This window comes from Bacillus sp. cl96, assembly GCF_900100505.1.
GTDB lineage: Bacteria > Bacillota > Bacilli > Bacillales > Bacillaceae_G > Bacillus_A > Bacillus_A cereus.
This window is the reverse complement of the sequence record NZ_FNDM01000005.1, coordinates 114,724-172,394: the sequence shown is the minus strand read 5'-3', so window position 1 is coordinate 172,394 and position 57,671 is coordinate 114,724. Positions and strand designations below refer to the sequence as shown.

The following is a 57,671-nucleotide window of genomic DNA, read 5'->3' as shown; positions in this document are numbered from 1 at the left end:
ATGTATTTCTAAAATATTCGCCTCTTGTAATGTCTCCGCTTTTAGTAATCTTCCAATTAGCTTACGTAAGATCTAATTACATCTCCTTATTTTCTTGAAAATCAACCTCTATAATGATTTTGAAAAAGAAAAAGGGGGGATTTTCCATGAAGCGATTTGTATTAGCAGTCATTACAGTCTCTGCAATATTTTTAATTGCTGCCTGTTCTGTGACGACAAATACAACAAATGATCATAAAAATATGAATGATAAAAAAACACTACAGACTGAAACAGCTACAACACCATTGAAAGTTGAAAAAGGACCAGAAGTTACTTTAATAGCGAAAGAAGAAAAGCAAAAATTAAGTAACGGTGTTATTGTTCCAGTCTGGACATTTAATGGCTCATCTCCTGGTTCAGAAATTCGGGTGAAAAAAGGTGAAAAGGTGAAAGTGACATTAAAAAATGAATTATCTGCACCAGTATCTATTCATTGGCATGGATATCCTGTCCCAAATAACATGGATGGAATTCCAGGCGTGACACAAGATGCAGTTGAACCAGGAAAAAGTTTCACTTACGAATTTGAAGCGAACGTACCAGGAACGTACTGGTATCACTCGCATCAAGATTCTGTAAATCAATTAGATAGAGGTTTGTATGGAGCGCTCATTGTAGAAGATACAAAGGAAAAATATGATAAAGATTACACATTAATGTTGGATGAATGGGTTACAGATAAAGAAGAAATGAATAAGCAGTTAAAAGAAATGACAAAAGGGCAAATAGGTAATAAATCTAAAGGTAATGAAAATGGGGAAAAGAATGATGATAAGAACGGCATGGCTCATTCTGATATGAACATGGGCAGTGATAAAAAAGACTCTAGTAATATGGAAGGAATGGACCATGGAAATATGAAGATGGAAGGTCATGATATGAGTATGTACGATTTATTCACAATCAATGGAAAAAGCGGTGATTTAGTAGCGCCATTAAAAGTGAATAAGGGAGATAACGTTCGTCTTAGACTCGTCAATGCTGGTTATCTATCACATGATATACATGTTCATGGCCATGATATAAAAGTAATTGCGACAGATGGTCAACCAATAAACGATCCAAAAGTTATAAAGGATAAAGTAATTTCAATCGCACCGGGTGAACGTTATGATATTGAATTTACTGCTAATAATCCTGGGAAATGGTATGTTGAAGACCATTCGAAAAATAAAGGTGCAAAAGGAATGAAAGCTGTTATTGAATATGATGGCAGCAAAGAGATGAAAGATAAAGCAGATGAAAAAGAAAAATTACCGAAAGTAGATATGACGAAATATGGTGCTAAAAAATTAGGTAGTTTCACATTAAATCAAGAGTATACTGCCACATATAATATGGACTTAAATACGCAAATGAATGGAAATGAAATGGTATATACAATTAACGGAAAGGTATTTCCAGATATTGACCCAATTCAAGTAAAAAAGGGTGATTTAGTAAAAGTAAAATTAGTAAATGGTTCTAAAATGGACGATCATCCAATGCATTTACATGGTCACTTCTTCCAGTTATTGAGTAAAGATGGAAAACCGATAGAAGGTTCTCCAATTGTGAAAGATACATTGAACTTAAAACCGGGAGAAGAATATGAAGTAGCCTTTGTAGCAGATAATCCAGGCGATTGGATGTTCCACTGTCATGATTTACACCATGCTTCAGCTGGGATGGTAACAGAAGTAAAATATACAGATTACAAATCGGATTATGTTCCAAACCGAAACATTCCTAATAAGCCAGAGTAATATTAAGCAGTTATCCTATGGATAGCTGCTTATTCATTTTTGTTGCAAGTACTAATGTATGTGTTGATCATGCCCGGATGTAGGTGAGGGAGTATGATCTGGGAATGTCGCGAATACGGCAACGATAATTACTACACTAATTGAAAGTAATGACAAAAAACGCTGTTGGATAAAAGTAGAAAAGTTCTCCGATAATAATTGAATCACACAGGACATAGTAATCGTTATAGTAAGTAAAAGGCTAATGAACAATATACTATGAGCTTGTTGAGCGTTTAACATTTCTGTAATCATTGCTCCCATCATACTTGCCATTAATCCAGAGAACATTCCTTCTAAAGCGGTATATAGGTGAAAACGTAGACCGATTAAAAAGCCGATAAAACCACTAATTGAAATAGCAAGCAAAGTAGAATATAGTAATTCCTCCTTAAAGAGAATACCTAAGTAAAAACCAATACTTAAACCGATACTCATACTAAAAGACATAATAAATACCATATACTCCATTAGGGTACCCTTACGTTTAGAAATATTGGATGTAATAAGAATTGAGGTACAGCAAAGTGTTAAGGTAGTTAACGTATAAGCAAACATTATGATACCTCCTTGTCCTATCGTTCATTTCATCATATGTTTATATGGAGGGTACTTATGCTTATTAATATCTGCATATTATCTGCACAATTTCATAGATGTAAGCAAAGGAACGCTTGATTTTTTAGGGCGTCTTTTTTAATTATAAGCATGTGAAAGAAATTGTTATATTATGAGTTTCTATTGTGAAGCCATAAAGAATAAGCGTATAATATTATAGGTCTCCCATTTGCGAGACAAACCGCGAATGATAAATAAGATTGTTGTTTTATCATCGCTTCTAAACATATAGACAATGAAAGTAACACTGGAATACAGATAGGGAGTTATAAAATGAAATTAATTATTGCCGAGAAACCAGATCAAGGGTTGGCTCTTGTTTCACAGTTTAAATATCGCCGGAAAGATGGATATTTAGAGGTAGAAGCGAATGAGTTATTTCCAAATGGAGCGTACTGTACATGGGCAATTGGTCATTTGACGCAGTTATGTAATCCAGAGCATTATCACGCAGAGTGGAAAAAATGGTCACTTAATACATTACCGATGATTCCAGAACGTTTTCAATTTGAAGTAACAAAGTCAAAGTATAAGCAATTTAACGTTGTGAAACAGCTGTTACATAATCCACAGGTAACAGAAATCATTCACGCAGGAGATGCTGGGCGTGAAGGGGAACTGATCGTACGAAATATTATTAATCTTTGTAACGTGCAAAAGCCGATGAAACGTCTATGGATTTCATCTTTAACGAAGCAAGCTATTTACCAAGGATTTAAAAATCTACTTGATGAATCAGATACAATTAATACGTATTACGAAGCATACACAAGATCTTGCGCTGACTGGGTTGTTGGTATGAATGCATCACGTGTCTTTAGTATTTTGTTAAAGAAAAAAGGAATGAATGATGTATTTTCTGCTGGTCGTGTCCAAACACCAACGTTAGCATTGATTGTAAAGCGAGAGAAAGAAATTGAAAACTTTAAGTCAGAGCCTTTCTGGGAAGTGTTTGCAACCTTTAATATAGAAGGAAAGAAATATGACGGAAAATGGGAAAAGGATAATGAATCCCGCTTAAAAGATCCTGATATGGCGAATAAAATTGCGGCATTTTGCCAAGGGAAACCGGCTGTTGTGAAGGAAATGAAAACGGAGCGTAAAGAGTTTCAGCCGCCGCTTTTATTTAACTTATCATCACTGCAAGCAACGGCAAATAAAGCCTTTAAGTTTTCACCGAAAAAGACGCTTGATATAACGCAAGCACTATATCAAAAAGGGATTGTTTCTTATCCACGTTCAGATTCTAACTATGTTACACAAGGAGAAGCAGCGACGTTCCCTGATATTTTACAGAAGTTGAGTCAGTTTGATGAATATAAAGGCTTATTACCGGCTCCGGTTGAATCCATTATGAATAACAAGCGTTATGTAAATGAAAAGAAAGTAACAGATCACTACGCAATTATTCCGACAGAGCAAGTTACAAACCCAAGCAGACTATCAGGTGATGAAAAGAAAATATACGATATGATCGTAAGAAGGCTTATTGCAGCTCATTATGAAGTTGCAATCTTTGACTATACAACGATTGTAACGCTTGTAGATGAACGTGCTGAATTCATTTCAAAAGGAAAACAGCAAATTCAAGAAGGTTGGCGTAAAGTTATTTTCCAAGACGATAAAGATGACGAAACCATTCTTCCAATTGTAGCTGAAGGCGAAGAAGGAAAAGTTGTAAAGGTGAAAGTGAAAGAAGGAAAAACACAGCCACCGAAGCGCTATACAGAAGGACAACTTATTACGTTAATGAAAACAGCTGGTAAGTATTTAGAGAATGAAGAGCTGGAGAAAGTATTAAAGAAAACAGAAGGTTTAGGTACGGAAGCGACTCGCGCAGGTATTATTACGATGCTGAAAGACCGTAAGTATATAGATGTAAAGAAAAACCAAGTGTATGCGACTGATAAAGGAAAAGTATTAATTACCGCAATTGGTGATAAAATACTAGCTTCACCAGAAATGACTGCGAAATGGGAACAACGTCTTGCGGAAATTGGTGAAGGTACAGCTTCACCAGCTACATTTATGGAACAGACGAAAAAGCTATCAGCTAAAATTATTGAAGATGCAGTGGAAATGTCTGAGAAGTGGGATTTCACTGGACTACATGTTGAATCGATTGAACGAAAAGGATCGAAATTTACAACGGGTAAAAAGGTTGGTAGCTGTAAAAAATGTGATGGCGATGTAATTGATAAGTCAACGTTTTACGGTTGTTCTAACTATAATACAACGCAATGTGATTTCACCATTTCAAAGAAGATATTAAGTAAAACAATTTCGCAAAAGAATATGACAAAGCTCTTAAAAGGGGAAAAGACGGATTTAATTAAAGGCTTTAAAAAGGGCGAGAAAACGTTTGATGCGAAATTAGAGTGGAAAGATAATAAGATTAACTTTGTATTTGAGAATTAATTTGTTAAAAGAGCATGACATAAAATTGTCATGCTCTTTTGTTTTTCTTTAATATAAAATTTAACGATAAAAAAAAGTCTCTAAATGATATTTTTTTATTGTAAAACGATAAAACTTGTATTAAAATCAAAATCATAATAAATGAGTGAGGTGCTTTTGTTAAAAGGTAACAACCTTATTTTTAAAATTAGAGGAGGTATAACTATGAACATTAACAATTTGATTGTTAAAAATATGGATAACCCCCATGAGTTGGAGAAGATGTATAGAAAAGATCCGAAAGCTTTTAAAAAAGCATTCTCACAAGCATGGGACCAAAACCCTGATTCTCAAGTTCTAGGTGCTTGGTATGAAAGGTTGCATTTCAAGGAGAAAGTAAATAAAGAAAAAACATCTTTGTTTCAAAAAGGTTTCTTATTCATGGGCCTTTTAGCTATTCTGGCCGGCATAAGCACCAGGATCATTTTCCACTTTGTTGAGCAGGAAGCAATTGCTCCAATTAACTTGGCTTTTGGTGTAATTCCCTTTATTGCTGCTTATTTTGTTTACAATAATACTCCGAAAAAAAGTATTATTTATTCCCTTGCAGCGTTGTTCCTAATTTCCGGGTATTATCTTAATACGCTGCCAGTAAATTATAAAGACAGTACCATACTTGCGTATTTACATCTTCCTATATTTTTATGGGTCTTAGTAGGGCTTGCATTTACAGGAAATGAATATTCAAAAGGCAGTACAAGATTAGCCTATATTAAATTTAATTTAGAATATTGTCTTCTCTACGGGAGCATGGCAGTGAGCGGAATGATACTTGCGGTATTCACCATGCGTTTATTTAGCTTTGTTGACTTAGATATAGGAGAATTCTATTTTAGTAATGTTGTTTTATTTGGAGCAGCGGCTCTCGCTATTGTGACTGCATACTTAGTATCAATGAATCTTAAGCTTGCTAAAAATATTACACCATACATATCTAAAATTTTTAGTCCTCTCGTCCTGATTACCTTGCTTATCTATCTTATAACGGTAATTTGGATCGGGAAAAATCCATTCTTGGATCGCAATTTCCTAATGGCCTTCAACGGAATACTGCTTGGCGTATTGGCTGTTACTATATTTTCTATCGTTGAGAGTGACTCGGACGAGAAAAAGAACATTTCAGATTATATAAATTTTTCCTTAATTGTTCTGGCGCTTATTATTGACACTGTCGCATTGTCAGCCATAGTATTCAGACTTTCTTCTTACGGGATTACACCTAATAGACTTGCTGTTTTAGGAGTAAACATACTGATTTGGGCAAATCTCATTTGGATTATGTTTGCCTATATGCGTTTCTTGCAAAATAAATCAGGACTAAAAGCTATCCAAGATGCCGTTACGAAGTATTTGCCAATATATGGACTTTGGGCAGCTTTCGTTATATTTACGTTTCCTATCATTTTTAATTAGAAAGGATTTGTTAATGCGGGAGTGGTGAGGGCTAATAATCATTGGGGGATGAACAAAACCCCCAATGATTAAAGTTTCACTTTATTACAATTGGTATTATTACGTTTGTAGTTTCGGTAATTTCATTTGTATTGATAAATAAGAAGCAAGTGTTGTATGTAATCTTTCCATAATAAAAACCGTCCCAAAATGGGACGGTTTTTATTATGCGTATTGCCGTTTTTTCTTAATAAGCAACAAAACTTGTGAAACAAAAGCTAGTACCGGTAACTCAATCAACGGTCCAATAACGAGTGCAAGTGCGATAAGAGGCTCGTCTGGAAAAGCTGTTACAGCGATAGCGAGTGCAACAGGTGAGTTTCTTGCTAACGTTGTTAAGCTTAGACTTACTGTATCTTTGTAAGATAAATGCATGATGCGCCCGATAAATTGTCCTAGTAAGAAATTAATGATGAAGAACAATAGAACAGGAACGAGTAATAATAAAACGACATTCATATTTTGCAGTAAATATTTACCTTGTGATGCAAACATCGCTACTATTGCTAAACTTAAAAATACAATTTGAGCAGAGCTGAAAAACGGAATGAGTTTATTCTCGAGAGTTTCAGCTTTTTTCATTTTATTCATAATGAACTTTGTAGCGTGTGCAAGTATAAATGGTAAGACGATTACGATAACAATACTTTCTACTAAAACAGAAATCGCTACAGTTTTCATGACACCAGCAAATAAAAATAAATAAATGGGAAGGAGCAGTACTTGCAAAATTAAATTTACAGGTAAAATTGCAGTAGAAAGTGCTACATTACCTTTCGCTATTTCAGTAAAGATTAAGTACCAATCTGTACATGGAGTAACCATTAACATTATAAATCCAACCCAAAGTGCTGGATGATCGGAAAGAAATAGTGCTCCTAACCCCCAAGCGAGTAAAGGTGTCCATAAGAAGTTAATAGTAAGACTTGTTCCAGCAAATTTTAAATTGCGAAATCCGTTTTTTATTTCTTTTAATGGAATGCTGAGGAATAATCCATATAGCATGAAAAATAAGAAGGGGACAATAAATTTGTCTGAATACGTATGTATCATATTAAATTGTCCGAGTACGATGCCGCATGTAACAGCAAAAAGAATAATAAAAGTTTGAATCTTTTCTATAGTGCTCATGAATAAATCCTTTCTATATATGAATTTTCCTCTCAAAGTTTATTATACAAGTAATAAAGATGTATTTGGTGTTCAATTGTATTTTAGTTAATATTTTTAATTTGTGATTTTATTTTTTATTAAAAGTTACTTGACTAAAGTAAGTGACTATATTACAATCACTTACATAAGGTAATTAAATAACAAAAAGTTGTGATAGCGTAACTTAAGGTATCTATTGGAACTTTTTCTTAGAATAAGAATTTTTATGATGATGAATAATGAATATGAAAAGAAAGATTAGGTGAAGAAAATGGGACTATTTAGCTCATTATTTGGTAAAAAAGAAGAAAATACGAATGTAGAGGGGAATAAAAAAATGTCAAAAGTATTATTTGTAAAAGCAAACGATCGTCCAGCGGAGCAAGCAGTTAGTTCAAAAATGTATGAAACATTTGTAAGTACTTATAAAGAAGCAAATCCAAATACAGAAATTACGGAATTAGATTTATTTGCATTAGATCTTCCTTATTACGGAAATATCGCGATTTCAGGTGGATATAAACGTAGCCAAGGCATGGAGTTAACTGCTGAAGAAGAGAAGGCAGTTGCTACAGTAGATCAATATTTAAATCAGTTTTTAGAAGCTGATAAGGTTGTATTTGCATTCCCATTATGGAACTTTACAGTACCAGCGCCATTAATCACATATATTTCATACTTATCTCAAGCTGGAAAAACGTTTAAATATACAGCAAATGGCCCAGAAGGTTTAGTTGGTGGTAAAAAAGTAGTTGTGTTAGGTGCTCGTGGTTCAGATTACTCTTCAGAGCAAATGGCTCCTATGGAAATGGCAGTTAATTACGTAACAACGGTACTTGGATTCTGGGGAATTACAAATCCAGAGACAGTTGTAATTGAAGGACACAATCAATATCCAGATCGTTCACAACAAATTGTTGAAGAAGGTCTAGAAAACGTTAAAAAAGTAGCAGCAAAATTTTAATTCATGATAGTAAATGGAAAAACCAACATGGATGACCATGTTGGTTTTTTAGTCTATTTTTCATGTTAAAAAATGTATATTTATAAAATAAAAGAAAAGTTCGAAAATAGTATTGCAAAATATTATATAGCAAATTATAATGAGTTCAAGAATAGTTGATACTTAAATTAAATATTCAGAAAATTCAATTAGTTAAAATTGGAAAATGAGATAAGGAAACTTGAATGGGGGTTATATTATGGCGAATAAAGTACCGTTTTCGTTCATAGTAGTTATTGGATTAATGTTATTTGCACTATTTTTTGGAGCGGGAAATTTAATTTTCCCAGCGATGCTTGGTCAATCAGCAGGAGAGAATGTATGGATTGCTAACGCTGGATTTTTAGTAACTGGTGTTGGATTACCATTACTAGGTGTGCTAGCATTTGGTTTTTCAGGTAAAGATGATTTGCAGTCGTTAGCTAGTCGTGCTCACCCAGTGTTTGGGATTGTGTTTACAACAGTTTTATACTTAGCGATTGGTCCGTTATTTGCAATACCGAGAACAGGAAATGTTTCTTATGAAATTGGTCTTAAACCGTTTATGCCAGAAGGAGTAGGTTCTACACCTTTAATTCTTTTCACAATTATATTCTTTAGTATCACTTGTTTTTTTTCGCTAAATCCCGCGAAAATTGTCGATATTGTTGGAAAAATCTTAACACCAATTAAGTTGACTTTCATCGGTATTTTAGTAATCGTTGCTTTTATACATCCGATTGGAGATATGCAAGCACCAGTGGAAGCTTATACATCACATGCATTCTTTAAAGGATTCCAAGAAGGATATTTAACGATGGATACGCTTGCATCATTCGTATTCGGGATTATCATTATCAATGCTATTAAAGAAAAAGGTGCGAAAACGAAAACACAAATTATGGTCGTTTGTGCAAAAGCGACAATTATTGCAGCATCTATTTTAGCAATTATCTATACAGCACTTTCTTATATGGGTGCTTCAAGTGTTGCAAAGCTTGGACATTTAGAGAACGGCGGAGAAGTATTAGCGAAAGTTTCTAACTACTATTTCGGATCATATGGCGGAGTATTATTAGGATTAATGATTACAGTAGCTTGTTTAACAACTAGTGTGGGACTTGTATCAGCATGTTCTTCATTCTTCCATAAGTTATTCCCAAATGTTCCTTACAAAGCAATTGCAATCACGCTATGTGTATTTAGTGCAATTGTTGCAAATGTAGGATTAACACAGTTAATCGCAGTTTCTGTTCCAGTATTAACAGCAATTTATCCACTAGCAATCGTATTGATTTTCTTAACATTCTTCCATTCATTATTCAAAGGAAGAGCTGAAGTTTATCAAGTGAGCTTAATCGTAACATTTATCATCAGCTTATTCGATGGATTAAGTGCAGCTGGAGTTAACATTGAAGTAGTAAGCCAAGTGTTCACTAAATTCCTTCCGATGCAGGAAGTAGGATTAGGCTGGATCTTCCCAGCGATTATCGGTGGATTTATCGGATATGGACTTAGCATTTTAAAAGTGAAAAACCAAGTTCAACCAGCAACTAGAGCGGATAAGAAAATAGGTTAAATAAAAAAAGTTATAGAACTTGTTTCTATAGCTTTTTTTGTTACTATTAATAATGAGAAAAAATAAAGTGGTAGGGGAAATAAAATGAAAAAAACAATTGATCATATCGGAATCGCAGTTCGTGATATAGATAGTACGATACGTTTTTATGAAAATGTGTTACTAGGAACTTTAATAGATCGTTACGTAAGTGAAGCTCCTGGTGTGGAAAGCGAAGTAGCCATTCTTGAAGTGGATGGAGATAGAATTGAATTACTTGCACCGACGAATAATACGACATCTCCAATTGCCCGTTTTATTAAACAAAAAGGTAAAGGTGTTCATCACGTTGCGTATCGTGTCGATGATTTAGATGTGGCTCTAGAAGAGTTAAAAGAACAAGGTATTCGGACATTAGAGCATACACTACGCATTAATAAGCACGGTAGAAGGTTAATTTATCTTAACCCAGCGGATACTGAAGGAACGATTATCGAGTATTGTGATTATCCGGAAGAGAAATAGAAGAGGGATATTTTTTTAAAGGTGTTACGTAATAACGTAATACCTTTTTATTTATGTATTTCACATTTTCTTCACAAATGATTCACGATAACTTTTCTTCTTTGATAACTTACATAAATATATTTTATGATATAATAACAATCGACTTTAAAAATGTAAGTTGTATCTATCATGATAGTTACTATTATATTGGAAGTTTAGAGATGGAAGAGAAATAAAGAGTTATACTTTCTAGAAGTTTATATTTAATCAGGTTAATATTTTGCCCAGAATCAAACTTTGGAAGTTAAAGTAATGAAAATAGAGCAATGAGGAAGAAAGAAGTGAAATGAGTGTGAAAGTAATGAAAAGGTTAGGGACATTGTTATTACTTGTGTGTGTGCTTATCATATTGATCCCGCAAAGTGCATCTGCTCATGCGTACGTTGTGAAATCAAACCCTACTGAAAATGAAACATTGAAGAAAGCACCATCTGTTGTAAAAATCGAATTCGATGAGGACATACAAGTTTCACGTTTTAATACATTGTACGTGAGAGATACATCAGGTAAAAGGGTCGATTTAAAAGATGCTCATATTGATAAAAAAAATAAAAAACTATTAGAAGCCGGATTAAAAGAAAACCTCAAAAATGGTCTCTACTCTATTCAGTGGAAAGCTATTTCAGCTGATGGACATCCAATTCAAGGGGTTATTCCATTCCGTATTGGATTAGCGGAAGCGGAAACAGACGATGTACAAGTGGAAGAGATGGGGTATGTTCCGCAAATTGATATGATCATGGAACGTGGAATTTTATATACAAGTTTCTCACTATTTATAGGAGTGCTATTCTTTAATCTTATTATGTATAAAGGGAATGCAACCTCGGTTCGATCAAGGAGTAAGAACATAATATGGATTTCCTTATTAGGGATATTTACTAGCTTGTTATTCAATCTACCACTGCAAGCGAAAATAAATGCTGATGTTTCATGGCTAGAAGCATTCAATCCTTTACTATTAAAAGAAACGTTACAGCTTTCTGTTTTTAGTTATGTTTGGATTACTCAAATGGTTCTCATTAGTTCGCTTATAATCGTTACGTATTTTGCGATGAGGCGTGAGAAGCTATCGTCTTTTAAAGTATGGAGTATTCCAATAGTGCTGTTTATTGGAATACTTGTTATGAAAGCATTTAATAGTCACGCATATGGTTTAAAGTTTAAAGATATTGCTGTTGTTATGGATTTTTTACATTTATTCGCAGCTTCATTATGGATTGGTGGTTTATCGTCTATTATTCTTCTGTTACGTAAAGAGGATAACAAATGGAATATGTATTGGGATATGATTAAGCGTTTTTCACCGTGGGCAACATGCGCTGTCATTGTGATTTTAATAACAGGTCTTTTTAACAGTACATTTTTTATTCCAACAATCCACTCGTTATTTGATACGAAGTATGGATTAGCTTTACTAGCAAAGATACTTTTATTCGTTTTCATGGGGATATTGGGAATTATTCATTATGTGAAAGGGAAAATGAGAGCGGAGCAAGGATTAGGTGCTACGGTGAAAGTAGAGTTTATCATTGGAATTATCATTTTCGTCATCGTAGCTTTTATGACAAACGTACAAACACCACCGATGCCTCCTACTGGACCTTTTACAGAGAGTAAACAATTAGATAATGGATATGAAATGACGCTAAATGTAAGTCCTAATAGAGTAGGACAAAATATATTCCATATTACTTTAAAGGATGAGAACGGACAACCCGTTACTGATATGGAACAAATTATATTAACGACTCAATCGTTAGATATGAATATGGGAAAAGGATCATTTAAAGTTTCGGCAGTTTCACCGGGAGAATATGAAGCAGAAGGTATGTATATTAACATGACAGGAAACTGGAATATACAAGTACATGGATTAACGAAATCGCTTGATAGCTTCGATACGGATTATAAATTTATTGTAGGTGGCAGATAAAGTGAAACTTTAAGCAGCCCTCATCAATTGGGCTACCCGGCGAATAGCGGGATAAAGAGTAGGTATAGATAAAAAGGAGCTAATTGAAAATGGAACGTATAAAAAAATTAGGAACAACAATGATCGCAACAGCAATTACAATGGGAATGTTTTCGTTACCTGTTAGTGCGCACGTTACTGTGAAGCCAGCAACTTCTGACATCGGTTCTTGGGAGACTTACACGATAAAAGTACCAGTTGAAAAGAATATAGCAACAACAAAAGTTACACTGAAAATACCGTCTGGTGTGGAATTCCAACAGTATGAACCAGTGCCAGGGTGGAAAATGGAAGAGCAGAAAGATAATGCCGGAAAAGTGAAAACTGTAGTATGGGAAGCAATAGGAGAAGGGATTTTACCCGGTCAGTTCCAGCGATTTACTTTCGTCGCTAAAAATCCGGATAAAGAACAAAAAATAGCTTGGGATGCATATCAACAATATAAAGACGGAGAAATTGTTGAATGGACAGGCGATGAGAAAGCTGAAAAACCGCATTCACTTACTACAATTGCAAAAGGTACGTCATTAACAGGAGAACATGGTGAAGTATCTAATGTAGAAAAGAATGAAGGTACTAGTAATATGCAGTTGATAGCAATTGTTTTATCTATTTTGGCAATTGTATCTTCGGTAGGTGCGTGTGTTTTTGTAGTGCGTCGTAAAAAATAAGATATAAAAAAGAGCCTACAAATAGTAGGCTCTTTCTCATATTTATTTCACTTCAACCTGCTGCCTTACAGCAAGTGTTTTCGGCTTTATATTTACAAAACAAATGCTCACAACAATAAATAATAGGCCAATAAATAAGCTCATTGTAATGGCTTCATGTAAGAAGATTGAACTTACAATAATAGCGATAAGGGGAATAAGGAATGTATAAGCCCCTACTTTACTCGCTTCACCAGCTCCAACGAGTGTGAAGTATGCAAGCCACCCCATTGCAATAACAAAGAATGAAATAAAGAGTAGTACACTAACAAATGGCATACTCCAAGCAATACTAGACCAACTTTCAAATTCTGAGCCAAATCCGATTAAACAAAGACCACCGATAAGAAGCTGAATTGTTACCATCCAAATGGCATTCACACGGTGACCAGTCTTCTTAATGAATACTGTGCCAAGTGCCCAGCCAATAGCGCATCCTAACGCGAGAAGGATTCCAATAACAGAAATATGTCCTGTTAAACTGCTTGAGCTAATAACACCTACACCAATAAATCCGAGAACAAGCCCGAAAATTTTCAAGCCGTACATTGATTCTTCAAGCCATATCCACGAGAAAATACCGAGTAAAACTGGTTGTAGAAATACAATGGCGGAAAATAACCCAGCAGGCATATATTGAAGACCAACAGTTTGTAACCCGTAAAATATAATGATGTTAAGTAAAGAAGAAATAACGTATAAATGCCACGTTTCTTTTAAATGTAATTCTTTATATTTGGGTAGAGCGAAAAGGAGTAAAATGAATCCTCCAATTAAAGTTCGAACGCCTGCAAATAAAACGGGTGGTGTATAATGCAGGGCAAACTTAGATAAAGGCCAATTGATTCCCCACATGAAAACGAGAAAGGTAAGGATTATGGCCGTCTTAGTTCGAGAAAGCTGTGTCACGGTAAGACCTCCTTGTTGTTATTCATTTCACTATGATATGATATCGAATGTAATAAATAAAATGAATCTTTTTTATAAGGAGTATAAGTGATTAGTTATGACTATTACACAACTGCAAGTATTAATAAAAACTATTGAGTTAGGTAGTTTTACGAAGGCTGCCAGGGTGTTAAATATGACGCAGCCAGCTGTAAGTCATGCCATTTCAAGTATTGAGTCAGAGTTAGGAGTTACGATTCTTATACGTGATAAACGACAAGGATTACTCGTTACGGATGTAGGAAACAGAATTCTTGTACATATTAGAGAGATTTTGAACGGTGTAGAGAAGATTGAACAAGAAGTTGCGATGGAGAAAGGACACGAAGTGGGGACGATTCGAATTGGGAGTTTTCCGAGTGCTTCTGCACATTTCTTACCGAAAATGATAAACCATTTTAAGGAGAAGTATCCGAGCTTAGAGGTCGTTCTTTGTGAAGGAACAATTAAAGAAGTTGAAGATTGGTTAATATCGAGGGTTGTTGATATAGGAATTGTTATTTTGCCTAATAAAGAGATGGAGATTGTCCCGTTAACGAAGGGAAAAATGGTTGCTATCTTAAGAGAGGATCATCCTCTTTGTAAGAAGGACTCTATTACAATTCGTGATTTGGAGAATGAACCGATCATATTATGTAAGGGCGGATACGAACCACCCATCATTGATATGTTTAAACAAGCCAACGTACCACTTCGGGCTGAGTATGTAATTTCTACCGTTACTACAGCTTTAAATATGATTCAAGAAGGATTAGGCATTGCAATATTAGCTGAATTATCTTTAACGAATTTACCACAGAATGTGCAAACGAGAGAATTAGAACCGCAAGTATGGAGAGAAATTGCTTTAGCTGTTCCTTCATTAAAGGATTCTTCAATCGCTGTACAGCTATTTATTGAAGAATTTCAAGCGCTATGTGCAGAATAAAAAGGGGTGTCTCATATATCATAATGGGGCACTTTTTAATTTACTTATAAAAAATCTATGAAAAGGATTGACTTATTTTTTAGTTGTAACTATAATGATTACATCGAGGTGGTGATTACGATGAAAATTAGTAGCCGCTTTTCCATAGCTGTTCATATTTTATCTATTTAAAAAAACAATCCATCTTCACTTTGTACTTCAGACTATATGGCTGAGAGTGTCAATACAAATCCAGTAGTCATTCGTAAAATCATGTCGTACTTGAAACAAGCTGGCTTTGTTTACGTAAATCGTGGACCGGGTGGCGCGGGATTACTAAAGGATTTACATGAAATCACATTGTTAGATGTGTATCATGCAGTGAACGTAGTCGAAGAAGACAAGCTATTTCATATTCACGAGCAACCGAATCCAGATTGTCCAATTGGGGCGAATATTCAAGCGGTGTTAGAAATTATTTTAATTCAAGCACAATCCGCGATGGAAGAAGTTTTGAGAAATATTACGATGGGGCAGTTGTTTGAAACTTTGCAAGAAAAAATGAATGCTTAAATAATATTTATATTTTTTTATCATTAATGTAACTGATTTGATTACAACGATAAGGTAAGGTGTAAAAGTTATGACTGTAAAAATGAAAGTATACTCAGATTTTATATGTCCGTTTTGTTTTTTAGCAAAAGGTCCATTAGATGAGGTAGCGAAAGAGAAAGATGTAGAGATTGAATGGATGCCATTTGAATTACGTCCAAGTCCATATTCAAAAATAGATCCATGGAATGAACCAGAAAAATTAGGTTCATGGGATGCTTTCATTCTTCCGACAGCGAAGAAGTTAGGAATTGATATGCGCTTGCCACGTGTTTCACCACATCCATATACACATTTAGCTTTCGAAGGATGTCAATTTGCGAAAGAACGTGGACTAGGTAATGAGTATCATCACCGCGTATTCACAGCATTTTTCCAAGAAGAGCAAAACATTGAAGATATTGATGTGTTAACAAAATTAGCGGTAGAAGTAGGACTTCCTGAGGCGGAATTTAAAGATGCTTTAGTAACTCGTAAATATAAAGAAAAGCATCAAGAAGCAATTCAACACGCATATGATGAAGCGAATATTATGGCTGTTCCAACTGTCATGATTGGAGATGAAGTCATTCAAGGGCTTGCTAGTAAAGAAACACTAGAAAGGGTCATTGATAAAGAAATTGAAAAGGATAAAACAAATTCATTTGAAGGTATGCAATGTAATACCGATGGATATTGCTAATTCGCTTGTTATGAAATAATAAAATAAATTATAAAACAAACATTTGGAGGAATTAAAATGTCAGCAACTACAACAAACTTAAAAGAAGCAATCGTGAACCGCCGTTCAATTCGTAAAGTAACAAAAAACGATGCAATTACGAAAGAAAGAATTGAAGAAGTGTTAAAAACAGCTTTACACGCACCAACATCTTTCAATATGCAAAGTGGTCGTATGGTTGTATTAATGGATGGAGAGCATGAAAAGTTTTGGGATATCGTTAAAGAAACACTAAGAGCACGCGTACCAGCAGAAAACTTTGAAGCGACTGTAGAAAGACTAAAAGGCTTCCATGCAGGTGTAGGAACAGTTCTATTCTTTGAAGATCAAGCAACTGTAGAAAAAATGCAAGAAAATGCCCCATTATACAAAGATCAGTTTCCATTCTGGTCTCATCAAGGAAATGCGATGTTACAACATACTGTGTGGATGCTATTATCTGCTGAAGGAATTGGGGCGTCATTACAACATTACAACCCAATCGTAGATGCTGAAGTGAAAGAAACTTGGAACATTCCGGCAGAGTGGAGCTTAGTAGGTCAAATGCCATTTGGTGAACCAAACGAACAACCAGCAGAAAGAACGTTCTTGCCTACTGAAGATGTAGTGAAATTTTATTAAGAAATACAATATGTAACGAGAAGGAAGCTGTGCTTAAAAACAGCTTCCTTTTTTGTAGTGGTGTTAATTTATGCGCATTTAGGGAAGAAATATAAGAAATAATACGGTGAGAAGGGAATTAGAAAAATGAATGATGAGAAAAAATATACAGTGGTAGGTACTGATGTTGAGGAAGTAAAGCGTTTAAATAAAAATTCAGGATTAACGTATAATCAAGTGAAAGAAATGTTAGCAAAGCAAATGCAAAAAAAGAAGTAATTAGATTGAAACCTTTCATTTTTTCATTTAGCATTTTGATTGGAGAGAGTTAAGTAAAAGGTAACTCTCTTTTTTGTATAGCTAAGCATCTTATAGAGTGGAGGAAGCAACATGAAGAAATGGGTAAAGGTAACGCTGTCTATCACTGGAGGCATTGTCTTATTAGCGTGTGCCGGCGGATATTACGTGTATAAAAATTATTTTCCAAAGGAACCTGAGCGTATTGTATATGATAAAGAAAGAGTGCTACAACCGATACATAATCAGCTTAAAGGAATCAATATAGAAAATGTAAAGATAAAAGAAAGAGAAGTCGTAAATGCGACTGTAGATGAGCTTCAAAAAATGATTGATGATGGAAAGTTGTCATATGAAGAATTAACGAGTATTTATCTCTTTAGAATACAAGAACATGATCAAAATGGAATAACATTAAATTCTGTTACAGAGATAAATCCTAATGCGATGGAAGAAGCAAGAAAGTTAGATCAAGAGCGGGGTAGAAACAAAAATTCGAATTTATATGGTATTCCTGTCGTTGTAAAAGATAATGTACAGACGGAAAAAGTGATGCCGACTAGTGCAGGAACTTATGTATTAAAAGATTGGATTGCAGATCAAGACGCAACAATTGTGAAGCAGTTGAAAGAAGAAGGAGCATTTGTTTTAGGAAAAGCGAATATGTCTGAGTGGGCGAACTATTTATCTTTTACAATGCCAAGCGGGTATAGCGGGAAGAAAGGACAAAATTTAAACCCGTACGGTCCGATTACATTCGATACTTCAGGATCAAGTTCAGGATCTGCTACAGTAGTTGCAGCAGATTTTGCGCCGCTTGCAATTGGAACAGAAACGACGGGATCGATTGTTGCACCAGCGGCGCAGCAATCAGTAGTTGGGTTACGTCCATCTTTAGGTATGGTAAGTAGAACAGGAATTATTCCATTAGCTGAAACTCTTGATACAGCAGGACCTATGGCAAGAACAGTAAAAGATGTAGCAACGTTATTTAATGCAATGATAGGTTATGACGAAAAAGATGTTATGACAGAAAAAATGAAAGATAAAGAAAGAATTGATTATACAAAGGATTTATCAATAGATGGATTAAAAGGGAAAAAGATAGGGCTTCTTTTTTCTGTAGACCAACAAGATGAAAATAGAAAAATAGTAGTAGAAAAAATTAGAAAAGACCTTCAAGATGCAGGTGCGATATTAACTGATAATATCCAGTTAAGTGCTGAGGGTGTAGATAATTTGCAAACATTAGAATATGAGTTCAAGCATAATGTAAACGACTATCTTTCACAGCAAAAGAATGTACCGGTAAAATCGTTAGAAGAGATTATAGCGTTTAATAAAAAGGATAGTAAAAGACGAATAAAATACGGACAAACATTAATTGAAGGGTCTGAAAAATCTGCTATAACGAAAGAAGAGTTTGAAAACGTAGTGCAAACGAGTCAAGAAAATGCAAGAAAAGAGCTAGATAGGTATTTAGTAGAAAAAGGTTTGGATGCTCTAGTTATGATTAATAACGATGAAGTCCTTCTATCAGCTGTAGCTGGTTATCCGGAATTAGCGGTTCCTGCTGGATATGATAAAAATGGAGAACCAATCGGTGTAGTGTTTGTAGGGAAACAGTTTGGTGAAAAAGAGCTTTTCAATATTGGATATGCGTATGAACAGCAGTCCAAAAATAGAAAATCACCTAGTTTATAAAAGATTATATGAAAAATAACTGCCACCGAAATTATGTTGGTGGATTCCAGTTAAACGAATCTAACAATATGAAAAGAAAAAAAGGATTCTTCTCAATTAGTAAGAAAGATTGTCTATAGGAGTTCATAAAATGTAATATATTCAATTTCCATCCATTGAAGGGGGAGGTTAATTCTTAATGAATGAAGTAAAGAGTTTTTTTCGAAGTAGAGGGTTTCAACGGTTTCTCGTTTTAATAATAGTAGCGCTTGTATTATACGCATTAAAAAGTATGATTAATTTAATATTAATTACGTTTATACTGACGTTTTTAATGGATCGATTTCAACGTTTTATTTCAAGAAAATTGAAAGTAAACCGGAAAATTGTTATTGCATGTTTATATATAATACTAGTTTCCTTTATAGGCACCACATTATATAAATATTTACCTGTGCTGACGATACAAATTTCACAATTAATTTATCAATTTAAACTGTTTTTTCAAAATCCACCTGATAATGAAATCGTTAAATATGCACTTTCGACAATTAATGGGATGGAAGTATCAAAATATATAGAACAAGGTGTAGACGTCATATATCAATCAATAGCAAATATAGGGAAGGTAAGTTTACAAATATTATTATCTCTAATTTTAAGCTTATTTTTCTTATTAGAAAAAGAGCGTATTATTACATTTACATCAAAGTTTAAAGATAGTAAGTTAAAAATCTTTTATGAAGAAATTGCATATTTTGGTGAAAGATTTGCAAGATCGTTCGGCAAAGTAATTGAGGCTCAGTTTTTAATTGCCGTTGTAAATTGTATTCTTACTGTCATTGCATTAATCGTTTTAGGATTTCCACAGCTACTTGTATTAGCTGTTATGATTTTCTTACTAGGGTTGATTCCTGTTGCAGGTGTGATTATTTCTTTGTTTCCACTTTGTATCATTGCTTACAACGTAGGCGGAGTTATGTACGTAGTATACATACTCGTATTCATAACAGTAATTCATGCTCTTGAAAGTTATTTTTTAAATCCGAAGTTTATGTCTGCAAAAACAAATTTACCAATATTCTACACATTTATGATTCTTATCTTCTCAGAGCATTTCCTTGGAATATGGGGGCTTATTATCGGGATACCAATCTTTATCTTTTTATTAGATGTACTTGATATAAATAATGAGGATGCGACTAAAAAATAAGAAATGATAGAAAATCACTAAAAAGTCATAGGAGATAATGAAAATAAAAAGCAATCCAAAATAAATTGGATTGCTTTTTATCTTAATTAAAGAACCGGAGCCATTGTTTCTTTCAATACTTGAACAGAGTGGTCGAATTTTAATTCTTCATCTTCACTTAATTCAACCTCTAAAATTTCACGAACACCGCCGCGATTTAAAACAGCAGGTACCCCGATATAAACATCTTTTTGACCGTATTGACCTTCTAAGTAAGCTGATACAGTTAATACACTATTTTCGTCGTTTAAAATTGCTTTTGTAACACGTAGAAGTGACATACCGATACCATAATAAGTTGCGCCTTTACGCTCAATAATATGGTAAGCTGCATCACGGACGTTTATGAAAATTTTGTCTAAATCTTCTTGATTATACGTGTTGTCTTTTTCAAGCAGTGTTTGTAGTTTTTGGATACCAACGGAAACATGGCTCCAAACTGGAAGTTCAGTATCGCCGTGTTCTCCGATAATATAAGCGTGAATGTTGTGTGGACCAATATCGAAGTACTCACCTAACATATAGCGGAAACGAGCAGAATCAAGCGTTGTACCAGAACCGATTACACGTTCTTTCGGTAAACCAGATTCTTTCCAAGTTACGTAAGTTAAAATATCTACAGGGTTTGTTGCGATTAAGAAGATGCCATCAAATCCGCTATCCATAATACTGCGAACGATTTGTTTGAAGATTTTAGCGTTTTTCTCAACTAAATCTAAACGTGTTTCGCCTGGTTTTTGTGGTAATCCAGCTGTAATAACTACAAGGTCAGCATCTTTACAATCTTCGTAGCTGCCTTTCCATACTCTAGTTGGAGCTGGTGCGAATGGAACAGCATGACTTAAGTCCATTGCTTCCCCTTCAGCTTTTGCCTCATTTACATCGACTAAAACAAATTCTTCAGCTACAGCCTGGTTAATCATGCAGTAAGCATAACTACATCCAACTGCTCCTGTTCCTACTAATACAACACGGTTAATACCTTTTTTCATTTCAAAATTCCTCGCAATTTCATTGATTTTATTATGTAAGATAATACGTCTTACTTCTATAGAGTCATATCTAGTTTATTACATTTTATAAAAGATATTCAAGTATTTGAAAATGTATCCGTGCAAATCCGCGAACAAAACATAGGAATTCAGTGAACCGAATATAATTCAGTAAAATCCTTTGTAAAAGGGGAAATGGCATGGGGAATCCATTAGCAATGGAAGAAATGCTTCATATTATTCATGCAGGGCTTGTTAAAAAAAATAACCCAAAACGGATTACGATTGCAGGTGCAGGGATTTCTGGATTAGTTGCAGGTTCTTTATTAAAAGAGGCTGGGCACGAAGTAACGATTATAGAAGCAAATAACAGAATAGGTGGCAGAGTGTATACGATTCGGGAACCATTTAGTGTGGGTTTATATTTTAATGCGGGACCGATGAGAATCCCTGACACCCATAAGTTAACCTTAGCGTATATTCATAAATTTAAACTACCTTTAAACCTTTTTATAAATAAAACTTTTGCAGATATCATTTATACGAATAACATTCAAACGAGATTGAATGTGTTTGAAAATGATCCAAGTGTACTTGAATATCCGGTTTTGGATAAAGAAAGAGGAAAAACGGCAGAAGAGCTAATGATTGAAGTATTAGAACCAATACTAAATTACATTAAGAAGGATCCTGATAAAAACTGGCTTATCGTTGAAAAAAAGTATAAAACGTATTCGCTTGGTTCATTTTTAATGGAGTATTATTCAGATGGTGCGATAGATATGATTGGGGTACTTCTTGATATGGAAGCTTATATGGGAATGTCCTTAATTGAAGTATTACGTGAAATGATTTTCTTTACTTCAACAACGAAATATTATGAAATAACTGGTGGAATGGATAAGTTATCGAATGCATTCTTACCACAATTAAGGGAACATATTTTAATGACGTATAAGGTTGATAAAATTATACAAGAAGATAATAAAGTAATGTTACAAGGAAATCATGAACAAACGTTAGAGCAATTTACAATAACAAGTGATTTTGCTATTATTACAATTCCATTTTCAGCGTTAAGATTTGTAGAAGTTCAGCCATACTATTTATTCTCTTATTTTAAAAAAAGAGCAATTCGTGAATTAAATTATATTGCTGCAACTAAAATTGCAATAGAGTTTAAAAGTAGATTTTGGGAGAAAGCGGGACAGTGTGGCGGTAAATCTATTACTGATTTACCGATACGGTTTACATACTATCCGAGTTATGGCATTCATACTCCAGGACCAGCTATCGTTATAGCAAGTTATACGTGGGCAGATGAGGCGTTAACATGGGATAGTCTCCCGCAAAGAGATCGTATTCGGTACGCATTAAAAAATTTAGCGGAAATATACGGTGACATCGTCTATAGTGAGTTTGTCACTGGAACATCTTTTAGCTGGAGTAAAAATCCGTATTCTTGCGGTGCATTTACAGCTTTCGAACCAGGCCAAGAGCTCGAGTTATTTCCGTATATTACACCACCATCTGGAAAAGTACATTTTGCAGGAGAGCATACGACATTAACACATGGATGGATGCAAGGGGCAATTGAGTCTGGAGTTAGAGTTGCATATGAAGTAAATGAACAGTGAATCTCTTATATTTACAAATGGTCATTCTTTTAATAAAATGATAAATATAAATCGTAATTATTACGCTTTGAATACATTTGAAGTAAAGAAATGGATGGTCGGTTGAATGAATAAAGTGGAGATTCATATATTAGGTGGTTTTTTAGGTAGTGGAAAATCAACATTATTACAAAATTTATTGTTAGCAGAGAAAAAGAAGAATAGAAAAGTTGCAGTATTAATGAATGAAATTGGTGAATACTCAGTAGATACAGATATTATTGGAAAAGAGAATGTTTTAAGAGAACTTCTTAAAGGATGTATTTGTTGTACGTTAAAAGAAGAGCTTGAAATACAATTACATTCGTTATACCAACAAGAAAGACCAGATGTAATTTATATAGAAACGACAGGTGTTGCGCATCCAATTGAAGTGTTAGACGCGTGTGTCTCGCCAATTTTAGCTCCTTTTCTGGAAGTGAAATCAATTGTAGTCGTTTTAGATGCAGTAAGGTGGTTAAATCGAAGTATATTAAGTGCAAATGTACAACAGCTATTGCATGAGCAACTGAAATTTGGTAGTCACATTCTTGTTAATAAAGCAGATTTACTAACAGATGAAGATAAGAATACAGTATTTGAAGAAGTAAAGGCAATAAATGATCATGCGAAAATGTATGAGACAAAGTATTGTAATATATCTTTAAAAGATATAGAAGAAGCAGAATTTCCAAATGATGAGGAACACGAGACACTACATGTCAAACAGCATTTACATATACAAACAATGACATATCAATTTACGAAACCGATTGATCAAGACAAATTATATGAATGGCTTTCGAATTTACCAGATAGTATTTATCGAGTGAAAGGTTTTGTGAAATTCCATGGAGATAAATACCCTCACCTATTCCAATATTCGTTCGGAGTACCAACTTTATTAGAACAAGACTTCGGTTTCCCGACAAACTTAGTAGTAATAGGAGAAGGACTAGATAAGAAACAATTGGCTGAAGGGTTAGAGAAAGTAGAACTTAACTCTAATTAAGGGGAAAAGACTAACTTAAAAATAAGTTAGTCTTTTTGTATGGTCATTACTGAAATGAAACAGTATTTTCAATTGGATTGCAGAATATATATTGATTGTATGTCCGTTTCCATTACATAGGAAGGTGATTATATATTTGTGCCGAATGTAGAGGGTACTACAAGAGTTTTCCATTATCTATCGAATTAGTTAGTCATGATTACGGACAGGGGATTTTGGCGTGTTTGATTCTATCAGAAAGTAAAGTATGGGGAGGATCACAATGTCGATGAAAAAACGTAAGTGGCTAAAAACAATGTTTACTGGTTGTGTTTTAGGTTCGTTATTAATAACGGCAGCTTGTTCAGGAAAGAAAACAAGTACAGAGGATGAAAAAACGATTAAGGTAGGAGTCCTTGCTTCTTTAACAGGACCGCTAGAATCGTATGGAAAACAAACAGTGAACGGATTTGAATTAGGGTTAGATTATGCAACTGGTGGAACTGGGAAAGTAGATGGGAAAAAGATTAAGTTTGTTGTAGAAGATACAGAAACGAAAGCGGATGTAGCAGTTAAAAAAGCTACGAAGTTATTAGAAGAAGAGAAAGTTGATTTTTTAGTTGGATCGTCTAGTTCAAGTGATACGTTAGCGGTTTTACCACTGGCTGAAGAATATGAAAAGATTATGGTTGTAGAACCGGCAGTTGCGGATAGTATTACCGGGAAGAACTGGAATAAATATATTTTTAGAACTGGAAGAAGTTCCTCACAAGATGCGATTGCAGGAGCAGCAGCAATTGCGAAAAAAGATGTAAAGATTGCAACATTTGCCCCAGATAACGCTTTTGGTCGTGAAGGGATTGCTGCATTTAAAGCGGGTGCGAAAAAATTAGGTGCGAACATTGTGAATGAGCAATACGCGGATACAAATTCAACAGATTTTACAGCGAATATTCAAAATATCATTAGTTCAAAACCAGATTATTTATTTATCGTTTGGGCAGGGGCAAATTCACCTTGGAAACAGTTGAAAGATATGAATGTGGAAGCGCAAGGTATTAAAATTTCTACAGGTGCGCCAGATATACCAGCATTAAAAACAATGGATGCATTAGTAGGTATGCAAGGTTTTTCTGTATATTATCACACACTTCCAAAAAATAAAGTGAATGATTGGCTAGTTGAAGAGCATAAAAAACGTTTTAATGGTGCAGTGCCAGATTTGTTTACAGCAGGAGGAATGTCAGCAGCAATTTCTATTGTAGAAGCCTTAAAGAAAACAAAAGGTGATACAGATGTAGATACCTTGATTAAGAAAATGGAAGGAATGGAATTTGATACACCGAAAGGAAAGATGAAGTTTAGAGAGAAGGACCACCAAGCGATGCAGACACTGTATTCTATCACATTGAAAAAGCAAGACGGTGTTGATTATCCGGTGCCAGTGTTAGAGCGAGAATTAACGATGAAAGAAACAGAACCACCAGTTCAAAATAAATAGACTGAATTTTCTGTTGTTTTTGTATAAAGAGGGGGGACTCTCTTTATACATATTTCTTTCATACTCACGGCTTTAAAGGGAGGGATTTCGTGACACATTTGCTAGAGACGAAAAATCTTAGTGTATCTTTTGGTGAACATCAAGTTATTAAAGATGTAAATTTAACTGTCCAAAAAGGAAAGCTCATTTCTATTATTGGGCCAAATGGTGCGGGGAAGACAACGTTATTTAATTTACTAAGTGGACAGATTTCACCCACAACAGGTGAAGTGTATTTTAAAGGGCAAGATATTACAAAACTATCGATTTCAGATCGAACACGCTTAGGAATCGGTCGCTCTTTTCAGCTTACAAACATATTCCCAGAATTAACGGTACTTGAAAATGTCCGTTTAAGTGTTCAATCATTCGTACAAGATTACTATAGTTTTTTCCCGAGTTCAGCAAAATTAAAGCAACAAGTTGGAGAGGCGAGACGTTTCTTAAAAACAGTATTACTTCATGAAAAAGAGAACGTATTAGCGAAAGATTTGGCACATGGAGAGAAAAGGAAGCTAGAACTTGCGATGTTATTAGCTTTAAAAACGGATGTGTTATTACTTGATGAGCCGACGGCAGGTATTTCGGTTGAGGAAGTCCCTGCTATATTACAAGTGATTGAAAATATTAAGAAACATCCAGAGAGCACAATTGTACTTATCGAACACAAAATGGATATGATACTAGGTTTGTCAGATCATCTTATCGTTTTATTTCATGGAGAGTTATTGGCTGAAGGATTGCCAGAAGAAATTATGAAAGATGAGCGTGTACAAAGTGCTTATTTAGGGGGATTATATAGTGGCACTATTACAAGTGAATAATATAGAAACGTATTTAGATCAGTTTCATATTTTGCAAGGAGTATCTCTTGCTGTTGAGAAAGGGACGATTACTGTACTGTTTGGTAGAAATGGGGCAGGGAAAACAACGACATTACGTTCAGTGATGGGGTTTCACCGCATTGCAGATGGTGAAATTTATTATGATAGTGCAAAAGTGAGTGGATTACCTACACATTTAATTTCAAGAAAAGGAATAGGGTATGTACCAGAAAATCAAGGTATTTTTCATGATTTGACAGTAGAAGAAACTTTCGCTCTTGCTAGGGGAAAAGGTGAGGAAGTAGAAGGGAAAATAGAGTGGATGCTGGAACTATTTCCGGATTTAAAGCAGTTTTGGAATAAGAAAAGTGGGCTCTTGAGCGGAGGGCAAAAGCAAATGTTGGCTATTTCAAGAGCGTTTATTAATAGTGATGGATTATTACTTATTGATGAACCGAGCAAAGGGCTATCTCCGATAATGGTGGAGAAATTAATGGTAGCTATTTTGAAGATGAAAGAGAAAACAACAGTTTTACTTGTTGAGCAAAATTTTATGATGGCCAGTCAAATTGGCGATTATTTTTACATTATGGATAACGGACGAATTGTTCATAACGGTTTTATGAATGAATTAAAAAAGGATAAGGAAATGTGTCATAAATATTTAGGAATCTCTTAACATGAATCCGAGGTGAAAAGGATGGATGTGTTAATCAATTTATTTGTAAATGGGATTTCAACAGGGATGCTCATTTTTTTGTTAGCATCAGGTCTTTCACTTATTTTTGGTTTAATGAGCGTTTTAAACTTTGCACACGGTGGTTTGTTTGCATGGGGAGCATTTACAGGTGTTTGGTTATTTAATATGACAGGAAGTTATATATTAGCTTTAGTTGGAGCAGTAGCCATGGGAATGTTCCTAGGATTTATTTTAGAAAGGTTTCTTATTAGGCCGGTATATGGAAATCATGTTCGACAGCTGCTCGTTACGCTTGGAGGAATGCTCGTTCTTAGTGAGTGTATTAAAATATTTTGGGGGCCAAACCCTATTAGTGCAAAATTACCGTTATGGTTACAAGGAAGTTTTACATTCGGAGGTATTATATTAATTAAATATCGTCTATTTGTTATTTTGATTGGGATAATTATTTACATTGCACTACTACTATTACTCAAAAAGACGAAGATAGGTCTTATGATCCGTGCAGGTGTAATGGATAAAGAAATGGTTCAAGCGCTTGGTATTAATGTAAAAGCGATATTTTCTTTCGTCTTTTTATTAGGGGCAGGGATGGCAGCTTTGGGAGGATTCTTATTAGCGCCGTATTCGGGCGTTATTTTCGCCGAGATGGGCATGCAGTATGCAATTTTAGCTTTTATAGTAGTAATTATCGGTGGATTAGGAAGCGTTCAAGGTTCAGCTATTGCTTCTTTAATTGTCGGATTAGCTGGTGCTTTTACAGCGTATTTTATACCAGATTTATCACTTGCAATTAATATGTTAATGTTACTATTTTTCTTAATAGTGAAGCCAACTGGACTTGTTGGTGAAAAGGGGTGAAATGGTGAACAACACATCGGACCGAATTAAAGTATACTTCGGAGTATGTATGCTCATTTGTTTAAGTGTATTTCCGTTCGTAAATGATTCACGGAGCCTGTTAATTTTGTTCACTCAAATCTTCATCTTTGCTATTTTTGCAATGAGTTTTGATGTATTGCTTGGGTATACAGGAATTGTATCGTTCGGTCATTGTATGTTCTTTGGGATAGGAGCATATGGGGTAGCGCTTTTATTTGATCGACAAGGCGTATCAATAACGAACTTTTTAATTGGAATAGTAGCTGCAATTATCGTTTCAGCAATCGTTAGTTATATAATTGGTTTGCTTTCTTTACGATTGAAAAGTCATTTTTATGCAATGTTAACACTTGCTATTTCACAGCTATTTTTTGTACTTGCTGAAAAATGGCGTGGGCTTACTCACGGAGGAGATGGTTTTACATTTGGTGTACCAGACGTATTCCGTGATCGTTTTACGTTTTATTATGTAACACTTATATGTTTACTTATCATTTTTGTTCTGTTACGTCTTTTCACCAAATCTTCTATTGGAAAAGTATTAAAGGCAATTTCCCAAAATGAGCAACGTGTTGAAGCACTAGGATATAAAGTGCTTCATTATAAAATTATTGCTAGCATTGTTGCAGGAGTAGTAGCTGCGATTAGCGGTGGTTTATTTGTTATCACATTGCGTTTTGTTAATACGACTGTATTTTCAATTGAAATGACATTAAATGCATTATTGATGACGATGATTGGTGGGGTTGGAACGTTAATTGGAGCAATTGCAGGAGCTGGAATTATTGAATCTCTAAAATATTATTTATCAGAACTAGCTACAGAGTATCCGATCTTTGAACGATGGACGATTATTCTTGGTTTATTGTACATTATCGTATTGCTAGTTTTCCCGAAAGGATTAGTTGGCACGGTTAAGGGACTGAAGAATATGAAGCGGAATAAGAAGGAGAAAAGTGCAGAAGTGGAGCAAAATGTGTGAAAAATCAATTGTATAGAATATGAAAATCCCTCTTTTAGATTCATAAAGGAGGGATTTTTTATTAACCGAATAGTTCATCAGGGATTTGTTTGAAAGAGTTTTGATTTGTAAAAAAATGAACAGCTAATTTTTCAACTGGAACATCTTCAATTGGTACCAATTTATCATTTTTAATCGGCAAAAAGGCTATCCCTTTTCCGTCCTGAATAAACTCTTCCATAAGCGAATAAGAATCTAATTGTTGAAGTTGACGCTGAGATAAATTATTTTCTTTTAGAAATTGTATCGTCTTATTTCTAAAAGGGCACTTTTTGTCATTGCTAACGAAGAAGAGTTCCTTTGAATAGTCAATGATACATTTTTCTTGATCTTTTAGTAAGCCTATAGAAATTGAAGTAGTAAATACTTTTTTAAAACCTGCACCAGAATCATCCTCATAAGTGATGACCATATCAACTTTTTGTTGCTGCAGTAATTTTGGCAAATGACTACTATTTTCTACATATATTTGATAATTCATGAAATTTTCTTTAATACGCTTACTTAAATAATTAGTCAAAATCGATTGTGACGTCGCGATTATATAAGAAGACCCACTTGTTTTAATTTTATCTTTCGCTTCTTCTAATAGAGTTAATATTTGATTCGTGTAATCTAATAAAATGTCACCAGAAGGTAATAAGGAAACGCCTTTGTTATCTCTATGTAGTAAGGGTGTTTCTAATTCTTGTTCTAATTTTTTGATTCTTTCAGTTACGTTCGGTTGAACATAACCTAACTCTTTAGCAGCTTTACTAATAGAACCCTCACTGGCTACAGTTTTGAATATAATAAGATCATTTATTTCCATGTATCTCAGCCCCTTATGCACTATCATTATAAATGATACCAAACATAATTTATACCTATTTTACGTTAGCTGCTTATCGATTTATCATAATGTATATAAGATTGAAAGCGAGTGATAAACATGATTGGAATGCAATATAAGGTCATTTTGCCAAAGGATTATGACATGGAAATTATTAAGAAAAGGGTAAAGGATAATGGTTATAAAACTGATGGTTTCCAAGCACTAAATTTTAAAGCTTATTTAATTACGGAAACGGAGAAAGACGGGAATTTTTATAACTGCTATGCACCTTTATATATTTGGAATGGGCATGAAGGGATGAATAAATTTATATTTGAAGGGTATTACGATAATATTTTACAAACGTTTGGTTGGCAACAAATACATATAGGTGTTCCATTAGTTGTTAATCTAAGTGATGATTTTAAGAAATGTAAGTATGTTGTTGAATACGTGGGGAGTATTTCTCAAAAGAATTCATTGATTGAAACTCAATTTAACTTTTTTAATAAGAATGTCCAGAATACAGAAAATTGTAAAGGGAATGTAATAGTGTATAACCCAGATAAGTGGGGATATAGTCAGTTTGAATTTTATGAAGTAAAGCCTGAAATTGAAGAGATAGAGGATATTACATTATATGAGGTTTTACACATTTCACAGTAGATGCGGAATTGAAATAGAAATAAATTATTTATAAAAAATCCATTTTGATTCAAGTAATAATGTTCAAAATGGACTTTTCTTAATTATCTTATGTATATTCAAAACAAATTACTGCTTTTCTTAATTCTTTATTAAAGAATAAGTAAATACGATCGGCACCATAAGCTTGAAAATAATATCCTGTAACAAATCCAACATATGTAAAGGGATGTCCATATTCATCTTTTGGTACATATAGAAGATTCGTAAAGTCAAAAATTTCGTCTTCGTTATCGCAGTCTTCTAATAATTCTTCACCTTCTTCTGTCATAAAACGAACATCATCTAGGATACCATTTACCACAGGATAATTTAATCCCCAGCCATTTGTTTGTTTTTCAACAAACTCTTGTTCTAATACTTCTACAGATGTTATTTCTTTTCCTAAGCTAGAATAAGGATAAATTTTTTGATTACGTTGAAAATACTCTTTACGGATTTGATAATCTCTTTTATTACTCTCATAGGCTTGTTCTATTATGTCAGAATTATTTTGTTCGATTTCGAAATAATTCCAATCCGCTTCAAATTTATATTTTCCATTAATGACATCGAATCCTAATGTATCTGCTTTCGTAAAATTTGTGTGAAATGGTTTGGTGAAATCACCCACGCAACCATCATGGATTTCTTTTGCTGACACAATATGTACCCATTCGTCCAATTCCGGTTCAATACATTGTAAGTTTATAGAACAAATGGGTAAAAAGTGCTTTTTATGTTGTTCCAAATCATCATAAAATATGTCTTCATATTCAGGGAATGGTTTTATAAATTGTTTAGAAATATGCATGTTCTGCCCACCTTTACATTAGTGATTTGTTTAATTTTATCATTTTATTTTAATTTTTTCTTATTTAAAAATTTATGATACACATAGTTATGGGAATAAAGAGTTCGTAAGTAAGGTGGATGTCTTATTGTTAAAATTTTATCATATGTCGAACAGTTGAGAGATGAAGCAAAGTAAGACTTCATACTTATACATAGCCTTATTACATTCGACACATAACGACAATATGCTGTTCATTTATCTGTTAGTATAATATATAGTTTTTGAGGATTTTTATCATTTTTACATTGGGGGAAGGGAATTTATGTTTAAAAAAATCGCAACAGTCACTTTAGCAGGGACGTTAGCTTTCAGTTTATCGGCATGTGATGAGAAGAAAGAAGTAGCTAAAACTGTATCAAATAATAAGAAGGAAGAGCAAAGTAGTGCCAAAAAAGAAAATACGAAGAATGAAGATACAAGAGAATATAATGTTGAAAAAACTACTCAAATTAGAAATCAAAAATTAACAGTCCATAAAGTACAAATAGCACAAGTGGCAGAATATGATAAGCTGGAAAAAGGTAATGAGTTTGTTATTGTTCATGTTACAGTAGAGAATATTGGTAATCAAAAAGTTAGAATTAATCCATTAGATTTTTACCTTGAAAGAGGAGATGGAAGTATCGTGGACCATACATTTTCAACTAGTAATAAAAACGTTTTTAAAATTAAAGATGTAGATCCAAACGGTAAGATAACAGGAGCCATAACGTTTGAAGCGAAAAAAGGTGATTCTAATCTTGAATTAATTTATAGACCTGATGTTATGTCTAAAGAGGAAGTAAAGGTAGAACTTAAATGATATATCCTGTAAAAGCCCAATTGGTGTAAACAAGGGTTTTTTATGCAAACTTATACAGGTTTTACATGAAGACGGTATGCTCAAATGAATTTACGCTACGATAAAAGAAAATAATAGATTAGATGGTGTGAATTTCAAACATACGGTTTTGAAAACAAAAAATAAATGCATGATAAGGATTGGCGTTGGAGCTTAATCCTTTTTTTATGAAGATGTAGAGAATGGCAAGTAGAACTAATACTACACGAGTGATGCCTTTAGTTAAGTAAAAGTAAGTTGAGTTATATAAAAAATGTGATTTTCTCTTGCATTACTATCACTTGAGTGGTAAAGTGATAGTAAGATTCACGATAGGAAGTGATCAAACATGCGTGATAATACGATAGGGTCATTAATATGGTTACGTTTAATACGATTTACGAACCAAAGTAATCAATTGTCAAATGAGTTTTTAAAACGTTTTGATTTAACGACAGCTCAATTTGATGTGCTTTTGCAAATACGTACGTATCAACCACTAACACAAATGGAGTTAGCTGAAAAGGTAACTGTTACACAAGGTGGCATTTCTCGAATGTTAACTCGTCTTGAAAAAGAAGGATATATTGTACGAAAACAAGATTGGAAAACGAAAACAATTAGTCTTACAGAGCAAGGAGAAGCAGCTTTAGAGAGAGCATTGCCAGAACAACTTGCATTTCAATCTTCGTTTTTTGATGATGTATTAAATGAAGAAGAGCAGAAAATATTATACGAGCTGATGACGAAAGTTCATAAGCATAGCGAAAAAAAAGAATTACCGCAAGAGTAATTTTTTTTACACTATCAATTGACTAATCAAGTGATGGTGTAGGTAATACGGAGATAAACTTGACTTACCAACGTTTTTAGAAAAAAACTAATACTACTTTATTAAAGGGGAGAGTAACTATGGAAAAATACCGTATAGATACAAGAAAAGGAATTGAGTTTGGATTATATTCAATTGGTGATCATGTTTTAAATCCACATAATGGGGACAAAATTACGCCAGAGAAAAGAATTCACGAACTAATTGAAACAGCTAAGTTAGCAGATGAGGCAGGGCTTGATGTGTTTGCTGTCGGCGAAAGTCACCAAACACATTTTACAACGCAAGCTCATACAGTTATTTTAGGTGCGGTCGCGCAAGCTACGAAAAATATAAAAATTGCAAGTTCCGCAACGATATTAAGTACATCTGATCCAGTTCGAGTATATGAGGATTTCGCTACCATTGACTTGATTTCTAATGGACGTGCAGAAATTGTGGCTGGTCGTGGATCTCGTATTGGAGGATATAGTTTACTTGGTTATGACGTGAATGATTATGAAGAATTATTTGAAGAGAAGATGGATCTTTTATTAAAAATTAATAACGAGGAACATGTAACATGGAATGGACAGTTCAGAGCACCGCTCGCACATGCATCGGTTATTCCAAGAGCGAAAAATAATAACTTACCAATTTGGCGTGCAGTTGGAGGTCCACCAGCTAGTGCAATTAAAGCAGGACGTGCAGGTGTGCCAATGATGATAACAACACTTGGTGGTCCAGCAATTAACTTTAAAGTGTCAGTAGATGCTTACCGCGAGGCTGCTCAGCAAAGCGGATTTGATCCAGCTAGTTTACCAGTTGCGACAACGAGTTTATTTTATACGGCAAAAAATTCACAAGATGCACTTAGTGAATATTACCCTCACATTAATGCTGGTATGCTTACACTGCGCGGTGATGGGTATCCGAAACAGCAATTTACAAATGCAATAGATTATCGTGATGCTTTAATGGTTGGTAGCCCACAACAAATCATTGAGAAAATGCTTTACCAATATGAATTGTTTGGCCAACAACGCTTTATGGCACAAATTGATTTTGGCGGTGTACCATTTGATAAAATTGAGAAAAATATTGAATTAATTGCTACTGAAATTTTACCAGCCGTTAGAAAACATACAGCAAAATAAATAAAAAAACTGAGAGTTTAATCGACTCTCAGTTTTTTTATTTGTTCTGGAAAAATGACAAAAAAATGAACTTTTAGTCGAGGAAGAGGGAAGTTGTTTTCTATTTTTGAATAACATTATTTCGAGTTTGAATTTTGAAAATAAATTTTTCTCTTGACAAAAAATAAGCATTTATCGTGGGTGCTTTCGAGGACATTTTTCCGAGTAAAAGTCAAGCGTATGAAGAAAAAACGATTGTTTTATAGATATAAAAGTAAGAAGTATATTGAAAAAACACATTTTACTAATGAGAAAAATCTGATTCAAAAAAATGACAAAAGACATATTTCAGACAAAATGATGTCAATAATACGTCAAAAATAACCTGAATTTACTATGCAGGTATATTATACAATTCGATTAACGAATAAAACACTACAGAAATAGTGAAAAGGTAAAAAATAGCATTACAATAGTTTGAAAAACTGAAACTTCATATTTTTCGACAATACATACAAAATGTTTTTGTCTTTTCGTATTTCTTAATAATTGAGTTTGATAAGATTGCTCAATTAACTTTTATTATAAAAACTATGAAGGAAGTGATTTTAGTATGGAAACGCTCGAATTGGCACGAATACAGTTCGCATCAACAACGATTTTCCATTACTTTTTTGTTCCGCTGTCAATTGGTTTAGCTTTTATTATTGCAATCATGCAGACGTTGTATGTGGTAAAAGGGCAAGAGGTATATAAGAAGATGGCAAAGTTTTGGACGCAATTATTCCTTATTAACTTTGCAGTAGGTGTAGTAACAGGTATTTTACAAGAATTTCAGTTTGGTATGAACTGGTCAACGTATTCACGTTTTGTAGGTGATGTATTTGGTCCCTCGCTTGCAATTGAAGGATTACTGGCATTTTTCATTGAGTCTACATTCCTAGGTTTATGGGTATTCGGTGAGGACAAATTACCGAAGCGAATTCACTTAATGTGTATTTGGCTCCTTTCAATTGGCACGATGTTATCAGCATTCTGGATTTTAACTGCAAGTGCATTTATGCAGTCACCTGTCGGGTATGAAATGGCAGCTGATGGTCGTGCGCAAATGAATGATTTCTTAGCCATTATTCAAAACCCACAACTATGGGTACAATTCCCGCATACAATTACAGCGGCAATTGCAACAGGTGCATTCTTTATTGCTGGTGTAAGTGCATGGAAAATTACAAAAGGACAAGAAACTGTAGTATTTAAAAAATCTTTCCGAATTTCTATCATTGTTGGAACAATTACAACGGCGCTTGTATTATTCTTTGGTCATGCACAAGCGCAACAATTAATTAAGACACATCCAATGAAGATGGCGGCAGCTGAAGCGCTATGGAATACAAGTGAGGATCCAGCACCATTTACAGTATTTTCGAAAATTGATACGGAGAAGAAAGAAAATTCGTTTGAAATTCAAATCCCTTATATGCTAAGTCTATTATCGTATGATAAGTTTAGCGGTCAAGTTGAAGGGATGAATCAAATTCAAAAACAATATGAGGAAAAATATGGACCTGGAGATTATATTCCTCCAGTGCATACAATGTTTTGGAGTTTTAGAGCGATGGTAATGAGTGGAACATTCATGCTTCTTCTAGGAGCTTACGGATGGCTCTTATCAAGAAAAGATCGTTTAGCTGAAAAAACGTGGTATTTAAAATTAATGGTGTATGCAATTTCTCTTCCATTCATCGGTAATACAGTAGGGTGGATTATGACTGAAATGGGTCGTCAACCTTGGGTAGTATTTGGTGTAATGAAAACAGAAGATGCTGTATCACCAAATGTAACATTCGGTGAAGTATTATTCTCACTTATTTCATTCACATCAATGTATTTAATTATGGGTGGAATTTGTGTGTACTTATTCGTTCGTACCATTAAGGGCCACACGAATAAGAAAACGAAAAAGGATTATCAAAGCCATGATCCATTTGATAAGGAGGAAGAGTATGTTATCTCTTAATGAGTTGTGGTTTTTAGTTATTGCAATCTTGTTTGTTGGATTCTTCGTACTGGAAGGTTTCGATTTTGGTGTAGGAATGGTTTCGAGGTTTTTAGGAAAGAATGATTTTGAAAAACGAGTTTACTTAAATACAATAGGACCGTTCTGGCACGCGAATGAAGTATGGCTTGTTTGTGCTGGTGGAGCCATGTTTGCGGCATTTCCGCACTGGTATGCAACTTTATTTAGTGGTTTTTATATTCCATTTGTATTTATGCTTCTTGCTTTAATTTTAAGAGGTGTTTCCTTTAAATTTCGTGCGAAAATAGATAATCATAAATGGAAGAGTGCATGGGATTGGGGGATGTTTATTGGAAGTATGTTACCTCCTATCCTTTGGGGAGTTGCGATTGCAAACTTTATGGTAGGTGTACCTATTGATGAGAGTAAAAATGTTGTAGGTGGATTCTTGCAATTACTTCATCCATTTGCGTTACTTGGAGGAGTAATGTTTCTCCTACTATGTATTGTTCACGGATTACAATTTCTTACGATACGTACAACTGGTAAATTGAGAGAACGTGCACGAATTGCTGCAATAAAAATTGCACCATTTTCATTACTTACACTTCTTGTTTTTGCTGGTGTGGGGTTATGGAAAACCGACATTTTCACTGCTCATGGAACAGAATGGATTATGGTACCAATCGGAGCTTTTGTAGCACTATTAGTGTCCACTTTATTAAATAAAAGAAGAAGAGATGGTTGGGCTTTCTTTATGACGAGTTTAACGATCATTTTACTAAGTGCGAGTGTATTTATCGGTATGTTCCCACGTGTTATGATTAGCTCTTTAGGAGCAATGAATGATTTGACAATTTACAACGCAGCATCAGGAGCTTATGCATTAAAACTTATGACTTACTTTGCGATTGCTATTTTGCCTTTCGTTATCGGAAGTCAAATATGGAGTTATTATGTATTTAGACAACCTGTTAAGTCAGACAACGATTTGGAGTACTAATGAAAAGAAAAAGAGGACTTCCGTCTTATCCCGGTAGCCGTATTTTATATGTAGCGTTAACGATTATTAGTATTTTAGAAGCTTTTAGTATTATTGCGCAAACAATCTTTTTAGCACGAGCTATTACGTTTTTATTTCATGGAGAGACAGTACAAACAATATTAAGTGAAGTTGTTTATTTTGGTATCGCGTTTGCAGCGCGTAACATAGTAGTTCGAACATCACAAATATTAGTGGAACGTTTTGCTGAAAAAACAGGGTCGTTACTAAGAAAACAATTGATAGAGGCATATTTCACATTAGGTCCAAGGTATGTTCAAACTGTTGGAACTGGTCATCTGGTTACCTTATCAATTGAGGGGATTGAGAAATTTAAAACATATATTGAATTAACGATTCCTAAAATGATTAGAAGTAGTATCGTTCCAGGTCTAATTGTACTATATGTTTTTACGCTAGATATTGAGTCTGGAATCATTTTAGTTGTAACGATTCCTATCGTGATCATATTTATGATTCTTCTCGGATTAGCAGCGCAAAAAATGGCAGATAGTCAGTATGAGATATATCGTGTACTTTCGAATCATTTTGTAGATACGTTAAAAGGTTTAGAAACATTAAAGTATTTAGGGAAAAGTGAACAGCACGAAGGAAAGATTGAAAAAGTAAGTAAAAGATATAGAAAAGCAACGATGCGTACTTTGCGAGTTGCTTTTCTTTCTTCTTTTGCATTAGATTTCTTTACGAGTTTATCAATTGCGTTTGTGGCAGTTGGATTAGGGATACGTTTAATAGATGGAACGATTATACTATTACCAGCCCTTACAATTTTGATTTTAGCTCCGGAATATTTTCTGCCGATTAAACAAGTGGGAGCAAATTATCATGCGACATTAGATGGACAAATTGCGATGGAGCAAATAGAAGAGATTTTGCAACAACAAAAAGGAATACAAAAGAAAGATTTAAATGAAGATATAGTATGGAATGCCTCTAGTAGCTTGAAATTACAAGATATCAAAGTTAATAATACTGAATCTGAAAAGGCTATATTAGAAGGAATTAATTTTACTTGGGAAGGTAACGGTGCTATTGGTGTTATTGGTGAAAGTGGTGCAGGGAAATCGACGTTAATCGACGTATTAGCAGGTTTTTTATCTCCTTCGAGTGGAAAGATGTTAGTAAATGGTGTAGAAGTTGATGGATCTACTCGTGAAGATTGGCAAAAAAATATTGCTTATATTCCGCAGCAACCTTATATTTTTCCGCTTTCATTAAAGGATAACATTCGGTTTTATGAAACAAATGCAACAGATGAAGAAGTTGAAAGAGTTATTAATGAAGTCGGCCTTCGTTCACTCGTTACATCACTTCCAAATGGGATACACGAAAGAATTGGAGAAGGTGGACGTATGCTAAGTGGCGGACAAGAACAGCGTGTTGCTATGGCGCGTGCGCTTTTAAGTAAAAAAACAATCATTTTATTAGATGAGCCTACGGCACATCTTGATATTGAAACCGAATTTGAAATAAAGCAAGCGATGTTACGTCTATTTAATGGAAAGTTAGTATTTTTAGCAACTCACCGTCTACATTGGATGAAACAAATGGACCATATTCTTATTCTAAATAAAGGGGAAATGAAAGAAAGTGGGACGTATGAAGAACTTTTAGAGAATGAGACATTACATTTTCATAGGGAAGAGAGGGGAGAGAAATGAGTAACTGGGTTAAACCTTATATAAAACAAAATAAAGGTAGAATGACTTTAACTATTTTCCTTGGTCTTCTTGGAGTTAGTTCAGGAGCGATGTTACTTTTTATTTCAGGTTATTTGATCTCAAAATCTGCCCTTAGACCAGAAAATGTAATGGCTGTATATGTTCCTATTGTTGCAACAAGAGCGTTTAGTATAGGGCAAGCTGTATTTCATTATATAGAGCGCCTAGTCGGACATGATGTCGTACTACGTATATTAGAAAAAATGAGAACGAGGCTATATAGAATAGTAGAACCACAGGCGTTATTTTTCCGTTCTCGATTTCAAACGGGTGATATGTTAGGAGTGTTATCCGAAGATATAGAGCATTTGCAAAACCTATATTTACGTACAATATTTCCTAGCATATTAGCGCTAGTTGTTTATAGTATCTTCGTACTTGTTATCGGTGCATTTGATTTTGTTTTTGCACTTATTGTAGGTTGTATGTTAGCTATTATCGTTTTTCTTCTTCCGTTTGTATCATTACTTTTGATGAAGAAACATCATGTTACTTTAAAGCAAGGAAGAAACCGTTTGTATCAACAACTGACAGATGCTGTTTTTGGATTATCTGATTGGCAAGCAAGTGGTCGTAAAGATGAATTTATTAATGAGTATGTAAAACAAAATGATCAGTTGTTAAAAATCGAAAAGAGAGTGAAACGCTGGTATCATATTCGGGACAGTATCATTCAATTAGTAGTAGGTATTGTAGTTATTTCGATGATCATATGGACTGGGAATGAAGCGGCAAGTGAACAAATTGCTCCTACAGTTATCGCAGCTTTCGTATTAATGACTTTATCTGTAACAAACGCGCTTATTCCTATTGCAGATGCCATCGATCGAATACCGTCGTACGTAGAATCTACCCATCGTCTTAATGGCGTAGAAAGTGATAGTGTTTTACATGATGAAACGGATTTGCATGGAGAGAAAGATTATATTGAACCAAAACATGTAGATATTGAACTGAATCACGTATCGTATAGTTATCCAGATAGTAATGAGATTGTATTAAAAGATGTATCATTACAAATAAAAGCAGGGAAGAAAATTGCTATTTTAGGAAGAAGTGGGACAGGGAAATCTACTTTACTAAAATTGTTAACAGGGGCGTTAAGCCCAGTAAATGGCCAAGTTGTATTGAATGGTGAACGAGCTCATACGAATCTTTTATCTAAATATATTTCTGTATTAAATCAAAAGCCGCATTTGTTTGATACGACAATTGGAAATAATGTACGAATTGGCAAACCGGAGGCGACGGATGAAGAGATATGGAAAGCTTTAGAGAAAGCACAATTAGCTTCACATGTTACTTCTCTTCCAGACGGATTACAAACAAAAATGCATGAAATGGGAAAGCGGTTTTCTGGTGGGGAAAGACAAAGGGTTGCTTTTGCTAGAACTCTTATGCAAGAAACACCAATTATTGTACTTGATGAACCGACTATCGGTTTAGATCCAAAAACAGAATTGTCTTTAATCGAGACAATGTTTTCTGCAACGGAAGACAAGACGGTTATTTGGATTACGCACCATCTTGTAGGAATAGAACATGTAGACGAAGTTATATTCCTTGATCGTGGCCAAATTGTCATGCAAGGTAGTCATAAACAACTTCTGAAAGAAAATGAAAAGTATCGTAAACTTTATGAGTTAGATAAAGGAATATGATTTAAATAAGCAATAATTGTAAAAATAGCTACGCCTAATGGTGGAGCTATTTTTTTTGTTAGATTGCAGGTGTATATGATTGTTACGAATTAAAAATGAATTTCATATTATACATATAATGGAGGGGATGTACATGAAGGAGCAATATAAAATCATTGTTTTAAGTGATGAGTTATCAGGGGAGAGGATTCGAAATACGTTAGACAAAAATAAATGTAAAACAATAGTTCATGTTGTAGACGTTTCAGATGTTGTTCGTATAGAAAGTTCTTTTCAATATATAGTCATTTGGAGAGGGGACGCAGAAAAACTTACAAATGACTTGATAAATAGGGGCGTGCAAAGTTCAAAAATTATTAATTTAACAAAATACATGTATGAATGGAAGGATAAATTAATTTCTATCTATCAAATAAATCCGGATCTTATGTCTTTATACATTTCTATGAAAAAAACAAAGAGTGATCCGACGTATGAATTGTTTGCTACCGGTTTGTCTTATCCACATTGTGGCATAAGTACGGAGCTTCTCTCAAAAAAGTCAATAAAATTAACACTTCCATCGCAAGATCTATACTATGATTATTTAATAGCGTCACAACTTTTATCAAACAATCATTCATTTCAATATTGTTTAATAGGAATAGCCTATTTCTCGTTTTACTTTGATATGTCGTTATCATCTGAATCATATAGAATTCACAAAGTATATTATCCATTGTTTCAAGATGGTCATCATACTCTAGTTCATTCTCCTCTACCCACTGATGGATTCTCACATCTAAATACTCCGAAACCACTTCTTTCTATTTTTAATTTGCATTTTGAATATATTTTATTAGACGAACTAAAAGATGAATCATTGATGCTGCCTTGGATAAATGCTGAATGGAATACTACTTCTCTTCATATTCCTTTTGAAGAACACGGGAAAATAAGAGCAGCTTCACATGCTAAATTGGCGTATCCTCATACTTTAGTTGAAAATAAAATGATTTTTAAGAAATATTTAGAATTACTGTTAAAAAACGATATAAAGCCATTAATTGTTGTGTTCCCTGTTACTTCACATTATTTCAATTGTAGTAGTAAGAAATTAAAAGAAGATTTTTATAAAGTTATAAATGATTTTCAAACTCAATATTCTTTTCAAATTATAGATCTATTTGATTCGCCATTATTTTGTGACGATGATTTTTATGATAGTGATCATATGAATAAAAAAGGTGCAAATAAAATGTCCGCATTATTAAATATGTTTATTCAGGAACGAAAAGTATGATATTTTGTTTCCTGTTTGCATAAAAGTATATAGGCTCCATACAGTTAAAGTAATGTGATTTTTGTGTCGCGTATATAAATAATATGCGAAGAGGTGAGAGAGTTAAAATGAGAACTCGTATTGAAAGAACTGAAGAAATGGTAGAGCAACTTCCGTTGGTAAGTGTATTAATTCCTACGTATAATCGTCCTAGTTACTTTGAAAAGGCGTTATGTAGTGTGTTAGAACAAACGTACCCTAATATAGAAATTATAGTTGGAGATGACAGCACGAATGATGAAACAGAAAAATTGTTACAAAAATACTTATGTGATCATTCAAATATTATTTATATAAAAAATAGGTCAACTCTCGGACAATTTGAAAATGCGTTAATGTTATTTAATGAAGCGAACGGTGAGTATATAAATTTTTTAATGGATGATGATGTATTTCATGTGAATAAAATTGAAAAAATGATGAAGTATTTTTTCAATGATTTAGATAATGAAATTAAGCTTGTAACATCTCATCGTCAAGTCATTGATGATAAAGGGAAAGAACTGCGACATATTTATTCGACTGTCCGTTTATTTGAAGAGGATACCATTATAGAGGGAACAGAATTAGGAAATAAGGTAATTGTGGATCAAAAAAATTACATTGGAGAACCGACAACAGTTTTATTTCGTAAAAATGATTTACAAGAACCATATGGGATTTTTGATAAGAGGCGGTATTTATGTAACGTAGATATAGCTTCATGGTTATCTTTATTAAGTAAAGGAAAAGCAGTATATATAGCAGAGACACTGAGTTACTTTCGATTACATCCAGATCAACAGTTAAATGAATCTAATAAAATGATGGATGGGTTAGAAGATTTTTCACACAGTATTATAGCAGGAGAACAATATGGTTTCTTATCCACCGAAAAAGAGTTAGACAAAGCGATAACTAATTTTCTAGATTATGCAAGAAGGATAGTTCCATCATCAATATTATATACATTAGACTATTACCAAAAAATTAGAGCGAAGAAAATAAACATAGAAAAGAAAAAACAACATATAAATAATAATTCTTCATTACCGAAAGTAAGTATACTTATTCCTGCATACAATAGACCTTATTACTTGGAATTAGCACTCAACAGCGCTTTGAATCAAACATATGAAAATATTGAAATTATTATTTCTGACGATAGTACAAATAATGAAGTCAATGCTATGATTCAACCGTACTTACGTGAATATGAGTGTATTACATATGTTAAAAATGAAACGCCGTTAGTTGCCGAAAACTTTAATAAGTGTGTAGAACTTGCGAATGGGGACTATATGAACTTTTTATTAGATGATGATTTATTTCATCATGAAAAGATCGAGAGAATGATGAAATACTTTTTGACGTTAGAAAATATTTCATTTGTGACGTCATATCGTGAACTGATTGATGAGAATGGAGAGATATTACCACCTTCAACATTAAATATGAAAATCGCGAAAGAAACTACACTTTTTGAAGGAAAAGAATTAGGAAATTATATGTTAAAAAACTTAAAAAATGTAGTTGGTGAGCCGACAACTGTTTTGTTTAATCGGGATTTGTTTGACGGGAAGTTTGGATATTTTAAAGGAAAGGCTTATTCTGCTATTAATGACATTGCAACTTGGCTAGATATGATGAGGAAAGGAAAAGTAGTTTATATACATGAACCTCTTAGTTATTTTAGACAACATAGTGGACAAAATCAAAAACAAATGCATTTTATTTTAATGACAATTGAAGAGTGGATTGAATTAATTATAGATGCATATAATAGTGGGTTTTTAAGCTCCGAAAGTGAGTATAAAGAGAGTTTATCTTATTGTTTAGAAAATGCGGGATTTATAGTTAAGGATGCAGTAAGAAATGGCGAACTAGATCAAATTTATAATGAAAAGATAAAAAAAGGCTTAAATAAGTTAGTTGCTCATATGTTCGAGAAAGAATCTTGTTATTGTCAATATTGTAATCAACAATTTGAAAAATTTTCACCTTGGCCAGCACATTATGATTTTCCGAAATATAAATTTGAAATGTGGAATAAAGATACAGGGATATGTCCAGTTTGTAATTCGATGGATCGTGAAAGATTGTACCGTGCGTACATTGAAACGGAAACGGACTTGTTAAATAGAAACTATACAATGCTTCATATTGCACCTGAAGCGAAGTTAAGAGATTGGTTTAACGAGTATAAAAATATTACGTATGTATGTGGTGACTTAGAACCAAAGGATCCATTAATGAAGGAAATTGATGTTACAAGGATTACATATGATAGTAATACTTTTGATGTAATATTATGTAGCCATGTGTTAGAACACGTTCCTGATGATGACAAAGCAATGCGAGAGTTATATAGAGTGTTAAAGCCAAATGGATGGGGAATTATTCAAGTACCGATCGTAATGAATGTAGATTTTATTATAGAGAATGAATTAATTGTAACACCACAATTGAGGAAATTAGCTTTTGGTCAAGAAGATCATGTGAGAATTTACAATCAATCGGGATTTATTCAACGATTAATGAATGCAGGATTTAAGGTAGAATTATATAACATAGCGGAAAAACAAGGAATGAAAGGTGCTAGGAAATTTGGATTATCTGAAACAGATATGCTCTATATTGTACGAAAATGATAGGAAGGAATAGATAGATATGGAGAATATTCCTTTTTTACGTGCTTCAACTGTACCTGTAAGTGAGTATTTGGACGAATTGAAGGAAATTGATACATCTCACATATATACGAATTATGGACCTATAAATCAACGTTTTGAGGAAACAATTATGTCGTCATTTTTTCAAAACAGGGGAGCTGTTACAACAGTAGCAAACGCAACGTTAGGGTTAATGGCGGCTATTCAACTAAAGAAAAGAAGAAAGGGAAAGTATGCTCTCATGCCTAGTTTTACATTCCCTGCGACTGCCTTAGCCGCTATTTGGTGTGGATTGGAACCGTACTTTATTGATATTTCAATAGATGATTGGTATATGGATAAAACCGTACTTTTGGATAAGATAGAAGAATTAAAAGAAGAGGTTGCGATTGTTATCCCGTACGCCACTTTTGGATCATGGATGAACTTAGAAAAATATGAAGAATTAGAGAAGAAGGGGATTCCGGTTGTCGTAGATGCGGCGCCGGGATTTGGTTTAATGAATGGAGGGATGCATTACGGTCAAGATTTTAGTGGAATGATCGTATATAGCTTTCATGCAACAAAGCCTTTCGGAATTGGTGAAGGAGGGCTCATATATAGTAAAAACGAAGAAGATATACAACATATTAAAAGAATGGGGAATTTCGGATTTGATAAAAATCGTGAATGCACGATGATGGGGTTTAATTGTAAAATGTCTGAATACGCAGCCGCTATTGGGATTGCGACTATAAAAAAGTGGGATCAAAAATTAAAAGAACGCAGCCGTATTTCTGAATGGTATAAACAGTTGTTACAAAATACTGGGTTAATGAAAAAAGGGTGGAAAGTCCAAAAGACAGAAGCAGTTATTCACCAATTTATGCCTATCATTTGTCCAGAAGAAGTTCGCAACATACAAGTAATAGAAGAACTGAAAAAACAGAAAATAGAAGCTAGATTATACTTTTCACCATCTTGCCACCAACAAGTTCTTTTTAAAAACTATAAGTCTACAGATTTAACAAAGACGAATAAAATAGCAAAACGAATCGTAAGTTTACCTTTATGGGAAGGAATGACGAAAGAACTAGTAGAGCAAATTGTAATCTGTTTAGAGCAGAGGGTGGTGTCGGTAGATGAATAGTTTTTATAGTCAAGAAGAACTAAAGCAAATTGGATTTTTATCTGTTGGGAAAAATGTATTGGTTAGTAAAAAAGCAAGTATATATAATCCGAGTGCTATATCAGTTGGCAATCATGTAAGAATTGATGATTTTTGCATTTTAAGTGGTAAAATCACAATTGGAAGTTATTCGCACATATCAGCGTATACAGCGTTATATGGAGGGGGAGTTGGGATTGAAATGCATGATTTTGCAAACATCTCAGCTAAAACAATCGTATATGCAGTACTTGATGATTTCAGTGGAAATACATTAATGGGGCCAACCGTCCCGAATCAATATAGGAATGTGAAAGCAGAAAAAGTTATTTTAAAAAAACATGTGATTATTGGTGCCAATTCTATTATTTTTCCAAATGTAATTGTAGGAGAAGGTGCGGCAGTCGGCGCGATGAGTATGGTAAAAGAGAGTTTAGATGATTGGTATATTTACGCTGGAATTCCCGTAAGGAAAGTAAAACCTCGTCAAAAAAAGATGCTAGAGCTAGAAATTGATTTTTTAAAAAGCATTCATTCTTAACAAAAAAGAATGAATGCTTTTTATTTTTATCCCGCTATTTGCCGATAAAGATTCGACTGGTGAGGGCTAATTAAAGTTTCACTTTATGATAGAGCAGAGTGTATCTTAACTTATTATGTTTTAAATTTTGCTGACCAAGGCAATACTGAGCCATAGTGAATGTAAAGTTGGAGGGCGAGCGTATATGTTTGATGAGGATGGGATTGTTTTAATTATGGAACCAGCTGATGAAAGAAACTTGAGGAGATTTATTTTTTCAGTGCCAAAGTCAGTGTATGAAAAGAAGGGGCTTACATTACACTATGGAACAGCTATAGGACAAGGATATATGGATATAATTGAAGATATTATAAGCGTACATATAGAAATAGATGTTGTAACGATAATAGGGCATGTAAGAGGATAAATAGCTATTTGAAAAAGGTTATAAACAATTTAGCTAGAAGTTATGTATAGAGAAAATTACAGACAATGATAAAGACGAAGGGGGTCTAAAATGAAAATAAAATCAATTTTATTAGTATTTATAGTTTCAATTGGTTTAATGGGATGTTCAATAGTGGAAGAAGGAAAGAACTCCATAGATTATGCTCAAAAGGCGACAGACTATGTAAATGAAATAAGTGCATTTGCAAATGATGCACCAGCATTAGCAGAAAAGGCCGTTAATGATAGCGAGGCTCGAAAAGAATTAGAAACGAAGCTTAGTGAAATTAAACAAGATATACCCGCATTCAATGAATTAACGCCACCTGATGTAGCAAAGGATATTCATCAACAAATCGTCGGATATAACGAAAAGTTAAATGCGTTAATTGATACGGCGATGACAAAGATAGAAGAAGGAAAAGTGGATGTAGAGCAATTTAAAAACTCCGAGCTTATGCAGACGGTAGATCAAGTTCGAGATTTGAAAGATAAAGTGCAAAATTTAGGTCAATAGTAAAAAGCTCCGTTTGTGATAAACGGAGCTTTTTACTATTGGATACAATAAACGATTACACCAACGATAATAATCATGTTGCCGATGAGTTTACGTTTCGTTATTTTTTCTCCTAGGAAATACCAACCGAAAATTAATATGATGATATAACTTAAGGATTCTAATGCTGATGCTTGTTTTAATGCCATGCCCTTCATGGCGATAACATTTAATCCGGCGTTAATTACAAATAAAGAGTAGCCGATAATAACATAAGGATTCACATATTCTTTTATTCTAGAATCGTATTGTTGCAAAGTAGCTTTTTTTAATAATATTTGTGAGTAATTAGCTAAAATTATCCCGAAAATAAATAATAACATATAACTATTCATCTTTTGTCACCACCACAATTCCGACGATAATAATAGCTGCACCAAGTAAATGATTCCACTGAATCGTATCTCCAAATAGAAATACTGACCAAAGCATTGACCACAGTATAATAATCCCGCGATGTGAATATGCTTTTGAAATTTCGAAATGTTTAATTACTTGTTGCCATAAAATTGCATATCCGAATAAAAGTATAACTAATCCGAAATAAGCAACAAAAAATGAGATGGAAGCAATGGGGAATTTAGCTGCCCATTTCATGTAAACCATAATGATAGAATATATCAAAAAAGCTACATGTAAAAATACGTAATTTTTAATAGTTGGTTTCATTTATTCACTCTCTTTTGCATATAAATATATATTTATACCTAATTTTTCTAGTGTTAGATATTGGAACATATTTTGTTTAATCTTTCACATTCCAAATTATATAGTATCATGGCTTTTATTGTAAAACAATAGAAGCTATGCATTCATTTTTTCCAAGGTTCTACAATGTGTATCGTTTTATTTGTTGCATCCAACTCTACTTGAACACCGATAGGCATGGTAATCATGGGATGTGTATGACAACAATCGAAGTCAGCTAGAAAAGGAATTCTTTGATTTTGAAGTACTTCTAGTAGTATTTCAAAAGGTTTTCGATTTGTACCACAATCATCAAATTGCTCATGTTTTCCAAGAATGATACCTGAAATTTTATCGAATACACCGTTAATTTTAAGTAATGAAAAGCTTCTTTCAATAGTAGCTGCGTCTTTTGAACTGTCCTCAATGAAGAGAATGTCGCCTTCTTGAATATGTGGCATATAGGGGCTACCCCAAATTCCTTGTATCGTGTTTAAATTCCCGCCAATAATACGCCCAGTAGCTTTTCCATCAATTACTGAAATCCAATCGTTTGGTCGAAGTTCTTTCTCCTTTGTCTTTTCTTCCCAATTAATAAATTCATCTGACCAAAATAATGGTTGTTTTATATGATAAGGAAGAGAATGATCATGTAGTAAAGTTTCAGCGAAATATTTGTATGTGCAATCAACAAAAGATTCAAATTCGCCAAAGGAAGGGACGAGAGCTGGTCCATAAAATGTAGGGATTCCTGTTTTGGTGTAAATTGCTAGTAATAAAGCAGTTGCATCTGAATACCCAATCATTATTTTAGGGTTCTTTAGAAAAGCATCATAATCAATATAAGGTAATATTGAATTTGAATTCATCCCACCAATTGTTGACATAATACAAGAAATATTAGGATTTCTTATTAAGACATTTAGCTCCTCAGCACGCTCTTGTATACTACCAGAACGATAAAAATCATATCGACCTGTTAATGAACCTTCTAATATATGAAACCCTTTCTGTTGTAAGTAAGATTTTGCTCGTTCAAATCTCTTTGGTGAAGTGTAGGTTACTGGTGAAGAAGGGGAGTAAATCCCAACTGTGTCTCCGTATTTTAATGATTTTGGAAGTAGCATTTGTATGAATCCCTTCTATTAAATAGTTTATCTCGCTATTTGACGGGTAGCCTGATTGGTGGGGCTGATTAAAGTTTCGCTTTATTTACGAGATTTTATTATTAAATATTCTTACGTTTCAATATTGTAAGTTTAACATAAATAAATTAAAATAATCATTGCTGTACTATGAATAAATATACCTTTTACCTTGACTGTATAAAGGAATTGTTGATAAGGTTAAATGTGAGTGTATAAAAGGTTTGCTAAAGGAGTTTTGAAATGAATCGGTTAAAATGGGGAAGGATGACAGTCCTATTAGTCATTATTTTAGGGATATGTTGGTTCTTATTCCAAGGAAATCAAAAGAGCATAGCGAATGTAGAGGGACAACCTTTGCAAGTGGCAGAACTACCTAAAGCAGGATTTACTGAAAAAGTAGTCCCGCCAAAGTACATCCCACCAGAAATTAACGCAAAAGCAGCTATGATTATCGATGCGAGTGATGGAGATATTATTTATCAATATAATGAAAATGAAGCTTTTGCACCGGCTAGTATGTCTAAGATGATGACAGCGTATCTCTTACTAGAGAGTATACATAACGGGAAAGTTCGCTGGGAAGATCCAGTAAAAATGAGTGCGAAGGCGGCACAAACAGAGGGAGCGAGAATCCCAGTACAAGTTAATGATACATTAACTGTTAAAGATTTATATCATGCATTAATGATTGAGTCAGCTAATAATTCAGCTGTGGCTTTAGCAGAACATATGGCAAAATCGGAGAAAGATTTCGTTCAGCTTATGGATGCAAAAGCGAAACAGTTAAAAATGTCGGAACATGCTAAATTTGCAAATGCTTCTGGATTACAAGAGCCAGATGGAAGTGAAACAAAAATGACGGCTGGTGATGTAGCGCAATTGGCATATCATCTTATAAAAGATTATCCGGAAATATTAGAAGTGACTCACTTACGCCAAAGTCAGCTAGCATTTAATAATATTAATGTTATAAGCACAAACGACATGTTAAATAAAAATAATAAAAGTTTATATATAGAAGGAATGGACGGACTAAAGACTGGATTTACAGATAGTGCAGGATACTGTTTTACTGGGACTGCAAAGCAAGGTGATAATCGAATTATTACAGTGGTCATGGGGACATCAAGTAAAACAAAACGTTTTACAGAGACAAATAAGTTAATGTCGTATGCATTTGGATTAGTTAATTAAGTAAGTAAAATACGAATCTAGATCGCTACATAAGTAAGACTGTTTGTTGTTACTAATTTTAGATAACAACAAACAGTCTTTTTATTTTCATTTTAAAAAGGAAAAAGGGTCTAAATATAAGTGTTATTATTTGAGTTTGTTTGTTGCTGTGATATTATAAAGTTATAAGCTTATTAATAATAAGTTTGAGGGGGCGTAATATGATATATACATATGAAATAGCCTCAATTGAAAATTGGAGGGAATTATGATGGCAAAAGATTTTTACTCAGCAATTGAAGACAGAAGATCTATTTATGCAATTAGTAAAGAGCAAGTAGTTTCTGATGAGAAAATTCAAGAAGTGATTTATCATGCTGTAAAACATACACCTTCAGCTTTTAATTCTCAAAGTGCTCGCGTTGTTGTTTTATTAGGAGAACAACATGATAAATTATGGGATATTACGAAAGAAACGTTACGAAAAATTGTACCTGAAAATAACTTTGCACCTACTGAAGAAAAAATGAATGCATTTAAAAGTGGTTATGGAACGGTTTTATATTTTGAAGACAGTGAAGTAGTGGAAAGCCTTCAAGCTAACTTTGCATTATATAAAGATAATTTCCCAACTTGGTCTCAGCAATCATCAGGAATGTTACAATTTGCAATTTGGACAGCTTTAGAAATTGAAGGGTTTGGTGCTACGTTACAGCATTACAATCCGCTAATTGATGAAGAAGTGAGAAAAGAGTGGGATGTTCCAGCAAATTGGAAACTTATTGCGCAAATGCCATTTGGTAAACCGGTAGTACAGGCTGGTGAAAAAGAATTCCAACCGTTAGAAAACCGTGTGAAAATTTATAAATAAAATAATTTGATAAAAGGTGAACAGGAATATAACCTGTTCACCTTTTTTTATACGTAATAAGGGTTTTTTTGTCCGGCATTTTTCATCTGATTTTTTAATTCATTTTTACGTGTTTCAATAGCGGATACTTTTTGTAATGTTATCATTGAAACGAATTGAATAAAAGCATAGTATAGCTCTATATTTTTTTGTATTGGATCATCTATTATATTTCTCACAAATATGCCTCCTCTTTTTATTCCAATAAAAATCCGCATTAACGGGCAGCCCGAGTGGTGAGGGTTAAAAATTAGCGGAGGATGTATAAAACCCTTACTGATTAAAGTTTCATTTTATAAAATGAAACTTTAATCAGTTCGCTAAAATTCTTGTTTATTAAGATATGTATATAATACTATAAACATCCTATAAATTCCATTATCGGAAAAAGAGAACAGTTGGTATAGTGTGTGTTTTCTTTAAAGGAGAAATGGCTTTTGTGAAATAAATCTTACAATTCGTCAAATTATTTCAAAATTGTAGATAGTATAGAAATTTAGTTTTCTAAAAATATTATACTATTGATAAATAGAGTGATTTTTGTCATGATGAAAGTATACTTTATGTAAGGAGCTTTATAAGGAAATACATACTTGAGTTTGTATTAGGTTAATAGAATTTTTTATAATAGATAGAAAAGAGATATTTTATATTAAAATATTAAATAGAATGTCGAATTTTTATGTGATATATAAGAAATTTGAAAAAACCATTGCAAAAACACTGTGTTTAATGATAAAGTTCACATGAAGTTCACACGGATTTCACTTTGTTCATTTAAAATGAACTCTGTGTGAAAAATAAAACTCTTGCTAAAAAATGGAACTGGATGAATATTTTACTTTGATAATATTGTAAAGTATTAAAGTTTTAAGTTTTTTTTAAGAGGATAGTAGGGAAAGGAAGTAAAGACAACTTATGAAAAAAGTAATTGCAGGTTTAGCAGCAGCTTCTGTAGCTGGCGTTGCAGTTCCAGGAATGGATTCTGCTCATGCACAAGTTTCAAATGAAGCGCTAAAAGAAATTAATGGACAAACTCAAACTCAAACTCAAACGACTGTAACTGAAACAAAAACTGTAGAAACAACTTCTGAATTAAAATACACAGTAACTGCTGATGTATTAAATGTTCGTTCAGGTGCTGGTACAGGACATAACGTTATTTCTAAAGTAAAATCAGGCCAAGTGCTACAAGTAGTTGGACAAGAAAATGGTTGGTTCAAAGTAAACGTAAATGGTCAAACAGGTTATGTAAGTGGTGACTTCGTAACGACTGGTGGCAAAACAGGAACGACTGTTCAACAAGGAACAGGTACTTACACAGTAAACGTTTCTTCACTTAACGTACGTACAGGCCCAAGTACATCTCATACAGTATTAGGTTCTGTAAACAAAGGTAAAACAGTACAAGTTGTAGGTGAAGTACAAGATTGGTTTAAAATCAACTTCAATGGTGGAACTGGATACGTAAGCAAAGACTTCGTAACAAAAGGTGGTTCTGCTGTATCTAACGAAACAAAACAACCAACTACAAACAACAATACTACAACAGTTCAAACTGGTGGTTCTTATGTTGTTAACACTGGTGCTTTAAAAGTACGTACAGGCCCAGCTACATACAACGCTGTAATCGGTGGAGTAACAAATGGTAAAGTATTAAACGTTACTGGTGCTGAAAATGGTTGGTACAAAATTAACCATAACGGCCGCACAGGTTACGTAAGTGCAGACTTCGTTAAGTTTGTAAAAGGCGGAGTAAACAACGTTACAAATAACAATAATGTTACAAATAACGTTCAACAACCAGGTAAAGACGTACAAAAACCAACAACAGGTGGAGATACATCTTCAATCGCTGGATTCGCTAGATCTTTAAATGGTTCACCATACAGAACTGCTGGTACAACACCTGCTGGTTTTGACTGCAGTGGATTCATTCACTACGTATTAAATCAAACTGGTCATAAAGGCGCTCGTCAAACAGTTGCTGGATACTGGAGCTCTAAAACAAAAACTAGCAATCCACAACCAGGTGATTTAGTATACTTCCAAAATACTTATAAATCAGGTCCTTCTCACATGGGTGTTTACTTAGGAAACGGTCAGTTCATTAGTGCAGAAACAGATGCAACTGGTGTACGTATTAGTTCTGTAAGTAACTCTTACTGGAGCAAGCACCTATTAGGTTACACAAAAGCATACTAAGAAAAAGTAGTTTTATATACTTTTCGTATAGAGAAAAGGCTTTCCAAGGAAACTTGGGAAGCCTTTTTATAGTTGAATAAATTGGAAGTTTAATAGTTTTTATTTTAACTTTCCATTTAAAAATCGATCATATAAGTCATGGAAATAGTTAGGACGAAATAAGTTCGCTGCATGTCCCGCTAACGGTATTTCCTTATATAGAACGTTAGGCAAAATAGATTTCAAATCAAATAGACAAGATTTATAGAGATGATCATGCTCTCCCATTACCCATAGTATAGGGTGAGGAAGTGATTTTAATTTAGATTTTAAATCGAATTCTAACCGATGTCGTAATGACTGGGCAATTATGGATGAATGTAATTGTAATCCGAAACGGTAGTAAATATTTCTTGAAATGACTGCGAACGGATTTGCTTTTAATATACCGCTTGGAAAAATAGTATTTGCGTATTGAGAGAGCCATTTAGAGTATTCATCTCCTCGCTTCTCCCAAAAATTTTGAAATACATTATATAAACGAGAAGGGTTATTGTAATGTCCTCCAATATGACAAATACTTAATACTTTTTCTGGATGCATTTGTGCAAAAATTGTAGAGATGTAACAGCCGTAACTTAGCGCACAAATATGTGCTTTTTTAATACCTTCTTGCTCATATAAGTTTAATAATTGATCTACGAGGCGCTGTAATGAAAAGTCGATTGCTTCTCCTTTATCATCACCGTGACCTAATAAGTCATAAGTTATAATGTTGTAGGAGGAAGAAAAACGTTTTTGCTCCTTTTTGAAGGCGCGACGATTGCCAACTAATCCATGAATAAAAATAATTGTTTCCTTTTTAGAATGTATATTTGTTTGCAAAAAGGATACTCCTTTCACTAACTGGAGATTTATATCGTGTTGTAAATTATTTATCTATCATTTACATAGAATAATATTAAGTACCAGGTAATAATATCAGATGTTTATATCTGTTGTAAAGATGAGTTTTTATGTATATTTTGTAAAAATAGAAAAAGTGTGTTTACATTCAGTTTACATTTGTATCGTATTCTAATTTTAGAAAGAACAGTTTTGTTTACCACGAGGAGATGAACAGGAATGGAAGTTAGAAATGAAATGAAGAAAAAAGGGAGTTGGAGGCAGTTTTTACGCCTTATTCAAGATACAAATCCTCCGAAAGGAATTTTAGTTTTTGCGTTATTAATGAGTTTGCTTTCTACGGGAGCGAGTTTATTTATTCCTATGCTTACAAAAGGATTAGTAGATAATTTTTCGCTTTCTTCAATTAGTGCAGGACAAATTGTTGGATTAGTTGCTTTCTTTGTAATGCAAACTATTGCGGCAGGGTTGTCTATATATTTACTAAATTATATTGGGCAGAAGATTGTAGCGGGACTAAGAGAACGTTTGTGGAAAAAGGTACTTATCTTGCCGGTATCTTATTACGATCAAAATAGAACAGGTGATACGATTAGCCGTATGACGAATGATACAGGTGTTGTGAAAACGTTAATTTCTGAGCATTTGTCAAACTTATTAACAGGCGGTATTTCAATTGTTGGATCGTTAATTGTATTATTTGTTTTAGATTGGAAAATGACTGCGTTACTTTTAACGGTTATTCCGTTGTCTGTATTAATTTTAGTTCCACTTGGACGAAAAATGTATAAGATTTCAAAAGCGCTTCAAGATGAAACGGCATCTTTTACAAGTGTGTTAACGCAAGTGTTATCAGAAATTCGTTTAGTGAAATCTTCAAATACAGAAAAAAGAGAATATGAAACGGGCAATACAGGTATACAAAAGTTATTACAATTTGGTTTGAAAGAAGGGAAAGTGCAAGCATTAATTTCGCCAGTTATGTCGTTTGTTTTAATGGCACTACTTGTTATTATCGTAGGATATGGCGGGATGCGAGTTTCTAGCGGTGCATTAACAACCGGTGAACTTGTAGCGTTTATTTTGTATTTAGTTCAAATTGTAATGCCGATGAGTCAATTATCTATGTTCTTTACACAATTCCAAAAGGCAATTGGTGCAACGGAAAGAATTAGTACGATTTTAGAATATGAAGTAGAAGATCATGAAACTGGTGTGAAAGTGACAAATGCTAAGCAACCAATTGTTCTTGAAAATGTACATTTTGAGTATAACGAAGAAGAGCAAGTTTTGAAAAATATTGATTTCACAATTGAATCTGGAAAAGTGACAGCGATTGTAGGACCAAGTGGTAGTGGGAAAACAACGTTATTCTCATTACTGGAACGTTTTTATGAGCCAACTAGTGGTGCCATTAAATTAGGAAAAGAATCAATTACGAGTTATTCATTAGAGTCATGGCGACGTCAAATCGGTTACGTATCACAAGATAGTCCGTTAATTGATGGAACGATTCGTGATAATATTTGTTATGGTGTCGAGGGCGAAGTAACGGATGAAGAAATTGAAAAAGTAGCTGCAATGGCATATGTTGATGCGTTTATTCATGACTTACCAAACGGTTATGCAACAGAAGTTGGAGAACGCGGTGTGAAGCTTTCTGGGGGACAAAGACAGCGAATTGCTATTGCCCGAGCGTTACTTCGAAATCCGCAAATTCTTATGCTCGATGAGGCAACTTCAAGCTTAGATAGTAAATCTGAGTCTGTCGTTCAAAAAGCATTAAATAACTTAATGAAAGGCAGAACAACATTAGTGATTGCACATAGACTTTCTACTGTTGTAGATGCAGATAAAATTATCTTTATTGAAAAAGGGAATCTTACAGGTAGTGGTACGCATGATGAATTATTACAGACGCATGATATGTATCGTGAGTTTGCAACGCAGCAATTGAAAATTAAAGAGGGGGCATTATAAAATGAATCATCAGTGGGATTTTACTCCACTGATGATTCATTTTTAAAAAATATATTAGATGCTAAGTAGAAAGGAAATGGTTCCTTTGATACCTAAAATTTTAATAGTAGACGACGATCCACACATTAGAGAACTCGTTTCTGTATTTTTAGAACGAGAAGGTTTTCAAACATATGAGGCAATTGATGGAGTAGATGCACTTCAGAAAATGGATGACGTAAAAGTCGATATGGTTATTCTTGATATCATGATGCCAAATATGGATGGATTTGATGTATGTTTTGAATTAAGAAAATACTATGATATCCCGGTTCTGATGCTAACTGCCAAAGGAGAAACATCACAAAAAGTAAAAGGATTTCACCTTGGGACAGATGATTATCTTGTAAAACCATTTGATCCTATAGAACTAGTAGTGAGAGTAAAGGCATTATTGAAACGTTACCAAATTACAGTTTCGCAATCGATTCAAGTTGGAAATGTATTATTAAATCGTAAAACATTCGAAGTTACATCTGGAGAACAAACGGTTACGTTACCGTTAAAAGAATTTGAGCTGCTCTTTACTTTAGGGGCTAAATCGGGAAGAACTTGTTCGAGAGAGCAATTAATTGAAGAAATATGGGGATATGATTTTGAAGGGAATGAACGTACACTAGACGTTCATATTAATCGGTTACGTGAGAAGTTTCAAGAAGAGCAATCGAAATTTAGTATTAAAACAATAAGAGGATTAGGGTATCGCTTAGAGGTAAGTAAATGAGAAAAAGAAAACGAATGAGTAAGTTGAAGATGCTGAAAGTATTTGGAGCGGTATTAGCGCTCTTTTCTATTCTTACTATCATTTGGTCTATCGCATTTTATGTAGCAACTAGTTTATTGAATGCTTTTGACGTAAACGTATCGCCGTTTGTTGCTTTTCTAATTAGTGATATGGTCGGTTTTGTCTTTATTATTCTTATTTGGACATTGATTGGAATATTAATGAGACCAAAACGAGAGGCGATGATTTGGACTATTATTGAACCGATACAAAAAATTGCAAAAGGAGACTTCTCCGTAAAAATAAGAAATGAAGAAAAGTATGATGGTGAAATTGGCGTGCTCGTAAAAAGTATAAATGATATGACAGATGAACTGAATACGATGGAGAAAATGAGACAAGAGTTTGTATCGAATGTTTCTCATGAAATACAGTCACCGTTAACTTCTATAAAAGGATTTGCTAGAGCACTACAAGACGATAATCTTTCTGAGGAAAAAAGAAAGCATTATCTTACCATTATTGAAACTGAAACAACGAGATTATCTAAACTAAGTCAAAATTTACTAAAGCTAACTCTTTTAGAATCAGAAGAGTATACACCAGAAAGAGTGAGCTATCGATTAGATCAACAATTAAAGCAAATTGTGTTAAATAGTGAACCACTCTGGGCTGAAAAAGAAATTGAGTTAGAACTAGATTTAGAAAAAGTATATGTTATTGCTGACCAAGAAAGTATGAGTCAAGTGTGGATTAATTTAATTCATAATAGT

General features: G+C 33.9%; 52 protein-coding genes and 1 pseudogene (1 of these 53 running past the window's edge). 42 read left to right on the top strand and 11 right to left on the bottom strand.

Going from position 1 to position 57,671, the window contains the following annotated elements; all coding sequences use genetic code 11:
• Window positions 1–146: 146 nt before the first annotated feature.
• Complete coding sequence (locus BLT20_RS13415; protein WP_000819883.1) at window positions 147–1,787, top strand: multicopper oxidase family protein; 1,641 nt, start codon at window positions 147–149, stop codon at window positions 1,785–1,787.
• A 51-nt stretch (window positions 1,788–1,838) separates the two neighbouring features.
• Here BLT20_RS13415 and BLT20_RS13410 read toward each other — a convergent pair whose 3' ends face one another.
• Window positions 1,839–2,384: a hypothetical protein gene (locus BLT20_RS13410; protein WP_000458533.1), complete on the bottom strand. Its 546-nt coding sequence runs from the start codon at window positions 2,382–2,384 to the stop codon at window positions 1,839–1,841.
• A 333-nt stretch (window positions 2,385–2,717) separates the two neighbouring features.
• Here BLT20_RS13410 and topB point away from each other — a divergent pair, with 333 nt between their 5' ends.
• Together topB and BLT20_RS13395 are read left to right on the top strand one after the other, a co-directional pair.
• Window positions 2,718–4,862: a DNA topoisomerase III gene (gene topB, locus BLT20_RS13400; protein ID WP_000766771.1), complete on the top strand. Its 2,145-nt coding sequence runs from the start codon at window positions 2,718–2,720 to the stop codon at window positions 4,860–4,862.
• Between the two features lie 204 nt (window positions 4,863–5,066).
• Window positions 5,067–6,314 (top strand): DUF4153 domain-containing protein, encoded by a 1,248-nt coding sequence (locus tag BLT20_RS13395; RefSeq protein WP_001024720.1) that lies wholly within the window; start codon window positions 5,067–5,069, stop codon window positions 6,312–6,314.
• 204 nt (window positions 6,315–6,518) lie between these two features.
• Here the strand turns inward: BLT20_RS13395 and BLT20_RS13390 are convergent, their stop codons facing one another.
• Window positions 6,519–7,484: an arsenic resistance protein gene (locus BLT20_RS13390; protein WP_000103809.1), complete on the bottom strand. Its 966-nt coding sequence runs from the start codon at window positions 7,482–7,484 to the stop codon at window positions 6,519–6,521.
• 292 nt (window positions 7,485–7,776) lie between these two features.
• Here BLT20_RS13390 and BLT20_RS13385 point away from each other — a divergent pair, with 292 nt between their 5' ends.
• The 5 genes from BLT20_RS13385 (at window position 7,777) to BLT20_RS13365 (ending at window position 13,258) form a co-directional block, all read left to right on the top strand.
• Window positions 7,777–8,469 (top strand): FMN-dependent NADH-azoreductase, encoded by a 693-nt coding sequence (locus BLT20_RS13385; RefSeq protein WP_000522528.1) that lies wholly within the window; start codon window positions 7,777–7,779, stop codon window positions 8,467–8,469.
• Window positions 8,470–8,707: 238 nt separating this feature from the next.
• Entirely contained in the window at window positions 8,708–10,066 is a 1,359-nt protein-coding gene (brnQ, locus tag BLT20_RS13380) for a branched-chain amino acid transport system II carrier protein (RefSeq protein ID WP_001284786.1), read from the top strand.
• A gap of 84 nt (window positions 10,067–10,150) precedes the next feature.
• On the top strand, window positions 10,151–10,570 hold the full coding sequence (locus BLT20_RS13375; protein WP_000750850.1) for a VOC family protein: 420 nt from the start codon (window positions 10,151–10,153) through the stop codon (window positions 10,568–10,570).
• A gap of 328 nt (window positions 10,571–10,898) precedes the next feature.
• Window positions 10,899–12,548: a copper resistance CopC/CopD family protein gene (locus BLT20_RS13370; protein ID WP_000114308.1), complete on the top strand. Its 1,650-nt coding sequence runs from the start codon at window positions 10,899–10,901 to the stop codon at window positions 12,546–12,548.
• Window positions 12,549–12,637: 89 nt separating this feature from the next.
• The gene (locus tag BLT20_RS13365) at window positions 12,638–13,258 is read left to right on the top strand and encodes a YcnI family copper-binding membrane protein (RefSeq protein ID WP_000439685.1); all 621 of its coding nucleotides are present in this window, start codon (window positions 12,638–12,640) and stop codon (window positions 13,256–13,258) included.
• 42 nt (window positions 13,259–13,300) lie between these two features.
• On the opposite strand, the gene BLT20_RS13360 is transcribed toward BLT20_RS13365, so the two are convergent.
• A complete protein-coding gene (locus BLT20_RS13360) occupies window positions 13,301–14,206 on the bottom strand; it encodes a DMT family transporter (protein WP_000192812.1) in 906 nt (301 codons plus the stop codon).
• Between the two features lie 97 nt (window positions 14,207–14,303).
• Between BLT20_RS13360 and BLT20_RS13355 the strand changes: the two genes are divergently transcribed.
• The 7 genes and pseudogenes from BLT20_RS13355 (at window position 14,304) to BLT20_RS13325 (ending at window position 20,278) form a co-directional block, all read left to right on the top strand.
• Complete coding sequence (locus BLT20_RS13355; RefSeq protein WP_073339731.1) at window positions 14,304–15,173, top strand: LysR family transcriptional regulator; 870 nt, start codon at window positions 14,304–14,306, stop codon at window positions 15,171–15,173.
• A gap of 120 nt (window positions 15,174–15,293) precedes the next feature.
• A pseudogene (locus BLT20_RS13350) lies at window positions 15,294–15,725 on the top strand (Rrf2 family transcriptional regulator).
• A 70-nt stretch (window positions 15,726–15,795) separates the two neighbouring features.
• Window positions 15,796–16,446 (top strand): DsbA family oxidoreductase, encoded by a 651-nt coding sequence (locus BLT20_RS13345; RefSeq protein ID WP_000216673.1) that lies wholly within the window; start codon window positions 15,796–15,798, stop codon window positions 16,444–16,446.
• 57 nt (window positions 16,447–16,503) lie between these two features.
• A complete protein-coding gene (locus BLT20_RS13340; protein WP_001277021.1) occupies window positions 16,504–17,106 on the top strand; it encodes a nitroreductase family protein in 603 nt (200 codons plus the stop codon).
• A gap of 126 nt (window positions 17,107–17,232) precedes the next feature.
• Complete coding sequence (locus BLT20_RS31045; RefSeq protein ID WP_000997344.1) at window positions 17,233–17,364, top strand: hypothetical protein; 132 nt, start codon at window positions 17,233–17,235, stop codon at window positions 17,362–17,364.
• A gap of 111 nt (window positions 17,365–17,475) precedes the next feature.
• Complete coding sequence (locus tag BLT20_RS13330) at window positions 17,476–19,086, top strand: amidase family protein (RefSeq protein WP_000759478.1); 1,611 nt, start codon at window positions 17,476–17,478, stop codon at window positions 19,084–19,086.
• 178 nt (window positions 19,087–19,264) lie between these two features.
• Complete coding sequence (locus tag BLT20_RS13325) at window positions 19,265–20,278, top strand: AI-2E family transporter (RefSeq protein ID WP_001006597.1); 1,014 nt, start codon at window positions 19,265–19,267, stop codon at window positions 20,276–20,278.
• Between the two features lie 86 nt (window positions 20,279–20,364).
• Here the strand turns inward: BLT20_RS13325 and BLT20_RS13320 are convergent, their stop codons facing one another.
• Window positions 20,365–21,309: an L-lactate dehydrogenase gene (locus tag BLT20_RS13320; RefSeq protein ID WP_000715321.1), complete on the bottom strand. Its 945-nt coding sequence runs from the start codon at window positions 21,307–21,309 to the stop codon at window positions 20,365–20,367.
• A gap of 200 nt (window positions 21,310–21,509) precedes the next feature.
• Here BLT20_RS13320 and BLT20_RS13315 point away from each other — a divergent pair, with 200 nt between their 5' ends.
• From BLT20_RS13315 to BLT20_RS13280, 7 genes are all read left to right on the top strand, one after another.
• On the top strand, window positions 21,510–22,946 hold the full coding sequence (locus BLT20_RS13315; RefSeq protein ID WP_000528003.1) for a flavin monoamine oxidase family protein: 1,437 nt from the start codon (window positions 21,510–21,512) through the stop codon (window positions 22,944–22,946).
• Window positions 22,947–23,052: 106 nt separating this feature from the next.
• On the top strand, window positions 23,053–23,976 hold the full coding sequence (locus tag BLT20_RS13305; RefSeq protein WP_001044939.1) for a CobW family GTP-binding protein: 924 nt from the start codon (window positions 23,053–23,055) through the stop codon (window positions 23,974–23,976).
• A gap of 262 nt (window positions 23,977–24,238) precedes the next feature.
• On the top strand, window positions 24,239–25,456 hold the full coding sequence (locus BLT20_RS13300; protein ID WP_000061996.1) for a substrate-binding domain-containing protein: 1,218 nt from the start codon (window positions 24,239–24,241) through the stop codon (window positions 25,454–25,456).
• Between the two features lie 89 nt (window positions 25,457–25,545).
• Entirely contained in the window at window positions 25,546–26,319 is a 774-nt protein-coding gene (locus BLT20_RS13295) for an ABC transporter ATP-binding protein (protein ID WP_000149338.1), read from the top strand.
• Window positions 26,297–26,998: an ABC transporter ATP-binding protein gene (locus BLT20_RS13290; RefSeq protein ID WP_001196696.1), complete on the top strand. Its 702-nt coding sequence runs from the start codon at window positions 26,297–26,299 to the stop codon at window positions 26,996–26,998. Before BLT20_RS13295 ends, BLT20_RS13290 begins: the two co-directional genes overlap by 23 nt.
• A 21-nt stretch (window positions 26,999–27,019) precedes the next feature.
• Complete coding sequence (locus tag BLT20_RS13285) at window positions 27,020–27,880, top strand: branched-chain amino acid ABC transporter permease (protein ID WP_000382787.1); 861 nt, start codon at window positions 27,020–27,022, stop codon at window positions 27,878–27,880.
• A 49-nt stretch (window positions 27,881–27,929) separates the two neighbouring features.
• Entirely contained in the window at window positions 27,930–28,883 is a 954-nt protein-coding gene (locus tag BLT20_RS13280; protein WP_002040965.1) for a branched-chain amino acid ABC transporter permease, read from the top strand.
• Window positions 28,884–28,944: 61 nt separating this feature from the next.
• Here BLT20_RS13280 and BLT20_RS13275 read toward each other — a convergent pair whose 3' ends face one another.
• The gene (locus tag BLT20_RS13275; RefSeq protein WP_000405005.1) at window positions 28,945–29,733 is read right to left on the bottom strand and encodes a LysR family transcriptional regulator; all 789 of its coding nucleotides are present in this window, start codon (window positions 29,731–29,733) and stop codon (window positions 28,945–28,947) included.
• Between the two features lie 120 nt (window positions 29,734–29,853).
• Between BLT20_RS13275 and BLT20_RS13270 the strand changes: the two genes are divergently transcribed.
• The gene (locus BLT20_RS13270) at window positions 29,854–30,402 is read left to right on the top strand and encodes a DUF4865 family protein (protein ID WP_000579896.1); all 549 of its coding nucleotides are present in this window, start codon (window positions 29,854–29,856) and stop codon (window positions 30,400–30,402) included.
• A gap of 88 nt (window positions 30,403–30,490) precedes the next feature.
• Here the strand turns inward: BLT20_RS13270 and BLT20_RS13265 are convergent, their stop codons facing one another.
• Window positions 30,491–31,234, bottom strand: a complete 744-nt coding sequence (locus BLT20_RS13265) for a hypothetical protein (protein WP_000548215.1) — start codon at window positions 31,232–31,234, stop codon at window positions 30,491–30,493.
• A gap of 304 nt (window positions 31,235–31,538) precedes the next feature.
• Here BLT20_RS13265 and BLT20_RS13260 point away from each other — a divergent pair, with 304 nt between their 5' ends.
• The 13 genes from BLT20_RS13260 to BLT20_RS13200 all read left to right on the top strand — a co-directional run bounded on the left by BLT20_RS13260 (window position 31,539) and on the right by BLT20_RS13200 (window position 47,108).
• Entirely contained in the window at window positions 31,539–32,078 is a 540-nt protein-coding gene (locus BLT20_RS13260; protein WP_000473156.1) for a DUF4352 domain-containing protein, read from the top strand.
• Between the two features lie 367 nt (window positions 32,079–32,445).
• Entirely contained in the window at window positions 32,446–32,889 is a 444-nt protein-coding gene (locus BLT20_RS13255; RefSeq protein WP_001205510.1) for a MarR family winged helix-turn-helix transcriptional regulator, read from the top strand.
• Between the two features lie 119 nt (window positions 32,890–33,008).
• Window positions 33,009–34,064: an LLM class flavin-dependent oxidoreductase gene (locus BLT20_RS13250; protein ID WP_000417543.1), complete on the top strand. Its 1,056-nt coding sequence runs from the start codon at window positions 33,009–33,011 to the stop codon at window positions 34,062–34,064.
• 592 nt (window positions 34,065–34,656) lie between these two features.
• Window positions 34,657–36,060 carry a cytochrome ubiquinol oxidase subunit I gene (gene cydA / locus BLT20_RS13245; RefSeq protein ID WP_000448871.1) on the top strand — a complete coding sequence of 468 codons (1,404 nt, stop codon included), beginning with the start codon at window positions 34,657–34,659 and terminating at the stop codon, window positions 36,058–36,060.
• Window positions 36,047–37,063: a cytochrome d ubiquinol oxidase subunit II gene (gene cydB, locus BLT20_RS13240; protein WP_000950085.1), complete on the top strand. Its 1,017-nt coding sequence runs from the start codon at window positions 36,047–36,049 to the stop codon at window positions 37,061–37,063. Before cydA ends, cydB begins: the two co-directional genes overlap by 14 nt.
• Entirely contained in the window at window positions 37,063–38,784 is a 1,722-nt protein-coding gene (cydD, locus tag BLT20_RS13235) for a thiol reductant ABC exporter subunit CydD (protein WP_000824040.1), read from the top strand. Before cydB ends, cydD begins: the two co-directional genes overlap by 1 nt.
• Window positions 38,781–40,505, top strand: a complete 1,725-nt coding sequence (gene cydC / locus BLT20_RS13230) for a thiol reductant ABC exporter subunit CydC (RefSeq protein WP_000073644.1) — start codon at window positions 38,781–38,783, stop codon at window positions 40,503–40,505. The genes cydD and cydC overlap by 4 nt, the downstream gene beginning before the upstream one ends.
• A 133-nt stretch (window positions 40,506–40,638) precedes the next feature.
• A complete protein-coding gene (locus BLT20_RS13225; protein WP_000664265.1) occupies window positions 40,639–41,787 on the top strand; it encodes a hypothetical protein in 1,149 nt (382 codons plus the stop codon).
• A gap of 107 nt (window positions 41,788–41,894) precedes the next feature.
• On the top strand, window positions 41,895–44,456 hold the full coding sequence (locus BLT20_RS13220) for a glycosyltransferase (protein WP_001260413.1): 2,562 nt from the start codon (window positions 41,895–41,897) through the stop codon (window positions 44,454–44,456).
• A gap of 19 nt (window positions 44,457–44,475) precedes the next feature.
• Window positions 44,476–45,606 carry a DegT/DnrJ/EryC1/StrS aminotransferase family protein gene (locus BLT20_RS13215; RefSeq protein ID WP_000427967.1) on the top strand — a complete coding sequence of 377 codons (1,131 nt, stop codon included), beginning with the start codon at window positions 44,476–44,478 and terminating at the stop codon, window positions 45,604–45,606.
• Window positions 45,599–46,165: an acyltransferase gene (locus tag BLT20_RS13210; protein WP_073339726.1), complete on the top strand. Its 567-nt coding sequence runs from the start codon at window positions 45,599–45,601 to the stop codon at window positions 46,163–46,165. Before BLT20_RS13215 ends, BLT20_RS13210 begins: the two co-directional genes overlap by 8 nt.
• A gap of 184 nt (window positions 46,166–46,349) precedes the next feature.
• Window positions 46,350–46,571 (top strand): hypothetical protein, encoded by a 222-nt coding sequence (locus tag BLT20_RS13205; protein WP_000459099.1) that lies wholly within the window; start codon window positions 46,350–46,352, stop codon window positions 46,569–46,571.
• Between the two features lie 90 nt (window positions 46,572–46,661).
• On the top strand, window positions 46,662–47,108 hold the full coding sequence (locus tag BLT20_RS13200) for a DUF6376 family protein (RefSeq protein WP_000695199.1): 447 nt from the start codon (window positions 46,662–46,664) through the stop codon (window positions 47,106–47,108).
• Between the two features lie 35 nt (window positions 47,109–47,143).
• Here the strand turns inward: BLT20_RS13200 and BLT20_RS13195 are convergent, their stop codons facing one another.
• The 3 genes from BLT20_RS13195 to BLT20_RS13185 all read right to left on the bottom strand — a co-directional run bounded on the left by BLT20_RS13195 (window position 47,144) and on the right by BLT20_RS13185 (window position 48,961).
• A complete protein-coding gene (locus BLT20_RS13195) occupies window positions 47,144–47,482 on the bottom strand; it encodes an EamA family transporter (protein ID WP_001089868.1) in 339 nt (112 codons plus the stop codon).
• Window positions 47,475–47,816: an EamA family transporter gene (locus BLT20_RS13190; protein ID WP_000805125.1), complete on the bottom strand. Its 342-nt coding sequence runs from the start codon at window positions 47,814–47,816 to the stop codon at window positions 47,475–47,477. The genes BLT20_RS13195 and BLT20_RS13190 overlap by 8 nt, the downstream gene beginning before the upstream one ends.
• A gap of 143 nt (window positions 47,817–47,959) precedes the next feature.
• Entirely contained in the window at window positions 47,960–48,961 is a 1,002-nt protein-coding gene (locus BLT20_RS13185) for a S66 family peptidase (protein ID WP_000926334.1), read from the bottom strand.
• A gap of 261 nt (window positions 48,962–49,222) precedes the next feature.
• Between BLT20_RS13185 and BLT20_RS13180 the strand changes: the two genes are divergently transcribed.
• Window positions 49,223–50,176 (top strand): D-alanyl-D-alanine carboxypeptidase family protein, encoded by a 954-nt coding sequence (locus BLT20_RS13180; RefSeq protein ID WP_001080871.1) that lies wholly within the window; start codon window positions 49,223–49,225, stop codon window positions 50,174–50,176.
• Window positions 50,177–50,423: 247 nt separating this feature from the next.
• On the top strand, window positions 50,424–51,026 hold the full coding sequence (locus BLT20_RS13175) for a nitroreductase family protein (RefSeq protein ID WP_011110028.1): 603 nt from the start codon (window positions 50,424–50,426) through the stop codon (window positions 51,024–51,026).
• A gap of 47 nt (window positions 51,027–51,073) precedes the next feature.
• On the opposite strand, the gene BLT20_RS13170 is transcribed toward BLT20_RS13175, so the two are convergent.
• Entirely contained in the window at window positions 51,074–51,244 is a 171-nt protein-coding gene (locus BLT20_RS13170; protein WP_001244279.1) for a hypothetical protein, read from the bottom strand.
• A gap of 739 nt (window positions 51,245–51,983) precedes the next feature.
• On the opposite strand from BLT20_RS13170, the gene entFM reads away from it, so the two are divergent.
• The gene (gene entFM / locus BLT20_RS13165) at window positions 51,984–53,270 is read left to right on the top strand and encodes an enterotoxin EntFM (protein ID WP_000755507.1); all 1,287 of its coding nucleotides are present in this window, start codon (window positions 51,984–51,986) and stop codon (window positions 53,268–53,270) included.
• Window positions 53,271–53,369: 99 nt separating this feature from the next.
• Here the strand turns inward: entFM and BLT20_RS13160 are convergent, their stop codons facing one another.
• Window positions 53,370–54,134, bottom strand: coding sequence for an alpha/beta fold hydrolase (locus tag BLT20_RS13160; RefSeq protein ID WP_001194314.1), 765 nt, complete (start codon window positions 54,132–54,134; stop codon window positions 53,370–53,372).
• A 240-nt stretch (window positions 54,135–54,374) separates the two neighbouring features.
• On the opposite strand from BLT20_RS13160, the gene BLT20_RS13155 reads away from it, so the two are divergent.
• The 3 genes from BLT20_RS13155 to hitS all read left to right on the top strand — a co-directional run.
• Window positions 54,375–56,135, top strand: a complete 1,761-nt coding sequence (locus BLT20_RS13155) for an ABC transporter ATP-binding protein (protein WP_000453886.1) — start codon at window positions 54,375–54,377, stop codon at window positions 56,133–56,135.
• An 85-nt stretch (window positions 56,136–56,220) separates the two neighbouring features.
• Window positions 56,221–56,898, top strand: coding sequence for an envelope stress response regulator transcription factor HitR (gene hitR / locus BLT20_RS13150; protein ID WP_000612413.1), 678 nt, complete (start codon window positions 56,221–56,223; stop codon window positions 56,896–56,898).
• Window positions 56,895–57,671, top strand: the 5' portion of a protein-coding gene (hitS, locus tag BLT20_RS13145) for an envelope stress sensor histidine kinase HitS (protein ID WP_001231631.1). 297 nt of this gene lie beyond the right edge of the window; the window shows 777 of its 1,074 coding nt (coding positions 1–777); it begins with the start codon at window positions 56,895–56,897; its stop codon lies beyond the right edge, outside the window. The genes hitR and hitS overlap by 4 nt, the downstream gene beginning before the upstream one ends.

Bases quoted from the DNA above. Each gene is read 5' to 3' on its own strand.
- BLT20_RS13415 (WP_000819883.1), top strand. From the start codon at position 147: ATGAAGCGATTTGTATTAGCAGTCATTACAGTCTCTGCAATATTTTTA.
- BLT20_RS13410 (WP_000458533.1), bottom strand. From the start codon at position 2,384: ATGTTTGCTTATACGTTAACTACCTTAACACTTTGCTGTACCTCAATT.
- topB (WP_000766771.1), top strand. From the start codon at position 2,718: ATGAAATTAATTATTGCCGAGAAACCAGATCAAGGGTTGGCTCTTGTT.
- BLT20_RS13395 (WP_001024720.1), top strand. From the start codon at position 5,067: ATGAACATTAACAATTTGATTGTTAAAAATATGGATAACCCCCATGAG.
- BLT20_RS13390 (WP_000103809.1), bottom strand. From the start codon at position 7,484: ATGAGCACTATAGAAAAGATTCAAACTTTTATTATTCTTTTTGCTGTT.
- BLT20_RS13385 (WP_000522528.1), top strand. From the start codon at position 7,777: ATGGGACTATTTAGCTCATTATTTGGTAAAAAAGAAGAAAATACGAAT.
- brnQ (WP_001284786.1), top strand. From the start codon at position 8,708: ATGGCGAATAAAGTACCGTTTTCGTTCATAGTAGTTATTGGATTAATG.
- BLT20_RS13375 (WP_000750850.1), top strand. From the start codon at position 10,151: ATGAAAAAAACAATTGATCATATCGGAATCGCAGTTCGTGATATAGAT.
- BLT20_RS13370 (WP_000114308.1), top strand. From the start codon at position 10,899: ATGAGTGTGAAAGTAATGAAAAGGTTAGGGACATTGTTATTACTTGTG.
- BLT20_RS13365 (WP_000439685.1), top strand. From the start codon at position 12,638: ATGGAACGTATAAAAAAATTAGGAACAACAATGATCGCAACAGCAATT.
- BLT20_RS13355 (WP_073339731.1), top strand. From the start codon at position 14,304: ATGACTATTACACAACTGCAAGTATTAATAAAAACTATTGAGTTAGGT.
- BLT20_RS13345 (WP_000216673.1), top strand. From the start codon at position 15,796: ATGACTGTAAAAATGAAAGTATACTCAGATTTTATATGTCCGTTTTGT.
- BLT20_RS13340 (WP_001277021.1), top strand. From the start codon at position 16,504: ATGTCAGCAACTACAACAAACTTAAAAGAAGCAATCGTGAACCGCCGT.
- BLT20_RS31045 (WP_000997344.1), top strand. From the start codon at position 17,233: ATGAATGATGAGAAAAAATATACAGTGGTAGGTACTGATGTTGAGGAA.
- BLT20_RS13330 (WP_000759478.1), top strand. From the start codon at position 17,476: ATGAAGAAATGGGTAAAGGTAACGCTGTCTATCACTGGAGGCATTGTC.
- BLT20_RS13325 (WP_001006597.1), top strand. From the start codon at position 19,265: ATGAATGAAGTAAAGAGTTTTTTTCGAAGTAGAGGGTTTCAACGGTTT.
- BLT20_RS13320 (WP_000715321.1), bottom strand. From the start codon at position 21,309: ATGAAAAAAGGTATTAACCGTGTTGTATTAGTAGGAACAGGAGCAGTT.
- BLT20_RS13315 (WP_000528003.1), top strand. From the start codon at position 21,510: ATGGGGAATCCATTAGCAATGGAAGAAATGCTTCATATTATTCATGCA.
- BLT20_RS13305 (WP_001044939.1), top strand. From the start codon at position 23,053: ATGAATAAAGTGGAGATTCATATATTAGGTGGTTTTTTAGGTAGTGGA.
- BLT20_RS13300 (WP_000061996.1), top strand. From the start codon at position 24,239: ATGTCGATGAAAAAACGTAAGTGGCTAAAAACAATGTTTACTGGTTGT.
- BLT20_RS13285 (WP_000382787.1), top strand. From the start codon at position 27,020: ATGGATGTGTTAATCAATTTATTTGTAAATGGGATTTCAACAGGGATG.
- BLT20_RS13280 (WP_002040965.1), top strand. From the start codon at position 27,930: ATGCTCATTTGTTTAAGTGTATTTCCGTTCGTAAATGATTCACGGAGC.
- BLT20_RS13275 (WP_000405005.1), bottom strand. From the start codon at position 29,733: ATGGAAATAAATGATCTTATTATATTCAAAACTGTAGCCAGTGAGGGT.
- BLT20_RS13270 (WP_000579896.1), top strand. From the start codon at position 29,854: ATGATTGGAATGCAATATAAGGTCATTTTGCCAAAGGATTATGACATG.
- BLT20_RS13265 (WP_000548215.1), bottom strand. From the start codon at position 31,234: ATGCATATTTCTAAACAATTTATAAAACCATTCCCTGAATATGAAGAC.
- BLT20_RS13260 (WP_000473156.1), top strand. From the start codon at position 31,539: ATGTTTAAAAAAATCGCAACAGTCACTTTAGCAGGGACGTTAGCTTTC.
- BLT20_RS13255 (WP_001205510.1), top strand. From the start codon at position 32,446: ATGCGTGATAATACGATAGGGTCATTAATATGGTTACGTTTAATACGA.
- BLT20_RS13250 (WP_000417543.1), top strand. From the start codon at position 33,009: ATGGAAAAATACCGTATAGATACAAGAAAAGGAATTGAGTTTGGATTA.
- cydA (WP_000448871.1), top strand. From the start codon at position 34,657: ATGGAAACGCTCGAATTGGCACGAATACAGTTCGCATCAACAACGATT.
- cydB (WP_000950085.1), top strand. From the start codon at position 36,047: ATGTTATCTCTTAATGAGTTGTGGTTTTTAGTTATTGCAATCTTGTTT.
- cydD (WP_000824040.1), top strand. From the start codon at position 37,063: ATGAAAAGAAAAAGAGGACTTCCGTCTTATCCCGGTAGCCGTATTTTA.
- cydC (WP_000073644.1), top strand. From the start codon at position 38,781: ATGAGTAACTGGGTTAAACCTTATATAAAACAAAATAAAGGTAGAATG.
- BLT20_RS13225 (WP_000664265.1), top strand. From the start codon at position 40,639: ATGAAGGAGCAATATAAAATCATTGTTTTAAGTGATGAGTTATCAGGG.
- BLT20_RS13220 (WP_001260413.1), top strand. From the start codon at position 41,895: ATGAGAACTCGTATTGAAAGAACTGAAGAAATGGTAGAGCAACTTCCG.
- BLT20_RS13215 (WP_000427967.1), top strand. From the start codon at position 44,476: ATGGAGAATATTCCTTTTTTACGTGCTTCAACTGTACCTGTAAGTGAG.
- BLT20_RS13210 (WP_073339726.1), top strand. From the start codon at position 45,599: ATGAATAGTTTTTATAGTCAAGAAGAACTAAAGCAAATTGGATTTTTA.
- BLT20_RS13205 (WP_000459099.1), top strand. From the start codon at position 46,350: ATGTTTGATGAGGATGGGATTGTTTTAATTATGGAACCAGCTGATGAA.
- BLT20_RS13200 (WP_000695199.1), top strand. From the start codon at position 46,662: ATGAAAATAAAATCAATTTTATTAGTATTTATAGTTTCAATTGGTTTA.
- BLT20_RS13195 (WP_001089868.1), bottom strand. From the start codon at position 47,482: ATGAATAGTTATATGTTATTATTTATTTTCGGGATAATTTTAGCTAAT.
- BLT20_RS13190 (WP_000805125.1), bottom strand. From the start codon at position 47,816: ATGAAACCAACTATTAAAAATTACGTATTTTTACATGTAGCTTTTTTG.
- BLT20_RS13185 (WP_000926334.1), bottom strand. From the start codon at position 48,961: ATGCTACTTCCAAAATCATTAAAATACGGAGACACAGTTGGGATTTAC.
- BLT20_RS13180 (WP_001080871.1), top strand. From the start codon at position 49,223: ATGAATCGGTTAAAATGGGGAAGGATGACAGTCCTATTAGTCATTATT.
- BLT20_RS13175 (WP_011110028.1), top strand. From the start codon at position 50,424: ATGATGGCAAAAGATTTTTACTCAGCAATTGAAGACAGAAGATCTATT.
- entFM (WP_000755507.1), top strand. From the start codon at position 51,984: ATGAAAAAAGTAATTGCAGGTTTAGCAGCAGCTTCTGTAGCTGGCGTT.
- BLT20_RS13155 (WP_000453886.1), top strand. From the start codon at position 54,375: ATGGAAGTTAGAAATGAAATGAAGAAAAAAGGGAGTTGGAGGCAGTTT.